The following is a 40,961-nucleotide window of genomic DNA, read 5'->3' as shown; positions in this document are numbered from 1 at the left end:
AGCCTGAATGAATTTGAAAGACCCATCTTTAACGGTTCGGTAATAAGAAGCGTGAAGATTTGTTTGGAGAGATACCCAAGTGGCTATAAGGGGACCCTCTGCTAAGGGGTTAGACTGCGTAAGCGGTGCGAGGGTTCGAATCCCTCTCTCTCCGCCACTTCAAATTCATCTTATAGTATGGCGGCGTAGCTCAGCTGGCTAGAGCGTACGGTTCATACCCGTGAGGTCGGGGGTTCGATCCCCTCCGCCGCTACCATACATACGGAGGCTTAGCTCAGCTGGGAGAGCATCTGCCTTACAAGCAGAGGGTCGGGGGTTCGATCCCCTCAGCCTCCACCATTTGATAATTTCATAATGACATATGACATCATGCCGGTGTAGCTCAATTGGTAGAGCAACTGACTTGTAATCAGTAGGTTGGGGGTTCAAGTCCTCTCGCCGGCACCATTGTCACAAACGCGGAACCGTGGTGTAGAGGCCTAACATGCCTGCCTGTCACGCAGGAGATCGCGGGTTCGAATCCCGTCGGTTCCGCCATTTTTATGTCAATTTATGGCTCGGTAGCTCAGTCGGTAGAGCAGAGGACTGAAAATCCTCGTGTCGGCGGTTCGATTCCGTCCCGAGCCACTTTCATGGAGGCTTAGCGAAGTGGCCAAACGCAGCAGACTGTAAATCTGTTCTCTTACGAGTTCGGTGGTTCGAATCCATCAGCCTCCACCATGATTTGAGCCATTAGCTCAGTTGGTAGAGCACCTGACTTTTAATCAGGGTGTCGAAGGTTCGAGTCCTTCATGGCTCATCCTGTTCAAGAAGTCATCACCATTAGGTGATGGCTTTTTTTGTTTTTTACATTATTTTAGATAGCTATGGGCACTTGGTAACTTCGCTGCATTTTAGCTGACTACAAGAACAGACAAAAGCGTGATAAAATAGGCAAAAAGAGCAAAAGTGGTGGAGTATGTTGACAATGGATACTGAGACGTTGCGGCAAAAAATGGAGCACCTCACCGGTAAAAAATCAGGAATTAAGCAATTCGGGAGGCAGCAATCGGCTTCTCTTTTTGGAGTTGAATCGAAGGCGGTACAGCAGTCCGTATTGTTTGAAGGAAGCGTTTGGATACCCCTTTATGAGAGCGAAGGCCGGATTACAGCTTTGTCGATCGAGACGGAGGGCCTTTCCGAGATGGAGCAGCAGCTCGCACAGTTTGCCGCCGAGAATTATGCTGCCGCGCTCAGAGCCTCGGGCTTTAAGGAAGAAGGGGAAGCGGAGGCGCGGCAGCTTGGCGCATGGTTGAACACGCAGCTTGAGCGAAATCTGGACGATGGCGAAATTTCGGACGAAATCGCTTTAAAGAGCCGTTTGTTCACCGATATGGTTCCTTTTCTGCTTGTTGGAGAAAATACGCACAGCTCCGATATCGCCTACCGCTCTCTTTTAAAATTAATCCGGAGTTATTTCGACAATACAACGCTGCTCATCCCTTTGCAGACAAAAGAGTGGCTGATTCTGGCACGCAAGGATCTGCTTACAGGCACGGAAGAGAAGGACGAGCAGGAGGAGAGCGACGATGAGGAGCTTCTGGCACAGGCCTGCATGGGCCTTCATGAACTGATCGCGTCCGAGTGGGTCGGCGTGTTTCATGTGAGCGTTTCCTCTTCAATTATTCCTCTTAAAGGTCTGGCGGGGGTAGTTACGCTGCTGAGGGAAACGATCAGTCTGGGACGTATCTTTGAGGTGGGAGAATATATTCACTTGCCTTGGGCGCTCCAATTGGAAAGGCTTGTCAACAGCATACCCGACGGGCGGAGGCGGCAGCTGCTTGCACAGTTTGGCGATTATACGACCGTGCTGTCCGATAAGGAGATGCTGGTGACGCTGGAAACTTTTTTTCAAATGGATTGTAATGTCAGCGAAACGGCGAAGAAATTGTACATTCACCGCAATACCCTGCTCTACCGTCTGGACAAGATCAAGCAGGAGACAGGTGCGGACGTGCGGAGCTTTGGCGACGCGGCCATTGTGAAGCTTACCATGCTATTGTATAAAGTAACGAAAAGGAAATAGGATTTTTGTGAACGTTACAAATAGCCAGCCAGGGTGGACTGGGGTAAGATAAGTACAGGAAATGTTTCCGAACTCTATCCCTTATCCGAGGAGGAAATTCAAATGGCAGGCGTTCGTTTAGAGCATGTATTCAAAAAATATCCGGGTTCCGATAAAGCAACCGTAATTGACGTTAATCTTGACATTAAAGATAAGGAGTTCCTCGTACTGGTCGGCCCTTCCGGCTGCGGTAAATCCACAACTTTGCGGATGATCGCAGGGCTGGAAGAAATCTCCGAAGGCAAGCTGTTCATCGGCGACCGCGTTGTCAACGACGTAGCTCCTAAAGACCGCGATATCGCGATGGTGTTCCAATCGTACGCTTTGTATCCTCATATGAGCGTGTACCAAAACATGGCGTTTGGTCTGAAGCTCCGGAAGGTGAAGAAGGACGAAATCGACAGAAAAGTGCGCGAAGCCGCCAAAATTCTTGATATCGAGCATCTGCTGGAACGTAAACCGAAGGCGCTTTCCGGCGGTCAGCGTCAACGTGTAGCTCTGGGCCGTGCGATCGTCCGCGATCCCCAAGTGTTCCTGATGGACGAACCGCTCTCCAACCTTGACGCCAAGCTTCGCGGACAAATGCGTGCCGAAATCACAAAGCTGGTTAAACGTCTTGAAACCACTTGCATTTACGTAACGCATGACCAAACCGAAGCGATGACGATGGGTGACCGCATTGTTGTTATGCAGGACGGCATCATCCAGCAAGCCGCTTCTCCGGAAGAGTTGTACAATAATCCGAAGAACTTGTTCGTAGCCGGATTTATCGGCTCTCCGACAATGAACTTTATTTCGGGTACTTTGTCCGAAGTTAGCGGAGCGGTTCGTTTCATCGCTGATAACCTGGACGTTGAAGTTCCGGGCGGCAAAGCTCAACTGCTTCGCAGCAAAGGTTATATCGGTAAGGAAGTTGTCATGGGCGTTCGCCCGGAAGACATCCACGAAGAGCCGGTATTCCTTGAAGCTTCTCCAAATACAATCTTCTCCGCACTGGTAGACGTAACCGAGAACCTGGGTCATGAAATGCTGCTGTACCTGAGCGGTATCGGTAAAGATTCCGTTATCGCCCGCGTGGACGGACGTTCGACCACCCGCGAAGGCAGCAAGGCGAAGCTGGCAATCGACATGAACAAAGTGCATTTGTTTGATAAACAATCGGAACTGAACATTTTGCTGGGATAAGCGTCAGGTTCAGATTTCTTTGGAAGCCGCCCTTCGGGGCGGCTTTTTTAATATTAATGAAGAGATTCGGCAGACCCTGTCCACGCACCCCTTCTGCCCGGTATAATGATTGCATTCACACCCGTTATCCTTTAAGATAGCAGGAGAATTACCTGCCGGGAGGAAGGATTATACAGCCGCTGCCGGTCAAGGGAAGCAGGACAAGCGGGATCAAACCGCAGGCGACGAAAGGAAGAAATAGATATGGCCAAGAAGGTAAAAGTATCGGAATTGGTACAGCATTTTCAACTGGAAGTCATTTCCGGACAAGAAGGCCTGAAAAGGCTGATTACGGTCGACGACCTGAACCGCCCCGGCCTCGAAATGGCCGGATATTTCGAATATTATCCTGAAGACCGGGTTCAACTGATGGGCAAGACCGAGCTCGCCTTCTTCTCAATGCTTCCTGCCGAGGAACGGATCAGCCGAATTCGCGGTATTTGCCACGACGAGACGCCTTGCATCGTGATTACACGCGGGCTGGATGTGCCGCAGGAGCTGATTGATGTCAGCAATGAGAAAGGGCTGCCCGTATTGCGCAGCTCGATGGCGACAACGATTTTTTCCAGCCGCTTGACGAGCTTTCTGGAAGGCCAGCTGGCTCCGACCGCGACCATTCACGGCGTGCTCTGCGACGTCTATGGCGTCGGCATGCTGATTACCGGCAGCAGCGGCATCGGCAAGAGCGAGACGGCGCTGGAGCTGGTGAAGCGCGGACATCGGCTGATTGCCGACGACGCCGTTGAGATCCGGCAGACGTCGGACAACCAGCTGCACGGGACCGCGCCGGAGCTGATTCGGCATCTGCTCGAAATCCGTGGGGTCGGCATTATCAACGTCATGACGCTGTTCGGCGCCGGAGCGATCCGCAACCACAAGCGGATTACCCTTGTCGTCAAACTGGAAGCCTGGCAGCAGGATAAGCAGTATGACCGTCTAGGATTGGATGAGGAGACGACGCGCATCATCGACACCGATGTGCCGCTGGTGACCATTCCGGTGCGTCCGGGACGGAACCTTGCCGTTATTATCGAAGTGGCGGCTATGAATTACCGGTTGAAGCAGATGGGCTTCAATGCCGCGCTGCAGTTCACCCACAAGCTTACGGCAACCATATCGGAAGATATGGATGACCTGGACTAGGAGGGCGAGAGAATGTTTCCACTGGCGCTGGATCCGATTGCCTTTTCAATCGGCGCTTTAAAGGTGCATTGGTATGGCCTGATTCTGGGACTTGGCGCGTTGACGGGCCTGTTCCTTGTGATCCGGGAGGGAAGAAGATTCGGAATACCGCAGGAATTTTTTATGGATTTGCTGCTTCTCGGCGTCCCTTCGGCGATTATCGGCGCACGTATTTATTACGTAGCTTTCACTTGGGATGAATATAAGAACAACTTTGTGGATGTATTTAAAATATGGAACGGTGGAATCGCCATCTACGGGGCGCTCATCGGTGCTATTATTTGCGCTATTATTTACTTCCGCTATAAAGGTTATCCTTTTTGGCGGATCGCTGATATTTGCGCCCCCGGGCTGCTGGCTGGACAAATGATTGGCCGATGGGGGAATTTTGTGAACCAGGAAGCCTATGGCGGTCCGGTTCATGAGACTTTTTTGCGGAACAGTCTGCATTTGCCGGACTTTATTGTGAACCAAATGTACATAGAGAAGGATTTAGCGTACCATCATCCGACCTTTTTGTATGAATCGCTGTGGAGCCTGGCCGGCATTGTGCTGCTCATGGTGCTGCGCAGACAGCGGTTTATACGCGCGGGAGAATTGTTTCTGTCGTATTTCATCTGGTATTCGATCGGACGGTTCTTTATTGAAGGGCTGCGGACCGACAGCCTCGCTTTCAAAGGCAGCGATGCTCTGGCCTCGTTGATTAACGGTCTGTGGAGCCCGATGAAGGGATTGGGCTTTGAACCGGGATATCTCGATCCGAACTACGGAAATATCCGGACTTCGCAGCTGCTGGCCCTGCTTATCGTCATCGCGGCGATCCTGCTTATTATCATCCGCCGGGCGACAGGCGCGGCCAAGGCCCATTATTCGGACCCGATTGTGTCCACCAAACAGCAAGCCGCCGACCCGGTACTGACGGAACAGGAAGGGAAACCGGAGCAGAACGTTCCCAGCCCTCCGTCCGCACCCAACCATCCGCCTTTGGAAGAGGAAAAAAAGGAGCATTAATCTATGATTGAAGGTATTTTATTTGATTTGGACGGAACGATCGTCAATACGAATGAGCTGATTATCAGCTCGTTTATGTACGCACTGGAGCAGCATTCGCAGCCTGCGCTTACCCGGGAACAGATGATTCCCCATATGGGAACCAGCCTTTCGGATCAATTAAGAGCGTTCACCAGTCTTCAGGATATCACCGCTTTGGAGGCTTCCTACCGCCTTTTTCAAAACGAGCATCACGACGAGCTGATCCGGTCTTTTCCAAATGTGAACGAAACGCTGGAAGGACTGCGCAGCCGGGGCATCAAGCTCGGGGTCGTTACAACCAAAATTCGTCCCACGACGATCCGGGCGCTGGAGATGTTCGATTTGCTGCAGTACATGGATACGGTTGTCACCCTCAACGATGTGACGAATCTGAAGCCTCATCCGGAGCCGGTGCTGACCGGGGTTAACAATCTGGGCCTAAGTCCGGAGAAAACACTGATGGTAGGCGACAGCGCTGTCGATATCCAATCGGCTAAAGCTGCCGGCGTACGGGCCGCAGGAGTGGCATGGTCGCTGAAGGGCGAGGATACGCTCCGCAAATATGAACCCGATTATATTCTTCAGGATATGGCCGACCTGTACGCAATTGTAGGTGAGGGAACGGCCGGACGGTGAGCAGAAAGATAACCCGCTATCCGGTCGAAGGAGATAATTCGCTTTGGCACATTTACCGGACGGTTAGTCCGTGGAAGGGCGTAAAAAATTTTATTTTTATCCAGATTGCGCGCTATTGCCCGATTCTTCCGCTCAAGAACTGGATTTATCGCCGGGTGCTTGGCATGAAGGTGGGGAAGCATACGGCTTTCGGGCTGATGGCGATGGTGGATGTGTTCTTTCCGGAGCTGATCACGGTCGGAGATAATTCGATCATTGGATACAATACGACCATTTTGGCGCATGAGTATCTGATCCGGGAGTATCGTCTGGGCGAGGTGGTCATCGGCGAAAATGTGATGATCGGCGCCAACACGACGATTCTTCCCGGCGTAACGATCGGTGACGGGGCGATTGTGGCGGCAGGCTCGGTGGTGCACAAGGATGTGCCGGCGGGAGCGTTTGTCGGCGGAAACCCGCTGCGCGAGTTGAAGAAAAGCCGATAAATGGGCGGTTTCCAGGGGCCGGAAGCGGCCCCTTTTGATTGCATAAGGACACTTCAGGGATGAGGAAGACCGCCATATGCCGATCCGGATCGGTCAGGGGACCTTTCGATTTGTTCAGCTTGCCCGAGCCTTCGGCGTGTTCCACGAAGAGGCCTGATAAGGGCGGAAGAACTACAGGAGGAGAACATGGGACAAAAAGAACGTATTCCGCAGTTGGATATTTTTCGGGCGATCTCCATCTTTGCCGTGGTGGCGATTCACGCGACTTCGCGGACGCTTGCGGAAACGCTGAATACGCCGCTGTTTCACCCTTTTTTATTCATCAATAAGTTCAGTCAGTTTGCGGTGCCTTCCTTCGTGTTTCTCAGCGGTTTTGTGATGTTCTACAACTATATTGACCGGCCGCTGACCGGCAGGACGCTGGGCAAATTCTACAGCCGAAGGCTGATTTATATTCTCGTGCCTTATGCCATATTCACATTGCTTTATTTTGTGCTCAGGCTATATGCCGGCAACCAGTGGAGCTTGCCCCCGGAGCAGATGGCCGCCAAGATAGCCAAATACGCGCTGACTGGAACGGCTTATACGCACTTGTACTACGTGATTATCATTATCCAGTTCTATGTGCTGTTTCCGCTGCTGCTGTGGGCATTGCAAAAAAGCCGCCGTCTGACCGCCTGGGCGCCGCTCATCGGTCTTGCGCTGCAGTGGGGGTTCGTGGTCCTTAACAAGTATATGGTCAACCACGGCTATTGGCATGTGTCAAAAGGCAGCCTCGCGATTACGTACTTCTCCTATTTTTTGCTGGGTGCGGCCATCGCGGTGTTTTATTCCTCTCTAAAGCCGTGGCTGATCCCTTGGGAGGATAGGAAACGGACGGGGCCTTGGCTGCTGTGGGCCGTCCTGTGGGTGGCCTGGTTTGCCGCCGGAATCGCCCATGTCGAGCTGTGGAACCGCAATTATACGCAAAAAACGGTCATTAACAGCTTTTGGTTCGAAGGGGCTGCAAATGCGCACGCGCTGCTGTCCTGTCTGCTGCTGTTTCAGCTTTCCTTCCTGTTGTTCGGTGCGGGCCGGCGGCTGGGGTCCAGACTGCTGATTTCAGCCGGAGTGTGTTCGTTCGGCATTTATCTGGTTCATCCGGCCGTGCTCTTTTTCTACCGGAAGATTGAATTTCACGGCGGGTTCCTTGCCTATGTACTGGCTATTGCCGGCGGCTGGCTGGCCTCGCTGGTTCTGTCCTGGATCATTGTGGCGCTTGCTTTCCGGTTCATCCGGCCCGCGTGGATTCTGTTCGGCTCGGCCCCGGCGCGCCCGGTGAGACAGACGCAGGAGCTGCGGCGGGAGCATAACGGAGTATAGCTGAGCATAGCGGGAGCAGAACGAGAGCGGATTAAAAAGGATAAACGAGGTAAAAGGGGGTTCCCGGTCATGTTGGATGACGGGAACCCCCTTTTTAGAACAGTCGTACTCGGTACGGGGCGCGGCTTGAAACAGGTGGCAGGTTTGTTTTTGAGGAACCTGCTTTTTTGGATTAAAAATTAGTCAGGTACTTGAATAAATTGGATATTTCGCTCCTCCCGGTCCCGATCGCAGCCTGCGCTCTCCGCCTCCTGATGGATGTCATCCCGGGCCGGGCGCTTCGCATCGTAGCTTGATCCAAGTGCTCCCTATGAACGGGCAGCACTTTTTGCTTTGGGGTTTTTCGGCTCTCGCCTGTGCCATGCTTGCCGTCGAGCGCTGATTTTTATATAGCGACGTTTTTCATCTCCAATTCTTATATCACTGATATAGAAAACGCATATCCATCCAAGATTTCAAGATTAATGATGTGCCGAAATCACTACAAAATCCGCAGTTTTTTTCACATTTACAGAAAATTAACGCATGATTTACATAAAAGCAACATACATGTCAGTGACATATAGTAAGTTCGAAATAGATTCGGCCAATCGGCAAACACGGGTCGGCCGATCTGATACCAACAGAAGGAATGTCCGGACATGAACTCTGAAATGCGCTCCGCAGGGGCAAGAACGCAACTTTATTTGCAAGTGGCAGACAAGGCGTGGGAGATTATCTGCAGCCGCAAATTGCAGCCGCATGATCCCGTTCCTTCGGAGGGAGAGCTGGCGAAGCTGTGCGGCGTCAGCCGGATGACCGGCAAGCTGGCGCTGGAGCATCTGGTGGAGCAAGGCTTGATCTATCGTCTGCCGAGAAGGGGGTCATTTCTCGCCGGTAAGCGGGAGGAAACGGTCGATGAGAACGCAGCCTCGGCGGAGCAGGCGGCCGCTGCGGCCGCGCGGACAGCGGGCAAGCAGATCGCGCTCATCCTGCCCCACCTGTCCGAGTACACATCAAGGATTATCGCCGCTGTGGAAAGCGAGGTCCGCAAGCATGACTTGGACCTCATTCTGCAAATCAGCAAGGACAAGGATGACGAGGATCGCGGCTTGCAGAAACTCGCGGCCGGCGGCGTGGGCGGCGTCATTCTGTTCCCCCAGGGGCGCAAGACATGCAGCGACCAGGTGCTCCGGCTGAAGCTGGAACAGCTGCCGCTGGTGATTATCGACCGCATTTTCCGCGAGGTTCAGATCGACTGCGTGTATCACGACCACTACCGGGGCTCTTACGAGATGGCGCAATATTTGATCGGAAAAGGACACCGGGAAATCGGCTACACCTCGAACATGAGCGAGAATATTACCAGCCGGGAGGAACGGTATCAGGGGTATATTCAGGCGCTGCTGGATCACGGTATTCCGGTCAGGAACGAATATATCCATTTCCGCAGCGTTCCTTGCGATCCCGGCCGCATCAATCAGAGCGATCCCGAGCAGGAACAGTTCATCGCCCGCAGTCCGCAGATGACCGCGGTGATGTGCGGGGACGATCATGTGGCGGCAACCACCTTGTTCACGGCGCTGCACATGGGCATTCCGGTTCCGGACAAGCTGTCGATCGTCGGCTTCTCCGACATTCAGCTGTCGGCCCTGACGCCGGTTCCTTTGACGACGGTGCGCCAAGATACGGAACGGCTGGCCCGCTCGGCGGTGGACCTGCTGATGAAGCGCGTCAACCGTTCCAAGGAGAAACAGCTTACCATCAAAATTCAGACGGCCATTACCGAGAGGAAGTCCGTGCTTGACAGAGGAGTTCTTTTATGAAAATTCACTTTCTCGGAACCGCGGCGGCCGAGGGGTTCCCGAATGCCTTTTGCCGCTGCGAATTCTGTATTAAGGCGCGGGAGCTTGGCGGAAGAAATATCCGCACACGCTCTTCGGCCATCATCGACGATACGATCAAATTCGATTACTCGCCTGATTCCTACATGCAGGCCTTGCGGGACGGGCTGGACTTCGGGGCGATTGAGCATCTGCTCGTCACGCATACGCATTCCGATCATTTTAACGCATACGATCTGGAATGCCGGAGAGCGGGAATCGCCCACGGGCTGGAGCATCCGCTGCACATTTACGGGAACGATTGCGTCATGCACCAGGTCCGCATGGCTATCGGACGGTTCGAGGGCGAGCGGTTCGCCTTTCACCGGCTGCATCCGTTCCGGACGTTCACGATGGGGGAAGCCCGCGTAACGCCGCTGCTCGCGGATCACGACCGTATGGAGACCTGCCTGCTGTACGTTGTGGAGAAGGGCGGCAAGAAGCTGCTGTACGGCCATGATTCGGGCTGGTATCCGGAGCCGACCTGGGAGTGGCTGCGGGAGCAGGAGCTGGACGGCGCCATTCTCGACTGCACGCACGGGTATACCGGCAACTCCCGCGACCGCAATCATATGGGAGTCGAGACGGTGCTGGAGACGCAGCGCGAGTTCCGCCTGCACCGCATTATCAAGCCGGAAGGGACGATCGTCGTCACCCATTTCAGTCATAATTCCAGGCTGCTGTACGACGATTTCGACGCCATCTTCCGTCCCGTCGGGATCATCACCGCCTATGACGGGTTGATTTTAAACCTCTAATTTCGATAAACCAAGGAGTGGGAAATGACATGAAAAAGGTATTGAAGATGGCGTGCATCGCCATCCTCTGTCTAGCGGCAACGGCTTGCGGCAACGGAAGCGGAGGGAACAACGGAGCAGCGGGAGGCACAACGCCGCCGTCCGATGCGGCCGCCGCTTCAGCCGCGCCGGAGAACACGGCTTCGGCCAACGACAAGCTGATCGTGTACACCAATGCCAATTCCGACGGCCGGGGCGAGTGGCTGATCGCAGAGGCCAGCAAAGCGGGCTTCGACATCGAGCTGGTCGGAGCGGGCGGCGCGGACCTGACGAACCGGCTGATTGCGGAGAAGAACAACCCGACGGCCGACGTCGTGTACGGATTGAACAACATGCTCTATGAGAATCTGAAGAAAGAGAACATCCTGGCCCGTTATGTGCCGAAGTGGGCGGGTGAAGTGGAGGAGGGGCTGAGCGATCCGGAAGGCTACTATCACGCTCTGGTGAAGCAAGCAATTCTGCTCGGCTATAACCCGGAGGCGTTCACGCCGGAGACAGCGCCGAAGGATTGGACGGACCTGTATCAGAACGACGCGTACAAGGGCAAGTATGAAGCGCCGACCTTGCTCGGACAGATGACACCGCGGCTCGTCGTGGCGGGCATCCTGACCCGCTATACGGACCCCAGCGGAGATCTCGGCATCTCCGAGGAAGGCTGGAATGCGGTGCGGCAATTGTACAATAATGGCGTGCCGGCGGTCGAGGGGGAAGATTTCTACGCCAATCTGGCGAGCGGGAAGACGCCGCTGGGCGCTATCGTCTCCGGTACGCTCGCCAAGAAGGAAGAGCAGTATAAAGTCAAAGCGGGCATCGTCAGCCCGGAGATCGGCGTGCCGGTGATCGTCGAGCAAGCGGCCATCGTGAACGGAACGAAGAAGCAGGCGACCGCCGAGCGGTTCTTGGATTGGCTCGGCTCCGCCGAGGTGCAAGGCGCATTTGCCGCGCAGTTCAAAGCAATGCCGGCGAACAAGCAAGCCGCCGAGCAAGCCGATCCGGCCATCAAGGCGCTGTATTCCACGCTGAAGACGCAGCCGCTTGACTGGGCGTTCCTGGCCGATCATATCGACCAATGGGTTGAGAAGATCGAATTGCAGATCATGAAATAGAGATGATTACCTTTCGCGATCTTCAAATTCATTTCGATTCGTTTCATGCTGTCAAGGATTTGAATCTGCGTATTGAAGAAGGCGAGTTCTTCACCTTTCTCGGCCCGTCCGGCTGCGGCAAAACGACGATTCTCCGCAGCCTGGCCGGCTTCATCGCCCCTTCGGGCGGGAGCATTCTGCTCAAGGACCGGGACATTACCCGTGTCCCGATTGAGCAGAGGGGGATCGGCATGGTGTTTCAGAGCTATGCGCTGTTTCCGACCATGAACGTGTACGAGAACATCGCCTTCGGCATGCGCGTCAACAAGGCGGGGAAGGCCGAGATCGACCGGGAGGTACGGGATATCGCCCGCAAGGTCGATTTGCGGGAGGAGCAGCTGTTCAAGAAGGTGTCCGAGCTGTCCGGTGGTCAGCAGCAGCGGGTCGCGATCGCCAGGGCGCTCGTCCTCAAGCCGTCCATTCTGGCACTGGATGAACCGCTATCGAACCTGGATGCCAAGTTGCGCGTGCAATTGCGCCATGAACTAAAGCAATTGCAGCAGCAGTTCGGCATTACGACGATCTATGTGACACACGATCAGGAGGAAGCGCTGACGCTGTCCAATCGGATCGCCGTGTTCAACGGCGGCAATCTGGAGCAGGTCGGCACACCGCAGGAGATATACAATCATTCCAGGACGGAGTTCGTCTGCAACTTCATCGGTGACATCAACCGCATCGTACCGGAGATGATCGCGGGCAGCCGCTTGCGGGAGAAGGTTGATCCGGGGAGAGTAGCCTATATCCGCAACGAGAAGGTGAGCATGCATCCTCTACCAGGGACGGATGTCGTACAGCTGAGAGGGACCGTGATTGAGCGGGAGTTCTATGGGCTGTACAGCAAATATGTCCTGCGGATGGCGGCGGGAGGCTTGCTGAAGACGATTGAGCAGGAAAGTGGACTAGCGCCGCACCGGGTCGGTGAAGAGGCCTGGGTGTACATGAGAACAGGCGATATCATGCAGTTTTAGAGAACGGAGGCAGTGGGTTGTACGCGCAAACATGGAAAGACAGATTCAGGACCGTTCACCCGGCCGTGCTCGTCCTGTACGGTCTGATCGCTTGGTTCATCGCGGCCTTTCTGATTTATCCGAATCTGAATATTTATTACCGGATCTTTTTTAAGGACGGCGTTTTTTCGCTGGAGGCGGTTGAGAAGCTGCTATCGTCCGGACGGGCGATGAAGAGCTTGTACAACAGCTTTCTGCTCGCGGTATCGCTGGTGGTTACCGTTAATGCCGTCGGCGTCACGCTGGTGCTGTTCACCGAGTATTTTGCCATTAAAGGGGCGAAGCTGCTGCGGCTCGGCTATTACACGACGCTGATCTACAGCGGGGTGGTGCTGGTGTCGGGCTACAAATTCGTATACGGGGAGAACGGCTTCATCACCAGGCTGCTGGCAGGCTGGTTTCCGCAAATGGACACGAGCTGGTTCCACGGCTACGGAGCGGTACTCTTCGTCATGACCTTCGCCTGCACATCGAATCATGTGCTATTTCTTGGTAACGCGATGCGGAAGATCGATTATCAAACCATTGAAGCGGCCCGAAATATGGGGGCGTCCACCTTTTATATTTTTCGCCGGGTGGTTCTTCCGGTATTGAAGCCGACTCTCTTCGCGTTGACCATCCTGATCTTCCTCACCGGCCTGGCCGCGACTTCCGCTCCCCTCATTCTGGGCGGCGTGGAATTCCAGACGATTACGCCGATGATCCTGACCTTCTCTAAAAGCATGACTTCGAGAGATCTAGCCGCGCTGCTGGCGCTTATCCTCGGCCTGGCGACCCTGATTTTGCTCACGGTGATGATCCGGCTCGAACGCGGGGGCCACTTCATGTCGGTCTCCAAAGTCAAGTCGGAGCTGGTCAAACAGAGGATCGCAAGCCGACTTGGAAACGCTGTGGCCCATACGATGGCGTACGGTCTGTTCCTGATCTACATGATTCCGGTCGTGCTGATCGTCGTATTCTCGTTCACCGATGCGCACAGCATCGCCACCGCCACGCTCCGCCCGGGCAGCTTCACCCTGGACAACTACGCGCTGGTGTTCTCCAGTATGGCGGCATTCAAGCCCTATCTGGTGAGCATAGCCTACGCCGTAGCCGCATCGGTTGCCGTCGTGGCGCTGGCGTTGGCCGCTTCGCGCATTTTGCACAAGTACAAGAACAAGTGGGCGACCGCGCTGGAGTACGCGCTGCTCATTCCGTGGATGCTGCCGGCGACGCTGATCGCCATCGGGCTGATTGTCACGTTCAACGAGCCGCGGGCGATCCTCGGTAATCTGGTACTGACGGGAACGGTCTGGATGCTGCTCATCGGCTACGTCATCGTCCACATTCCGTTCACGCTGCGGATGGTGAAAGCGTCCTTTTTCAGTCTGGACCCCAATCTGGAGGATGCCGCGAGAAGCCTGGGCGCGCGCACATTCTATACGTTCCGGAAGGTGCTGCTGCCGATCATCCTGCCGTCCACCATGGCTGTGCTGGCGCTGAACTTCAACAATACGCTGGCCGACTACGATTTGACCGTGTTTCTCTATCATCCGCTCTACCAGCCGCTCGGGATTGTCATCAAGAACAGCACGGACGCGCAGGCACTGGCCGATACCCGGGCGCTGACGCTCGTCTATTCCGTCATCCTGATGGTGATGTCCGCAATTACCTTGTACTTCGTGTACGGAAAAAGCAGAAGGGGGTAGCGGGAAAGCCAGCGGCCCCACCCTTGTTCGGCGATGGTCAGTCCTCAAATTTGGCGAATGCTGTCATGTGTCGCTTGTACAAATCCCTGCACTTTAGTGCAGGGTTGTTTAGTAGGAACTATAAAAGCTAAGAACTATTCTCCGGCCTGTTCGCGCTGAAATTTGGCAATGGCTTCATATTGGCTTTCCAGGCTGCGGAACAGCGAGATATAGATAGGAAGCAGCTGCTTGTAAATCGTTGCGTTGGCCTTGACCGGCATATGGCGGTGCGTCGTGCCAATCATGCCAAATACGGCGTTCAGGGAGTCGATTCGCCCGGTCCCGTAGAGACCGAGCACGACGGCCCCCAGGCAGGAGCTCTCGAAGCTCTCCGGCACAACGACCTCCTGGTCGAAAATATCGGCCATCATCTGCCGCCACAGGGCGGAGCGGGCAAAGCCGCCGGTTGCCATAATCCGCTGCGGACGTCCCATTTGCTCCTCCACTGCCAGCATGACGGTATAAAGGTTGAAGATGACCCCTTCCAGCACGGAGCGGATCATATGCTCCTTGTGGTGGTTCATAGTGAGTCCGAAGAAAGATCCTCTGGCGTTGGAGTTCCACAGCGGAGCGCGTTCACCGGTCAAATAAGGGTGGAACAGCAGGCCTTCGCTTCCCGCAGGCACATGCTCAGCAATCCGGGTCAGCACATCATAAGGATCAATGCCTAGCCGCTTGGCCGTTTCCACCTCGGATGCGGCGAATTCGTCCCTGACCCAGCGGAAGAGCATTCCGCCGTTATTGACGGGGCCGCCGATGACCCAGTGCTTCTCGGTTAAGGCATAGCAGAAGATCCGTCCCTTAGGGTCAACCATCGGCCGGTCGGCCACGGTGCGGATTGCTCCGCTCGTGCCGATGGTGGCGGCGACGACGCCCGGCTCGATAGCGCCTACGCCGAGATTCGAGAGAACGCCGTCGCTTGCGCCGACGATAAAGGGAGTGTCCGGCAGCAGCCCGAGCTCTTTGGCCGCCTCGGACCGCAGTCCGCGGGCGGCGTAAGTGGTCGGCACAAGGCGGGACAATCGACTTTCATCAATGCCCGCGATACGGAGCGCTTCCTTATCCCATTCCAGCTGCTCCAGATTCAGCATGCCGGTGGAGGAGGCGATGGAATGGTCGGCAATGTAATCCCCGAACAGCTTCGCAAAGACATATTCCTTGATGGAAATGAATTTGAAAGCTGCTTCGAACACTGCAGGTTCTTCCTCGCGCAGCCACATCAGCTTCGTAATCGGCGACATCGGGTGAATCGGCGTGCCGGTGCGCAGGTAGATTTCGTGTCCGCCGAGCTCATGCTTCAGGCGGTGCGTCTGGCCAGCGCTGCGGTTGTCTGCCCACGTAATGCACTTCGTTAAAGGATTGCCGTCCTTGTCAATGGCAATGACGCTGTGCATGGCGGAGCTGAACGAGACGAACAGGACATCCTTGGCTTCGATCCTGCTTTTGGCCATTACCTCCGAAATCGTATAGACGACGGCCCGGAAGATTTGATCCGGGTCCTGCTCGGCGATGGACGGCGAGGGGGTAAGAAGCGGATAGCCTTGATCCGCCTTGGTTATAATGCTTCCATTCTCCGCAAACAGCACGGACTTGGTGCTCGTAGTCCCGATATCAACGCCAATCATATATTGGTTATTCATCACGCAAACCTTCTTTCTGAAAATGCTGCGAAAGGGGCCGGACTGATGTCTCAGCCGCCCCAGGCGCATACTATCTTCTATTGAATTATACAAAGACACTCACAATCAAGATGAAGATGAGGCCAACGACGGACAAGAGCGTTTCCATGACCGTCCAGCTCTTCAAAGTTTGGACAACGGACATGCCGAAGAATTCTTTGATCATCCAGAAGCCGGCGTCATTGACATGTGAGAGAATGAGCGAACCGGCACCGGTTGCCAGAACGACCAGCTCGATCGGAGCGCCGGAGCTTACGGCAAGAACCGGGGCAACGATGCCAGCCGCTGTCGTCATAGCAACGGTTGCGGAGCCGGTAGCGACACGGATGAGTGCAGCGACAAGCCAGGCGAAGAAGATCAGATTAACATGGGTCTGCGTGGCAAGGGAAGCGATCGCTCCGCCGACGCCGCTGTCAATCAGAACCTGCTTGAACGCTCCGCCGCCGCCGATAATCAGAATAATCGAAGCGGTTGGAGCAAGACATTCGCTGGTGAAGCGGGAGATGTCCTCTTTCTTGAAGCCGCGGGCAAAGCCGAGCGAGAAGAAGGAGAATACAGCCGAAATGAGCAGGGCGATGACTTCATGGCCGATAAACTTGGCGAACGGTGTAAAAGCGTGAACCGCTTCCGGATCGAGAATGTCGGCGATGGAGCCGATCAGCATCAGAATAACGGGCATCAGAATGGTCAGCAGTGTAATACCGAAGCCCGGCAGCTCTTTGACGTTAGTGGTAGCAAACTGTTCGGCGAGCTTCTCCGGCGGCTGAACGAGAATGCGCTTACCGATAAATTTGCCGAACAGCGGTCCGGAGATAATGGCGGTCGGCAGTCCGACGAGGATCGAATACAGAATCGTTTTACCCAAATTCGCGCCGTAAGCGTCGATGGCAATCATGGGCGCCGGATGCGGCGGAACAAGTCCGTGTACGGTGGACAGACCGGCCAATACCGGGATGCCGATTTGCAGCAGCGACATTTTCGTCTTGCGGGCAACCATGAAGACGACCGGGATCAGCAGGATTAAGCCAACTTCGAAAAAGACAGGAATACCAACGACATAGCCGACGAGCATCATGGCCCAGTGAACGCGCTTTTCCCCGAACCGGTCAACAAGGGTAGTGGCGATGCGCTCAGCGCCGCCGGATTCGGCCATCATTTTTCCCAGCATGGTGCCAAGACCGATGACGATGGCAATCGTACCCAGCGTGCCGCCAAGGCCGCCGGTGATGGACTTGATCAAGTCCTGATATTTCATACCGGCGAGCAGACCGAGCGACAGAGCAGAAAGAAGCAGGGCGACGAACGGATTCCATTTATATTTGGCGATCAGTGTGACCAGAAACACTATGACCACCAATGTGCACACAAGCAGGGTTGCATTGTGGCTGAGACCGAACAAACTGTTCATGATAGTCCTCCTTATAATGGGCAAATCCCTAAACATCAAACAATGAGAAGGCTTTAATATTTTTGTAGCGTTTTCAAAATGTTTTGCCTTCGCTTGCTGCATACTTGTCGACAAGAAAAGGCGCAAAATTTTTTATATCATGACGTTGTTTTTGAACTTTATGGGAGCGTATGACCCAGCGTCAGCATCGAATCGGCAAAATACGCCTGCACGACCTTGCGGATGCTCTCCGCGTCATGCGACCTCAGCCCTTCCACAATGCTCCGGTGCTTGTCGGCAATCCAGTTCATGCGCTGCTCGCCTTCGGCAAAGCTCTTCTCTGTAGTTACCAAAATGACGGTCATGACGATCTGGCGGATGCTGTTCCACAGGTGAAGAATGCGGGTGTGGTTGGCCTTGACGACAATCGCCTCGTGAAAGGAAAAATCCTGAAAGGCGAATTCCACATAATCGTTATATTTGACGGCCAGCTTCATGCGGTCGATCGTCTGCTCAAGCTGAAGAATCAGCGTATCCTGCGGGGTCCCCGCCAGTCTCTGCTGGGCAAAGCTTTCGATCAGATAACGTACATCGTACAATTCTTTGACGTTCTCCAGGTTCAGGCCGACAATAACCGCTCCCATCCGTTCCAGGCGGATCAGACCTTCCGCAGCCAGCTCCTTCAGGGCTTCACGCACCGGTGACCGGCTCGTTCCGAACTCTTCGGCGATCCGGTTCTCGGAGAGGACCTCGCCGGACTTTAGCTCTTCATTTATAATTTGCAGCCTGAGTTTGCAGGCAATGGACTCACCAAGCGAGACTCCTTGAAGCCAGGCGGTTGGATACTGCATGATTCACACGACTCCTCTGCGGACGATTTAGCTAAGATGCCAACCTTCTTTGCTTTTGATTCTAGCATACATCCGCATGGAGGTTCTATGAATTTGAAATGCAGTTTAAAGGGCAGGCTCAGCCGTTACTCCGCTTTTACGACGGCATGGCCGCCAAATTCATTGCGCAGCGCGGCGACAACCTTGCCGTGGAACGTATTCTCTTCGAGCGAACGGTAGCGCATCAGCAGGGAGAGCGCGATGACCGGCGTGCTGGCTTCAAGATCGAGCGCCGTCTGTACGGTCCACTTGCCTTCTCCGGAGCTCTGCATGACGCCGCGAATGCCGGAAAGCTTAGGGTCCTTGGAAAAAGCGCTTTCGGTAAGCTCCATCAACCATCCCCGAATGACCGAACCGTTCGACCATACGCGGGCCACATCCTCATAGTTGAAATTGTAGGGGCTCTTCTCCAGCAATTCAAAGCCTTCAGCAATCGCTTGCATCATTCCGTACTCGATACCGTTATGGATCATTTTTAAAAAATGTCCGCTTCCGCTGGGCCCTGCATACAAGTACCCTTTCTCAACAGCAAGATCGCGGAAGAGCGGCTCGATCGCTTCGAATACCTCGGAGTTGCCTCCAATCATAAAGCAGGCGCCCTGGGCCGCGCCTTCGGTTCCGCCTGAAGTGCCGGCGTCAAAAAAATGAATGCCGCGTGCGCTAAGCTTTTCCGCTCTGGCGATGGAATCCTTGTAATGGGAGTTGCCTCCTTCAATCACAATGTCCCCTTCATCCAGCAGTCCGGCAAGCGTATCCACAACGCTGTCCACCGGAGCTCCGGCCGGTACCATAACCCAAACGATTCTTGGACGGGCAAGCTGCGCCGTAAGCTCCGCTATGCCGGAGGCTGCTACGGCTCCAAGCTTCTCGAGCTCGCGTCCGGGTTCCGGATTGATATCGCTTACGATAACTTCATGCCCATGGTTCAATAAATTCAGCGTAAGGTTATAGCCCATCTTGCCAAGACCAATCAGACCCAATTTCATTTATAATCACCTCTTTAACCGTTTTCATTTGAACATGTATACCTGTATACAACTTACGTTTGTATCATACGACGCTTAGAAAGGTTTGTAAAGAGAAATTTGTAAGCGATTGCTGATACCGCTTTAAAATCGTCTTCCAGTGTGAAATCTCTTTTTGAATAGATAGGCGGGTCGAAAAAGAGATATAATGTAGGCACTGAAAAAGAAGCAGCCGCGAAAGGCAGATCAGCGAATTTTCAGGCTTGAATTGACGGAAAATAACATGTCATGGTACGATATGGAGGACGCTTTACTTTACTACCACTTTACCATAGTAAAGAACGGGGAGCTCTTATAACAGATTTCGCTGACTGATTCTTTCTACTAACCGATGAGGTGAATTTCAATATGTCCAAACCGAAGGGTTTCGAGAAGCCCATCGGCTTTCGGGATTACCTCCCGAATGCCGTGAGCAAGCTGCGCAAGATCGAGAATGATGTGCTGAACTGCATGAGCCAGTGGGGCTACAGTCAGATTATGACGCCAACGCTGGAATATTATGATACGGTCGGGGTTGCCAGTTCAACCTCCGACCAGAAACTATATAAGCTGCTGAACAACCGCGGGCAAGCGCTCGTGCTTCGTTCGGAGATGACGGCTCCGGTGGCGCGGGTGGTCTCCTCGCTGCTTAAGGCCGAGCCGCTGCCGCTGCGTCTGTCCTACCACGCCAATGTATTCCGGGCGATTGAGGAAGAGGCCGGACGCGAGGCCGAGTTCTATCAGACCGGCGTCGAGCTGGTGGGCGATGATTCTCCGGAAGCCGACGCAGAGGTTGTCGCTCTTGCCATTGCATCGCTGCAGGCAGCCGGTGTGCAGACGTTCAAGATCGCCATGGGCCATGTCGGCTTCCTGAACGGTCTGTTCGAGGAAGTGGCTCCGGGAATGCAGGAGGTGCAGGAGGATCTCAAGAGCCATCTGCTCGACCGCGATTACGTCGCTTTCCGCGACGCGCTCGGCCGTCTGGACTTGACGGAATCGCAAAAGGAAGAGATGGACGGGCTGCTTCGGCTCCGCGGCGGCAAGGAAATCTGCGGACAGGCGCTGGGACTCAGCCGGCATCCGCTCGCCCAAGCCTCGGTTGAGCATCTGTGCAAGGTGTGGGAGGTGCTGGAGGCGTACGGCGTTTCCCGGCATGTCCTGATCGATCTGACGATGGTCGGAGATTTCACCTATTATACGGGCATGACCTTCGAAGGCTATGCCGCAGATCTCGGGTTCCCGGTCTGCAGCGGCGGACGTTACGACAATCTGCTCCAGCAGTTCGGGCGGTCGGTTCCGTCGACAGGCTTCTCGCTTAAGACGAATCGTATTCTGGACGGCGTTCGAGGAGTAGAGAATAAGCAGGAGCTGCCGGTTCTCGTCCAATACGACGCGCAGCGGCGCAGAGAAGGACTGGAAGAGTCGGCGCGGCTGCGCTCGGAAGGGCATGTTGTCATAACGAAGCTGGTGTCAAATCCGGCAGAGTTGACGGCGGCCGATTCCGGTGCCGAGACGGGCGGCAAGCGCTACAAGGACATTTATACATTCGTTTCCTTTGTTAAGGAGCGCAGCTAGACCATTGGTCTGAAGGCGCAACGGATAGATAGAGAATAATAATTACAGGAACAGAAAGGCGGACATAAGCAAATGGCGCAGATACTGAAGGTGGCTATGCCGAAGGGCCGCATCTATAACAAGGCGGCGGAGCTGTTCCGTTCAGCGGGACTGCCGATCCCCCCGGAGGGCGAGGCCTCGCGGAAGCTAGTCATTCCGCTTCCTGAAGCAGGAATGGAATTTATTTTGGCGAAACCGGTGGATGTACCTACTTACGTGGAGTACGGCGCGGCGGATATCGGCATCGTGGGCAAGGACGTGCTGCTGGAGGAGAACCGGGACGTATATGAGCTGCTGGACCTCGGCATCGCCCGCTGCCGGATGTCGATCATCGGCCTGCCGAACTGGGAGCCGGGGATTCATCAGCGCGTGGCGACCAAATACCCGAATGTCGCATCCCAGTATTTCCGGGAGCAAGGCCAGCAGGTGGAAGTGATCAAGCTGAACGGCTCCATCGAGCTTGCGCCGCTGATCGGCCTTGCCGAAAGAATTGTCGATATGGTGGAGACGGGGCAGACGCTCCGCGAGAACGGGCTCGTTGAAATGGAGAGCATCTTCGGGATTACGAGTCGGCTGGTGGCCAATCGGGTCAGCTACCGGATGAAGAATGCGGAAATCCAGCAGCTGTGCGACCGGCTGCAGGCCGTTATCGCTCAGCCGGCCCAGTGACGAAGCTGGCGTTCCGGTATACGCCGGGGATACAAGATTAGCCCGGCGGCCGCTGTCTTGCCCGAATGGGCAGCAGAGCGGCCGCTGTCAGGCGCCGGACTCTGGAAGTTCTAACTGAAGAACCGAAGATGACGAGAGGCGTAAAGCGGGTGGTCCCTTGGAGGGCGATCCGTTGATATATAAGGAGGAAGAGCAGTGAAGGTGCAATCCAGCAGGGATTTCAAGCTGCAGCGGGAAGTCGATTACGGAACTCCTGAGCAGAACAAGGCCGTTAAGCAAATTGTGGCCGACATCAAACAGGAGGGCGATTCCGCCCTTTTCCGCTATACAGAAAAATTCGACGGAGCCCGGGTGGACAGCAGCAATATCCGGGTCACCGAGGAAGAGCTTAAGGCCGCTTACAACCATGTTGAAGACTCCTTTGTCGCGGCGATTCGGGCCGCAACGGACAACATCCGCGCATTTCATGCCAGACAAAAGCGGAACTCCTGGATGGACCTGCAGCCCGACGGCACGATTCTCGGACAGATTATTCGGCCGCTGCAGCGCGTGGGCGTATACGTTCCCGGGGGTAAGGCATCCTATCCTTCATCCGTGCTGATGAACGTAATTCCCGCCCAGATCGCCGGTGTTCCGGAGATCGTCATGGTAACGCCGCCGGCGACAGGCGGGAAGGAAGGGATCGACCCGTACATTCTCGTTGCCGCCGCGGAGGCGGGCGTGAATGAAATTTACCGTGTCGGCGGCGCTCAGGCGGTAGCCGCGCTGGCCTTCGGCACGGAATCGATCGCCCCGGTCGATAAAATCTGCGGACCGGGCAATATTTACGTCGCGCTGGCCAAGCGCGAGGTGTACGGCGCCGTCGATATCGACAGCATCGCCGGTCCGAGCGAGATCGTCGTGCTGGCGGACGACACCGCCGAACCGGCCTATGTCGCTGCCGACCTTTTGTCGCAGGCTGAGCATGACGAGATGGCTTCGGCCATCCTTGTGACGCCTTCGCAGCGTCTGGCCGATGCGGTCGCCGCCGAGGTGGAGCGGCAGCTTCGGGAGCTTCCCCGCGAGGCCATCGCCCGGGCTTCCGTCGACAATTACGGCGCCATTATCGTAGTGGAGAGCCTGGAAGAAGGGATTTCCGTCGTCAACCGGCTGGCGCCGGAGCATCTGGAAATCGTGGTACAGGACCCGATGGCGCTGACTGGAGCGATCAGTAACGCCGGAGCAATTTTCCTCGGGCCGTACAGCTCGGAGCCGGTGGGCGATTATTTTGCCGGACCGAACCACATTATTCCGACGAACGGAACGGCGCGGTTCTCGTCGCCGGTGGACGTGGACGATTTTATCAAAAAATCGAGTCTGATCTATTACAGCAAGGAGGCCCTGCTGCGCGACGGAAGCACCATCATCGAGCTGGCGCGCCGCGAAGGGCTGGAGGCTCACGCCAGAGCCGTGGAAATCAGGCTGGAGAAGGAAGCGAAGGGTGGAGTAGAGCGTGGAGAATAACGGGCAGCAAATCAGGCAAGCGGGCCTTTCCCGCAAAACGAACGAGACGGACATCAAGCTGTCGCTGACAGTGGACGGAAGCGGTCAGGCGGAGCTTGAGACCGATGTGCCTTTTCTGAACCATATGCTCGATTTGTTCACAAAGCACGGCCAATTCGATTTGTCCGTTCAGGCGCGCGGCGATATCGAAATTGACGATCATCATACGGTAGAGGATATCGGCATCTGCCTTGGACAGGCGCTGCGCGAGGCGCTCGGTGACAAGAAGGGCATCAAGCGCTATGCGAGCGTATTTGTGCCGATGGACGAAGCGCTGGCGCAGGTCATCATCGACATCAGCAACCGGCCGCATTTTGAATACCGGGCCGAATATCCGTCGCAGCAGGTGGGCAGCTTCTCAACGGAGATGGTTCATGAATTCTTGTGGAAATTCGCGCTGGAAGCGCGGTTGACGCTGCATGTCATCGTGCATTACGGCTTCAATACGCATCATATGATCGAAGCGGTGTTCAAGGCGCTCGGGCGCGCGCTGGACGAGGCGACGGCGGTCGATCCCCGGGTGAAAGGCGTTCCATCCACGAAAGGGGTGCTGTAGCCCATGACCGTTGCTATCGTCGATTACGGAATCGGCAACCTGCACAGCGTCAGCAAGGCGATTGAGCGCCTTGGGTATGAACCGCTTGTCACCGGCGACCCGGGCGAAATTCTGGGTGCGGACCGGGTCATTCTGCCCGGTGTCGGTGCGTTCGGCGACGCGATGGATCATCTGCGGGAAAGCGGGCTGGACGCGGTTGTCAAAGAGGTTGCCGCGAAGGGGCGGCAGCCGCTGCTCGGCATCTGCCTGGGCATGCAGCTCCTGTTTACCGAAAGCGAGGAGTACGGGAACCACAAAGGGCTAGATCTTTTGCCGGGAACGGTGGTGCGCTTCGAGGCCAGAGAGGGCTTCAAGGTGCCGCATATGGGCTGGAACAAGCTGCAGTACCTTCAGCCGGAGAACCCGCTGCTCAAAGGGTTGGAAGAGGGCCATGTCTATTTCGTCCACTCCTACCATGCCCTCGTGGAGCAGAAAAGCGATCTGCTGGCCGTGACGGATTACGGTCACCCGGTTACAGCCGTCGTTGGGCGGGGCAGCGTATTCGGCATGCAGTTTCACCCGGAGAAGAGCGGGGAGCTGGGAAGAAAGCTGCTTGAGCAGTTTTTGAAACTGGAAATCTAATGAGCGTTGGCTCATGAAGCATACGGAATTGAGCATCGTAGGCATCCGGGGCAGGGGTCAAAGAGCCTTGGCGAGCGCCGAGTTGCCGGGTTAAAGTAAAGATTTTAGCAAGGAGAAAGCGGGGAACGGCAAAATGTCTTCTTTTATCGTGTATCCGGCGATTGATATCCGGAACGGAAAATGCGTCAGGCTGCTGCAGGGCGATTATAATCAGGAAACGGTTTACGGCGACAGCCCGCTGGATATGGCCAAATCATGGGAGGCGCAGGGTGGAGAATTCATCCATCTGGTCGACCTCGACGGCGCAAAGGCCGGGCATCCGGTTAATGTCGACATTATCGGATCGATCGCCGCGGGCGTGAACGTGCCGGTTCAGGTCGGCGGAGGGCTGCGCACTCTGGAGGATGTGGAGAAGCTGCTGTCGCTCGGTGTCAGCCGGGTCATCATCGGTACCGCAGCCATCAATGACCGGGAATTTACCGAAACCGTATTGGCAAAATACGGCGATAAAGTCGCGATCGGCATCGATGCGCGGAATGGCTATGTTGCCACGCACGGCTGGCTCAACACGTCCGAGGTGCTGGCTACGGATTTGGCGAAGGAGCTCGCGTCCAAGGGCGCGGAAACGTTTATCTACACGGATATTTCCCGCGACGGAATGATGCAAGGCCCGAACGTGGAGGGCATTCTCGCTATGGCGCAGGCCAGCGGCAAAACGGTGATCGCCTCCGGGGGAGTTACCGTTCAGGACGATCTGCTTCGCCTGAGCGCGCATAAGAACAGCGGTATCGGCGGCGCCATCGTCGGGAAGGCGCTGTACACCGGCAATATCAAGCTTGCCGAGGCTTTGGCGGCGTTGAAATAAGGGGTAGGGTGTAGGTTTTGAAGTTGGCCCCGTAGGGGCCAGAGCCGCGGCACGCGAAGGTCTTCGGCTTAAAGGTTGTCAAGCAGGCGAGGCAAGCCCGCCGTCCCGTAGGGGCCAAAACCGCGGCACGCGAAGGTCTTAGGCTTTTAAAGGTGTTGCCTTTGCCGCAGGAGCGCCATAGTCCAAGCGGTCCCGCAGGGATAAGCGGCCGTACACACAATAGTAAACTAAGGAGCGCCCTCGTCCCTGACCCCGCCAAAACTTCCGGGTGTCCAGAGGGCGGGCCCTCGAGGTCCCCCTTGGCTAAGGGGGATTTAGGGGGATCGAAAACGCTTATCAAGGAGGTATAACAACATGCTGGCCAAACGCATCATACCCTGTCTGGACGTAAAGGACGGGCGGGTGGTAAAAGGCGTAAATTTCGTAAACCTGCGCGATGCCGGCGATCCGGTGGAGCTGGCAGCGATTTACGACCGGGAAGGCGCGGATGAGCTGGTGTTCCTGGATATCTCCGCATCGGTGGAAGGCCGGGCGACGATGGTTGAGGTCGTGCGCCGGACGGCAGGCGAAATTTCCATCCCGTTCACCGTGGGAGGGGGAATATCGGCTCCCGAGCATATGAAGACGATTCTGCGGGCCGGAGCCGATAAAATCGGCATCAACACCGCGGCCGTCAACAACCCGCAGCTCATTCTCGAAGGCGCGCGGCGGTTCGGTTCCCAGTGCATTGTAGTGGCGGTAGATGCCAAATACAATGAATCCTGGGGCGAATGGGAAGTGTACACCCACGGCGGACGCAAGCCTTCCGGTATCAAGGCGCTGGAATGGGTGAAGCAGGCCGAGAAGCTGGGAGCCGGAGAGATTCTGCTTACCAGCATGGATGCCGACGGCACCAAGGACGGCTTTGATATCAAGCTCACATCTGCCGTCAGCGATCTGGTGGATATCCCGGTGATCGCGTCGGGCGGAGCGGGAAAGATTGAGCATTTTCACGATGTGTTCACTGCTGGCAAGGCGGATGCCGGGCTTGCGGCGACCATTTTTCACTATAAGGAAATTGCGATCGGCGATTTGAAGGCCGACTTAAAACAAAAGGGTGTGGAAATTCGATGAGCGGACAGCAAAACAATACGACGCTTGGACAACAGGAAATTTTGGACGGCATTCGCTGGAACGAGGCCGGCCTTCTGCCGGCCATCGTGCAGGACGACGAGACATTGGAAGTGCTCATGTTCGCCTACATGAACCCGGAATCGCTGAAGCTGTCGCTGGAGAGCGGACAGACGTGGTTCTGGAGCCGTTCACGGGGAGAGCTGTGGCATAAAGGCGGGACTTCGGGCAACACGCAGGCGATTACTTCGATTCACTACGATTGCGACAGCGATACATTGCTCGTGAAGGTCAAACCGGAGGGACCGGCCTGCCATACGGGCGAGGTTTCGTGTTTTTACCGCGAGCTGCCGCTCGGCAGCAAGGCTGCGGACAACAAACCGGCGGAAGAGGTACATAGCGCTGAAAAAACGGCCGGAGAGCGCTTTGAAGTGCTGGCCGAGCTGGAGCGGATTATCGCCGAGAGAGAGGCGGAGCGTCCAGAAGGGGCCTATACCACGTATTTGTTCGACAAAGGCGTGGACAAGATTTTGAAAAAAGTCGGCGAAGAAACGGCCGAAACGATCATCGCCGCCAAGAACAAGGACAACGCCGAGCTTCGGCTTGAAGTCAGCGATCTGATTTATCACCTGCTCGTCCTGCTGCAGGAGCGCAAGCTCCCGCTTGACGACATTATGGCCGAGCTTAGCGCTCGCCACGAGCGGCCCCGCCGCGATTAGAACCATCAGAAGGAGGAGCTTCCTATGCGGATCGATTACCATACCCATCACGAGCGTTGCGGTCATGCCGTAGGCAAGCTTGAAGACTATGTTCGCCGGGGCATCGAGCTGGGCCTGGACCAGCTTGGACTTTCGGATCATCTGCCGCTGATTCATGTCGATCCGGATCAGTATTATCCCGAAATGGCAATGCCGCTTGAGGAGCTTCCACGCTATGTGGAGGAGTGCCTGAACCTGAAGGAGCGTTACCGCGGAACAATTGATATCCGGGTCGGGCTTGAGGCCGATTATATCGAAGGCTACGAGGACCAGATCCGCGAGCTGCTGTCGCCCTACCCGTGGGATTATCTGATTGGCTCGGTTCATTTTCTCGGCGAGTGGGATATTACCGATTACCGGCAGGTTCACGGCTGGGAAGGACAAGACCCCCTGGAGGTGTACCGGCGTTATTATCAAGCGATAAGCAAGGCGGCATCTTCGGGATTATACGATATAATAGGGCATATGGACGTTATCAAAAGATTCGGCTACGGTCCGGATACGCCGGAAGGCCTGGCAGAAGTGAGAGTCTTGGAAAAAAGCGCATTACAGGCGATAGCGGACGCGGAAATTGCGATGGAACTGAATGCCTCCGGCTTGTTCAAGCCGTGCGCGGAGATGTTTCCGGCTCCGCATGTGCTGGCCCAGGCGCTCGAACTCGGCATCCCGTTGACGCTGGGCTCGGACGCCCATGATCCGGCCAAGCTGGGCGAAGGGCTTGCGGATGCGCGCAAGCTGCTCTGGGACACGGGATTCCGTGAGCTCGTCGGGTTTAAAGGGCGTCGCCGCGAGACAGTTTCTTTTGAAGGCTAATCATCTATTCGAGGAGGGGCGTTATGCAGCAGCACCATTCATTACGTATTTTTTCCGGCTCGTCCAACCCGAAGCTGGCCGCTAATATTGCCGCGCGGCTTGGTGTGGAGCTGGGGAAGATCAAGCTGACCCGCTTCAAGAGCGGCGAGATTTATGTGCATTATGAAGAGAGCATCCGGAATTCCGACGTTTTTTTGGTGCAATCCCTCTCCCATCCCATCAATGAGCTGTTCGTCGAGCTGCTGGTGATGATTGACGCCGCCAAGCGGGCATCGGCACGTACGGTCAACATTATCGTGCCGTACTACGGCTATGCCCGTCAGGAGCGAAAATCCGCGCCGAGAGAGCCGATTTCCGCCAAAATGGTTGCCGACGTGCTGACGACGGCCGGCGCTACGCGCGTCCTGACCCTCGACCTGCATGCGGCGGCGATTCAGGGCTTCTTCAATATTCCGGTGGACCATCTGACCGCACTTGACCTGATCAGCGGCTATTTGAAGACCAAGAATTTGTCCGATATCGTGGTTGTCTCGCCAGACGCCGGTCGTGCATCCATGGCCGAGAAGCTGGCAAGCCGGCTCGATTCGCCGTTTGCCATTATGATCAAGAAGCGCCCAGCCCATAACCAATCGGTCATTACCCATGTCATCGGCGATGTAGAGGGACGGACGCCGGTCATCATTGAGGATCTGATCGATACGGGCACAACCATTGTCAACGTTGTGGAAGGACTCAAGGAGAGAGGCGCGAAGAACAGCATTGTCTGCGCCACGCACGGGCTGTTCTCGGGCCCGGCGATCGTCCGGCTGGAGCATCCGGGAATTGAGGAAGTGGTGGTTACCGATTCCATCGAACTGCCCACCGATTATCCGAGCCGGTTCACCGTTCTGTCGGTCGCTCCGATGCTGGCGAGAGCCGCGAGCATTATTATCGAGGGCGGTTCCATCGATAAGCTGATGGAAGACGCGGGGATTTAATATCCCCCGTCTTTTTTTGTCTTTAAAGTGAAAGTCACGGCATGAGGATGCGGTTGGCGCACGGTATTTCTCTCGTTTTTTGTCTGATCAGGCCCTCCATTCAACTTGAGACCCCCCCTCTGTTTTATGTTATACTGTGTGAAGACCAGCCTGGACGGAATTTGGAACCCGGCAAACGTGAGTTTGCAGAATTGTCCGGATTTAGGGTGCGTCCCAAGGTTTAGATGTTTTTTGTAGAGGGTTAGGGAGCTTACAAGGAGGTGCCTTGCTTCCATGATAGAAAAGACTTCAGAGCCGGACGGCCGGAAGGTGATTTCCGTCGCTCTGAACGCCAACTTTTTCTTTGAAAGAGCCGTGCGTTCGCTTGATCGCTTTCAATATGAGAAAGCTTTAAAAAATTTCCGCAAAGCGGTTGAATATGAACCGGAAAATCCGGTTAATCATTGCAATATGGCGGGTATACTGTCGGAGATGGGGAATTACGAGGCGTCCAATGCCGTGCTGGCCCATGTTCTGGACAAAGTGGACCCGTCGATGACGGAGTGCCATTTCTATATGGCTAACAACTTCGCCAATATGGAAAACTTTGAAGAAGCCGAACGCTCGCTGGTTACATATCTCGAAGAGGATATTAACGGCGAGTTTCTTGCCGAATCGGAAGAACTGATGGAGCTGCTGCATTACGAGCTGGACCGTCCCGTTTCGCTCCACCGGATCCGCAGCAGGGAAGGGGCGGTAGAGCACGACCGGGCCCGCAGCCTGCTGGAAGAAGGGAAGTTTCCCGAGGCGGTTCGCCTGCTGGAGGAGATTACCCAAGGGACGCCCGATTTCTTGGCGGCTCGCAATAATTTGGCGCTGGCCTATTTTTATATGGGCCGGTTCGGGAAGGCGAAAGAGTGCATTGCGCAGGTGCTGGAGCAGGAGCCGGGAAACCTGCATGCGCTCTGCAATATGGCCATCTTTCTGCAGTATGAAGGAGACCGGAATACGCTGGAGGGGCTGCTGCTCCGGCTTGAGGTTACCGTCCCGTTCCACCGGGAGCATGTGTTCAAGCTTGCGACCACCATGGGGATTCTGGGCCGGCACAGAATCGCATACGGCCATTTCCGCCGTCTGCTGAGAGGCGGAGACATTGGCGGGGACGCCGGCCTCTACCATTACTGCGCAGCCGCGGCCTGCAACAGCGGGCTGCGGAAGGAGGCCGAGCGCTGTTGGCTGCAGGCGTCGAAGCTCGACCCGGCGTCGGTGGTGCCCCGATTCTTCCTGAACCTGCTGCAGCAATCCGCGGCGGAGGGGCTGGATATGCCGCCCGTCAGCTATAACTACCAACTGCCTTTTCAGGAGCAGCTCAAGCAGTGGAAGGCCAACAAAGGCAGCTTTGCCGAGCAGGTGCGGGCGAATCCGCTGCTGCGGTCTTCCTTCTTCTGGGCGCTTCGCTACGGAGACGACAGCCTGAAGCAGCAGGTGACGGAGGCGCTCGGCTGGCTCGGCGACGAGGAACTGGTTCAGGCGCTCAAGGAACTGCTGAACGAGCAAGCGCAGGGCGGCAGGCTGGAGGAAGCCGGCTTGCCCCGGCTGCACAAGCTGATCGGCGGAGAGCCGGAGAAGGAGCTTCGCCCGGAAGGCAAGGAGCGGCTTCCGCGCGGCTAATAGTCATGAAGAAACGTAGCATAACATAATAAAGATAACGATCTTGGCATCCCAGCCAAAGTTATACTAATCCGTTTTGCGAGGAGGTCACTTGAGATGTACAAAGCGATTGTAATCGGAACCGGCCCGGCCGGTCTGACAGCGGCCATTTATCTGGCGCGCGCGAATTTGAGCCCGCTGGTCATTGAAGGCCTGCAGCCGGGCGGCCAGTTGACGACGACGACGGAAGTGGAGAACTTCCCCGGATTTCCGGAAGGTATTCTGGGGCCCGATCTTATGGACAATATGCGCAAGCAGGCGGAACGCTTCGGAGCCGAGTTCAAGAACGGCTGGGTGGAATCCGTCGATTTCTCGCAGCGTCCCTTCAAAGTGAACGTTGACGGGCTTGGCCAGCTTGAAGCGGAGACGGTTATTATCTCGACTGGCGCTTCGGCCAGGTATCTCGGCATACCGGGAGAGCAGGAGAATGTAGGACGCGGGGTCAGCACCTGCGCCACCTGCGACGGCTTCTTCTTCCGCGGCAAGAAGATCATTGTTGTCGGCGGCGGCGACTCCGCAATGGAGGAAGCGAGCTTCCTGACGCGGTTCGCCAGCAATGTTACCCTGGTTCACCGCCGCGACGAGCTGCGGGCGTCCAAGATTATGCAGGACCGCGCGCGGGAGAATGCGAAAGTCTCGTGGGCGCTGAACCGCACCCCGCTTGAGGTCTCAATAGACGATACCGGAGTGAAGGGGCTGCTTGTTCGCAACAATGAGACCGGAGAGGAAGAGCTGGTCGAAGCCGACGGCGTCTTCGTGGCGATCGGCCATACGCCGAACACGGCTTTCCTCGGCGGGCAGATCACGACCGACGCAAGCGGCTATATCGTCGTCCGTCCGGGCACGACGGAGACGAATATCCCCGGCGTGTTCGCCTGCGGCGACGTTCAGGATACCCGGTACCGTCAGGCCATCTCGGCAGCGGGTTCGGGATGTATGGCGGCGATGGACGCCGAGAAGTACCTTGAAGGCGCGATGGTGCACGACTGGAGCGAGACACTGGACAAATAAGCGGCCAGGGTGCTTTCATTCAGGCATAAAACAGGCTTCCCTATCACCAACGGGAAGCCTGTTTTTTTTGCCGGACACTCATCGTACCCAAAGCCTATTTATTCCCGTTCTCGCCCATGAAATGCGGCTGGAACCAGACAGTGCGGAAGTCGAGCCACCCGCAGGAATTCAGATTGATTCCCTGAATGGAGGAATGGAATCTTGTGTTGCTCTTCTTGTGCAGCAGAAACAGGACGCTGTAAGACTGGCCCAGCAGGCTCTCCAATTCATGGAGCTTCCGCCAGCGGCTGTTCCGGTCGGGGTCGGACATTACGGCCAGGGCGGAAGCTTTTACCGTCTCCAGCATACCGCCCTCCAAGGCGGAAGGGAAGAATCCTTTTTGCAGGTATAATTCCAGATCATTAAGCTCGTCGTCGCCGAGAACGACCTCATACAACTGGCAATCATCCTCCGGCGAAAAGCCGGGCTCGCAGAAGTCCTCCGCTGTCCGCACATGGACCTCCATGTGGATGCCGAAGTCCCGGCAGCGCCGCTGAATCCACTGGGCATCGGCCGTATGGCGCGTATGAGTTGTCATCCGGACCGTTTCTCCCTGGTAACCGCTTTGCTCCAGTAGCCGGTAAATATCCGCTTCCTCCGTGGCCGGATCTATTTGTTCATACAGGTCTGCGGCTGTGCCGTGCTGAGTGCGGAATCCAAGCGCCGGATAAATCCGGTTCTCGCCGAGATCCGCAATCATCTGCCTGCGGTCAATGATCAGATCCAACGCCCGGCGGAAGGCCAGGCTGTTCTGCGGTCCTTCCTTGCGGCGGTTAAAGACCAGCATGCTGCAGCCCGGCGAAATCGTCTCCACCTCGCACCATTCGGCGTCCGGGCCGGCGCTTTTTCTCATATATCCGTTGTACACATTCTGCTCCGTGCAGGAGACGCTGGACCAATCCGGTTCCTTCAGCAGACCCGAATCCTGTTCGGACAGGAACAAGATCTCGACCCGGTCGATGTGCGGACGGCCCCGGAAATGGGAAGAGAAAGCTTCCAATATACATACGCTATCATCATAACGCGCCAGCTTGAACGATCCGGTTCCCACCGGCTGCTTCATGAAGGCTGCTTCACCCGCCCCGCACAGATCCGCCGGAAGAATGGAGGACGCTTTGAGGGAAAGGACGTGCAGGAAAAGGTAATTGGGTTCTTTGAGCCGGATATGGACCGTCCTGCGGTCCAGCATGCGGATATCCTCGATCCCCGCGAATAACCAGCTCTGCTCGTATAGATCCGGGTTCAGCCGCAGCCGGTTGAAGGTGTAAATGACATCCTCCGCCGTTACCTCCCTACCGTGGTGGAAGCTTACGCCTTTTCTCAGATGGATGATCCATTCGCTGCAGTCCGGCGAGCTTTCCCAGAAGTGGGCGATGGAAGGCCGGAAGGTTTCGGTCACCGGGTCGTAATCGATCAGTGTATCGTAAATATGCCCGATAATATGCGAGTCGAAGGCAAAATAGATCGAAGCGGGATCAAGCGTCACAATGAAGCGCTGCACCGGAAACCGCAGGGTATCCAGCATCGTGTCGGTAACCAGGGTCCGTGTAAAGCCCATTCCGCCGGAGAGCCATTCCAGAAACCGGTCCTTGACCTGCGCGGACTCGCCGAAACGGTCGATCAGCTCAAGCGCCCCTTTGACGTCGCCTTTTTTTGTTTGGGCTGTCGCTTCTTCAAGCAGAATATCCTGTGCGTCGGCCAAAAAAGCGAGCATGGAGGGATTTCCCCGCCCAAGCCCCGGCTGCCAGCTGATCCATCCGAGATCCGACAGCTTGCGGAGAACCATTTTCACGTTACGCGGCGTGCAGTGCCATATGTCGGTCAGCGCTTGAATCGTGGTTGGATAGGGAGTATTCAGCTCCCGGTCCACGTAGGACGATCGCAGCTCAAAGAATTGCAGAGCGGCCAGCAAAGGCATAACCTCCTGTTCAATAGAAAAGGTGAAGCGATTAATTTGGATTATACCCTTTTTACCCCTTTTGGAAAAGATATACTAAAGGTAACATCCGGATGTAAGAATCCGGAAAGGAAAGGGGCGGGATCACCTATGATTCATCCTGTAATCGCGGAAATGCTAATGGAGAAGGACCGGCTTAAGCTTGAATCTCTGGCGGACGGACATTGGAGAAGACAGGAGGCCGAGAATAGCAGGAGCAGGCCGGTGCGGCGCGTAACAGGGGCTCTTTGGTCCCTGGCTTTTAAAAGAATGCGCAGAATGCTGTGACGCGAGCGGAAAAGGCTGGCCCAACCTGTGACCTACATCATAAAATATGCTGTTCCCCTAATGATACAATGAGAATAATTCTCAATCATATGGGCGGATCAGAGGTATGTTCCGCGTAAAGCGAGCTGACGGATAGAAGACGGACATCATTTTTGAAAAAGGGGAGAGACCGCATGAGCAAGCGACTTGGCCGGTCTGCAGCGGAAGTCATGCAGGAAAGAAGGCGCCGGGAAATGCTGAAAGAGGTTATCAGAGATCTGCATGCAGGCAAGTCGGTGGATGAGGTGAAAGAACTTTTTGAGAAAGCGGTGGCCGGTATGAATGTGTCCGAGATCGCGGGAATGGAGAATGCGCTGATTACCGAGGAAGGAGTTCCGTCGGTTGAAATCCGGCGTTTGTGCGCTGTCCACGAAGCAGCTTTTCAAGGAACGGTTCAGGAGATTCACCGTTTTTCGAAGCCGGAGGATCGGCCCGGACATCCTGTGCACACATTCAAGCGGGAAAACCGGGATGTTGACCGTCTCGTCAATTTCAAGCTGAGGCTTCATTCGAACAAGTTTCAAAAGAACGACTGCCCTGAGAACGCCCGTAAGCTGCTCGATGATCTTGCCTTGCTGTTTGATCTCGATAAGCATTACCGGCGCAAGGAGGATTTGCTGTTTCCTTATTTGGAGAAGCACGGAGCGTACGGGGCATCCTCCGTTATGTGGGGCGCAGATGACGCTATCCGCAGTCTGATCAAGGATGCCAGAGCCATGCTTATGCCTTATAGGGGCCGGAAAACAGAGGTGATCGAGGCGCTGTCCCGAATCATTCGGGAAGTAAACGAAATGATCTTTAAGGAAGAGCAGATTCTGCTGCCTACTGCGCTTGAGAAGCTTACGGAAGAGGAATGGCTTGGCATTGCCAAGGCGAGCGCCGAAATCGGCTACTGCCTGTCGGTACCGGAAGAGGAATGGGTGATGGAACACAAGGCTGCTGGAGTAAAAGGAAATGTAAATTGAAGGACGGACTGTAGTCTCCTTGAACCGGAGGCAGTGTAGGCCATCTCGCCGCAAGGCGGGTGGCTTTTTTTGTACTCATTTTTCCTTATCATACCACTTTTGGCCTTTCAGAGTCGTATCTGACCCGGGTGTGCCGCCTTTCCTTGACCGCAGGGAACGCTTCTATTATAGTGGGTATCGTGGGATTTACTATTTTAGTTTAGAGAAGGTGGCTTGTTACATGTCGGAAAATATCTACGTAGGCGTGGATTTGGGCGGAACCGCAATTAAGGTGGGCATCTGCAATGACGAAGGACATTTACTGCACACCTATGAAGGGCCTACTGGAACCCAGGACGGTGTCCATACCGTCATTGACAACATCGAAAAGTATGTGCGTCAAATTGTCGCTGATTCACCTTATGAATGGGATCAGCTTGTCGGTGTTGGAGCGGGAGTAGCCGGTTTCACGAACATTCGTGAAGGCATTATCATTCTTGCGCCTAACATAGGATTCAGAGACGTGCCGATTCGTTCCATTTTGGAAGATCGCTTGAACAAGCCCGTCAAAATAGACAATGACGCCAACGTGGCGGCGCTTGGGGAAGCCTGGAGCGGGGCCGGGCGCGGCATCGAGAACTGCGTATGCTATACGCTCGGAACCGGCGTTGGCGGCGGCATTATTATAAACGGTAAAATTTATCAAGGCTTCTCCGGGCTTGCCGGTGAGCTGGGTCATATTTCCGTCGTTCCCGATCTGGAAGCCATTCAGTGCGGCTGCGGGAAGATGGGTTGTTTGGAAACCGTTTCCTCGGCAACGGGCATCATTCGCATGGCGAACGACGCCGTAGCGCGGGGCGACCGCACGACGCTTGCATCGGTGGACAAAATTGCCGCCAAAGAAGTGTTTGATGCGGCCAAAGCCGGGGACGAAGTGGCGCTGCGCATCGTCAACCGTGCTGCCTTCTATCTTGGCAAGTCGATGGCGGCGGTTGCGGCTGTGCTGAATCCCGAGGTATTCATCATCGGCGGCGGCGTATCGAAGGCCGGAGAAATTCTGTTTGAAGAAATCCGCCGCGTGTACGCGCAGCTTGCCCCTGATCCGCTGCAAAAGGATGTAAAAATTATCCCAGCCCTCCTCGGCAACGATGCAGGCATCGTCGGCGCCGCCGGCCTTCTGCTGCGTTCTTAGGACCCGGAAATTATTCATACACTAATTCTAGGGAGGGAAGCTTAATGACCGAAGAGGAGAAGATTCCGTCGACTGCGGCCACCCTGATCATCATTACCGGAATGTCGGGAGCGGGCAAGACGATCGCCGTACAGAGCCTCGAAGATCTCGGATTTTTCTGCGTCGATAATCTTCCGCCCGTCCTGATTCCCAAATTTGCGGAGCTGATTGAACAGTCCAAGGGGAAGATCGCCAAAGTGGCGCTCGTGATTGACCTGCGGGGCCGCGAGTTTTTTACCGCCCTGTCGGAATCTCTGCATTTAATCAAGGAACAATTTACGATCGGCTGCGAGATTCTGTTTCTGGACGCCACCGATTCCGTATTGGTGCAGCGCTACAAGGAGAGCCGTCGGCGCCATCCGCTTGCTCCGAAGGGCATGCCGCTCGACGGTATCCGGCTGGAGCGCAATATGCTGCAGGAGCTCAAGGATTCGGCTACGCAGGTTATTGATACAAGCAATATGAAGCCTGCCCAGCTCAAGGAGAAGATCGTCTCCCGTTACTCCCATTTGGGGAAAAGCATGCTTTCCGTCAATATCACTTCTTTCGGCTTCAAATACGGCATTCCAATCGACGCGGATCTTGTGTTTGACGTTCGCTTTTTGCCTAATCCGCATTATGTGGACCACCTTCGGCCACACACGGGACAAGACAGCGATGTATATGAATATGTTATGAAGTGGCCCGAGACGCAGGCGTTTCTGACGAAGCTGCTCGATATGCTGCATTTTCTCATTCCCCAATACCGCAAGGAAGGCAAATCCCAGATCATCATCGGCATCGGCTGCACGGGCGGCAAGCACCGCTCTGTGGCCATTTCTGAATATTTGGGCAAGATGCTGGGGATAAGCGAGACGGAAATCATATCGGTCAGCCACCGGGATGCCGAACGCGACAGGCATTAAGGAGAGAAGGGATCTAATCGTGGCTGAACAACCTGGACAGCGTCCGCGAGTCGTCGTCATGGGCGGCGGCACCGGCCTGTCCGTTATGCTTCGCGGCTTGAAAGAGAAGCCGCTGGATATTACCGCTATCGTAACGGTTGCCGATGACGGAGGAAGCTCCGGCATTCTGCGGAGCGAGCTGCAAATGCCGCCCCCAGGCGATATCCGCAACGTATTAACCGCGATGGCCGATGTCGAGCCGCTGATGGCTGACATTATGAAGTATCGCTTCAGCAGCGGAGAAGGTCTTGCCGGACACAGTCTCGGCAATTTGATTTTGGCCGCGCTTACCGATATATCCGGCGATTTCGTCACCGCTGTCCGTGAGCTGAGCCGGGTCTTCGCCGTAAGGGGGCGGGTGCTGCCGGCCGCCGGCGAAGCGGTTGTGCTGAGCGCGGAGATGGTGGACGGCACCATAGTTAAGGGAGAGTCGAAGATTCCGGAAGCCGGGAACAAGATCAAGCGGGTCTTTCTCGAGCCGCCTGATGTCGAACCGCTGCCGGAGGCGTTGGAGGCGATCCGGTCCGCCGATGCGATTCTGCTCGGCCCTGGCAGCCTGTACACCAGCATTTTGCCGAATCTGCTTGTGCCGAAACTTGCGGAGGCCGTTGTCGCCTCATGCGCGGTGAAGATGTTCATCTGCAACGTAATGACCCAACCGGGGGAAACTGATAACTACACCGTGAGCGATCATTTACAGGCCGTGTACGATCATATCGGCATGCATCTGTTCGATTATGTCGTCGTGAACAACGGCGAAATCCCGCCCGAAGTGCAGCGGAAATATGCCGAAAAAGGGGCGAGCCCCGTAGAACTGGACCAGAATGCGATTGATGATCCGCGATATGAGCTGATTGCCGACAAGCTGGTTTTGTTCCGTACCTATTTGAGGCATGATACAGATAAACTGAGCCATCATATTTATAAGCTCATTCAGGATTGGATAACACGAAAGAGGTGAGGACCTTGTCTTTTGCGGCGCTAACCAAAAAAGAACTGACGATGGTTGAGAGCGGCTCGTGCTGCGAGAAAGCGGAAATGTCGGCGCTGATCCGGATGAACGGATCGGTGCAGCTTTCAAGCAAAAGGATCGTCCTCGACATCTCAACAGAAAATGCCGCGATTGCAAGGCGGATTTATTCCTTGCTTAAGAAATATTACCAGGTTCATACCGAGCTTCTCGTGCGTAAAAAAATGCGTTTGAAGAAAAATAACGTCTATATCGTCCGCATCCCCGCCCGTGTGCAGGAAATCCTGAACGACCTCAAAATCGTCTCGGAGGGCTTCATGTTTACGGATGGCATCGACGAAAGCATTGTCCGCAAGAACTGCTGCAAACGCGCGTATCTGCGCGGCGCCTTTATGGCGGGTGGATCGGTGAACAACCCCGAAGGTTCGTCCTACCATCTGGAGATCGCCTCCATGTATGAGGAGCACTGCAAGGCGCTGGTGAAGCTGGCCGGTGAGTTTCATCTCAACGCCCGCTGCATCGAGCGCAAGAAGGGATTCATCCTCTACATCAAGGAAGGCGAAAAGATCATCGAGTTCCTCAGCCTGATCGGCGCCCACCAGGCGTTGTTCAAATTCGAGGATGTGCGCATTATGCGCGACATGCGTAACTCTGTCAACCGGATTGTGAACTGTGAGACCGCGAATCTCAACAAGACGATCAGCGCGGCAGTGCGCCAGATTGAGAACATCAAGTTTCTGGAGAAGGAAATTGGGCTTGAGAATTTGCCAGACAAGCTTCGCGAAGTGGCTGAGGTCCGTCTGTCCCATCCCGATATCAATCTGAAGGAAGTCGGCGAGATGCTGAAAGGCAACGTCAGCAAATCCGGCGTCAACCATCGGCTTCGGAAGATCGACGAGCTGGCTGAGAAGCTTCGGAGCGAATGATTATTTTCTTCTAGTGTCGTTTAGGTTATAATGATATAATATGATAAAATTTACTGTGAAATTTTTGGGCACATCTTAATTAGGGGGTAAGCGTTTCATGACAAAGCACCCGGTAGTCGTCCGGTTGAAGACGGGGCTCCATGCTCGGCCGGCAGCGTTGTTCGTGCAGGAAGCCAACAAGTTCTCATCTGAGATTTTCGTCGAAAAAGACGATAAAAAAGTTAACGCCAAAAGCATCATGGGGATTATGAGCCTTGCGATCAGCTCCGGCACGGAGATTTATATCAGCGCTGAAGGCGCGGATGCCGATCAGGCCGTAACCGCGTTGACGAGCCTTGTCAGCAAGGAAGAGCTGGAGAATCAGTAACAGTATTCGCAGCACAGCCCTATTTATGGTATGACCAAAAAGCCCGTTGAGGGCTTTTTTTATTTTTGTCCCCATGCAACATTTGCCAGGCCTTCTCGTCTAGTAGGTACAACCGCTAGTCGCGCAAATCATGAAGGAGGATGGCAAAAATGAAGAAATGGATCAAGTCGGTCCTGTCCGTGTTTGTTGCAGGAAGCTTAATGGCGGGGGGCGTGGCGCTAAGCGGCGCATTCGATCAGCCGGAGAAGGCTTTTGCCGAAGAGGTGCAGAAAAATATCGTCAGTGTCGTTGGCAAAGGGGAACTGTCGATGAAGCCGGATATCGTCTATCTGTCGATCGGAGTCGATACTTCGGCGTCAACCGCCCAGGAGGCCCAGAAGACCAATGGAGCGAAAATTCAAAAATTGACGGCGCTGTTCAAGAATACGTGGGGCATTAACGGCAAGGATATCCAGACGAGCGAATTCTTTGTACAGCCGAACTATACGTATAACGACAAGGAAGGCCAGCAGGTGAAGGGGTACAATGCGCATCATGTTTTGCAGGTCGCATACCGTGATCTGAACAAGGTGGGCTCGCTGCTCGATGCGGCTTCCGAGGCGGGCGCCAACAATATCGGCAATGCCCGTTTTGCGGTTGAGGACACTTCGGCGTTCGAGGCGCAGGTCATTGAGAAGGCGATGGCCAACGCCGACGTGAAAGCGGCAGCGATTGCTAAAGCCGCCAAGAGAACGCTCGGACAGGTCCTGACCGTCAGCCAGAACGACGGGGGCGCGGGCCCGATATTATATGAACAGAACGCCAAAATGATGTACGGCGCCGCCGATAGCGCCGCCAGCACCGCGGTCCAACCGGGAGAGGTGAAGATTACCACGCAGCTTAACGTGATCTATCAGCTTAACTAGCAGGCCGGACAACTAACGAGATGATAAGAGGCTTTTATCGCAGAATTGGACGCGAAAAAGCCTCTTTGCTGTCACTTTACAGGCGATATAATGGATAACATAGGCAGCGAAATGACATCAATGTAGCTTAAAAAGGAGAATGGTACCATGAACAAAACGAACAAGCTTGCACGCACATGGGGAGCCGGAATGTTGGCGGCAGCGCTGCTGCTGGGCGGGACGGTTGTTTCTGCCGGAACGGGTGAAGCCGCGCCGGTCAAGGCTAAGGTTAAGGCCGGTTATTCTCTGGTTGCCTTGAAGTACAATGGAACCCTTACGATGCAGCAGGGCATTTTTAGAGAAGGAAAGCTATGGATTCCGGTGACTTTTTTGAAAAATACTCTGGGCATGCCGATCACCTATAACAAGGCGGAGAACAGCTATACCGCCGGGCAGGGAATCCGTCAGACCAAGCTTACGGTTACCGTATATGGAATTTCTATTGCGGTTAATGGCTATTTTATCAACGAGTATGAGGGCCGCAGCTTCAATAACCGCCTTTACGTTCCTTTTGGCCTGCTCAGTGATTATCTCGGCTACCGTGGTGACTTTAGCGCTTCTTCCGGCAGATTGAATATAATG

General features: G+C 55.2%; 37 protein-coding genes and 8 tRNA genes (1 of these 45 only partly in view). 40 read left to right on the top strand and 5 right to left on the bottom strand.

Annotation, left to right across the window (positions count from 1 at the left end; all coding sequences use genetic code 11):
• Nucleotides 1-65 precede the first annotated feature (65 nt).
• The 20 genes from G5B47_RS23560 (at nt 66) to G5B47_RS23465 (ending at nt 14,527) form a co-directional block, all read left to right on the top strand.
• Nucleotides 66-157 (top strand) — tRNA-Ser (locus G5B47_RS23560).
• Nucleotides 158-179: 22 nt separating this feature from the next.
• Nucleotides 180-256 (top strand) — tRNA-Met (locus G5B47_RS23555).
• A gap of 7 nt (nt 257-263) precedes the next feature.
• Nucleotides 264-339: transfer RNA gene (locus tag G5B47_RS23550), tRNA-Val, on the top strand.
• Between the two features lie 32 nt (nt 340-371).
• Nucleotides 372-447 (top strand) — tRNA-Thr (locus G5B47_RS23545).
• A gap of 13 nt (nt 448-460) precedes the next feature.
• Nucleotides 461-537: transfer RNA gene (locus tag G5B47_RS23540), tRNA-Asp, on the top strand.
• Between the two features lie 17 nt (nt 538-554).
• Nucleotides 555-627 (top strand) — tRNA-Phe (locus G5B47_RS23535).
• Between the two features lie 7 nt (nt 628-634).
• Nucleotides 635-720: transfer RNA gene (locus G5B47_RS23530), tRNA-Tyr, on the top strand.
• A gap of 6 nt (nt 721-726) precedes the next feature.
• Nucleotides 727-799 (top strand) — tRNA-Lys (locus G5B47_RS23525).
• Nucleotides 800-967: 168 nt separating this feature from the next.
• A complete protein-coding gene (locus G5B47_RS23520; protein WP_165103691.1) occupies nt 968-2,065 on the top strand; it encodes a PucR family transcriptional regulator in 1,098 nt (365 codons plus the stop codon).
• A 102-nt stretch (nt 2,066-2,167) separates the two neighbouring features.
• Nucleotides 2,168-3,289, top strand: a complete 1,122-nt coding sequence (locus G5B47_RS23515; protein ID WP_165103688.1) for an ABC transporter ATP-binding protein — start codon at nt 2,168-2,170, stop codon at nt 3,287-3,289.
• 243 nt (nt 3,290-3,532) lie between these two features.
• Nucleotides 3,533-4,471 (top strand): HPr(Ser) kinase/phosphatase, encoded by a 939-nt coding sequence (gene hprK / locus G5B47_RS23510; RefSeq protein ID WP_165103686.1) that lies wholly within the window; start codon nt 3,533-3,535, stop codon nt 4,469-4,471.
• A gap of 12 nt (nt 4,472-4,483) precedes the next feature.
• Nucleotides 4,484-5,521: a prolipoprotein diacylglyceryl transferase gene (gene lgt / locus G5B47_RS23505; RefSeq protein WP_165103683.1), complete on the top strand. Its 1,038-nt coding sequence runs from the start codon at nt 4,484-4,486 to the stop codon at nt 5,519-5,521.
• 3 nt (nt 5,522-5,524) lie between these two features.
• Nucleotides 5,525-6,178, top strand: a complete 654-nt coding sequence (gene ppaX, locus G5B47_RS23500) for a pyrophosphatase PpaX (RefSeq protein ID WP_165103680.1) — start codon at nt 5,525-5,527, stop codon at nt 6,176-6,178.
• Entirely contained in the window at nt 6,175-6,663 is a 489-nt protein-coding gene (locus G5B47_RS23495; protein ID WP_165103677.1) for an acyltransferase, read from the top strand. The genes ppaX and G5B47_RS23495 overlap by 4 nt, the downstream gene beginning before the upstream one ends.
• 186 nt (nt 6,664-6,849) lie before the next feature.
• On the top strand, nt 6,850-8,025 hold the full coding sequence (locus G5B47_RS23490; RefSeq protein WP_165103674.1) for an acyltransferase: 1,176 nt from the start codon (nt 6,850-6,852) through the stop codon (nt 8,023-8,025).
• 641 nt (nt 8,026-8,666) lie between these two features.
• The gene (locus G5B47_RS23485) at nt 8,667-9,830 is read left to right on the top strand and encodes a GntR family transcriptional regulator (RefSeq protein ID WP_407945243.1); all 1,164 of its coding nucleotides are present in this window, start codon (nt 8,667-8,669) and stop codon (nt 9,828-9,830) included.
• Nucleotides 9,827-10,645 carry an MBL fold metallo-hydrolase gene (locus tag G5B47_RS23480; protein ID WP_165103671.1) on the top strand — a complete coding sequence of 273 codons (819 nt, stop codon included), beginning with the start codon at nt 9,827-9,829 and terminating at the stop codon, nt 10,643-10,645. Before G5B47_RS23485 ends, G5B47_RS23480 begins: the two co-directional genes overlap by 4 nt.
• Nucleotides 10,646-10,674: 29 nt before the next feature.
• On the top strand, nt 10,675-11,790 hold the full coding sequence (locus tag G5B47_RS23475; RefSeq protein WP_165103668.1) for an extracellular solute-binding protein: 1,116 nt from the start codon (nt 10,675-10,677) through the stop codon (nt 11,788-11,790).
• 2 nt (nt 11,791-11,792) lie between these two features.
• Nucleotides 11,793-12,800 carry an ABC transporter ATP-binding protein gene (locus tag G5B47_RS23470; RefSeq protein WP_165103665.1) on the top strand — a complete coding sequence of 336 codons (1,008 nt, stop codon included), beginning with the start codon at nt 11,793-11,795 and terminating at the stop codon, nt 12,798-12,800.
• A gap of 17 nt (nt 12,801-12,817) precedes the next feature.
• Nucleotides 12,818-14,527 (top strand): ABC transporter permease, encoded by a 1,710-nt coding sequence (locus G5B47_RS23465; protein ID WP_165103662.1) that lies wholly within the window; start codon nt 12,818-12,820, stop codon nt 14,525-14,527.
• Between the two features lie 134 nt (nt 14,528-14,661).
• Here the strand turns inward: G5B47_RS23465 and gntK are convergent, their stop codons facing one another.
• From gntK to gnd, 4 genes are all read right to left on the bottom strand, one after another.
• Nucleotides 14,662-16,206: a gluconokinase gene (gene gntK, locus G5B47_RS23460; RefSeq protein WP_165103659.1), complete on the bottom strand. Its 1,545-nt coding sequence runs from the start codon at nt 16,204-16,206 to the stop codon at nt 14,662-14,664.
• An 85-nt stretch (nt 16,207-16,291) separates the two neighbouring features.
• On the bottom strand, nt 16,292-17,653 hold the full coding sequence (locus G5B47_RS23455) for a GntT/GntP/DsdX family permease (RefSeq protein ID WP_165103656.1): 1,362 nt from the start codon (nt 17,651-17,653) through the stop codon (nt 16,292-16,294).
• Between the two features lie 158 nt (nt 17,654-17,811).
• Nucleotides 17,812-18,483 carry a GntR family transcriptional regulator gene (locus G5B47_RS23450; RefSeq protein ID WP_165103653.1) on the bottom strand — a complete coding sequence of 224 codons (672 nt, stop codon included), beginning with the start codon at nt 18,481-18,483 and terminating at the stop codon, nt 17,812-17,814.
• Nucleotides 18,484-18,608: 125 nt separating this feature from the next.
• Nucleotides 18,609-19,508, bottom strand: coding sequence for a phosphogluconate dehydrogenase (NAD(+)-dependent, decarboxylating) (gene gnd / locus G5B47_RS23445; RefSeq protein WP_165103650.1), 900 nt, complete (start codon nt 19,506-19,508; stop codon nt 18,609-18,611).
• 387 nt (nt 19,509-19,895) lie between these two features.
• On the opposite strand from gnd, the gene G5B47_RS23440 reads away from it, so the two are divergent.
• From G5B47_RS23440 to trxB, 12 genes are all read left to right on the top strand, one after another.
• Complete coding sequence (locus tag G5B47_RS23440; protein WP_165103648.1) at nt 19,896-21,101, top strand: ATP phosphoribosyltransferase regulatory subunit; 1,206 nt, start codon at nt 19,896-19,898, stop codon at nt 21,099-21,101.
• A gap of 72 nt (nt 21,102-21,173) precedes the next feature.
• Nucleotides 21,174-21,809 (top strand): ATP phosphoribosyltransferase, encoded by a 636-nt coding sequence (gene hisG / locus G5B47_RS23435; protein ID WP_025332684.1) that lies wholly within the window; start codon nt 21,174-21,176, stop codon nt 21,807-21,809.
• Nucleotides 21,810-22,004: 195 nt separating this feature from the next.
• Entirely contained in the window at nt 22,005-23,312 is a 1,308-nt protein-coding gene (gene hisD, locus G5B47_RS23430) for a histidinol dehydrogenase (RefSeq protein ID WP_165103645.1), read from the top strand.
• A complete protein-coding gene (gene hisB / locus G5B47_RS23425; protein WP_328804640.1) occupies nt 23,302-23,907 on the top strand; it encodes an imidazoleglycerol-phosphate dehydratase HisB in 606 nt (201 codons plus the stop codon). The genes hisD and hisB overlap by 11 nt, the downstream gene beginning before the upstream one ends.
• A 3-nt stretch (nt 23,908-23,910) precedes the next feature.
• Entirely contained in the window at nt 23,911-24,528 is a 618-nt protein-coding gene (gene hisH / locus G5B47_RS23420; protein ID WP_165103642.1) for an imidazole glycerol phosphate synthase subunit HisH, read from the top strand.
• 133 nt (nt 24,529-24,661) lie between these two features.
• On the top strand, nt 24,662-25,393 hold the full coding sequence (gene hisA / locus G5B47_RS23415) for a 1-(5-phosphoribosyl)-5-[(5-phosphoribosylamino)methylideneamino]imidazole-4-carboxamide isomerase (RefSeq protein ID WP_025332688.1): 732 nt from the start codon (nt 24,662-24,664) through the stop codon (nt 25,391-25,393).
• Between the two features lie 354 nt (nt 25,394-25,747).
• A complete protein-coding gene (gene hisF / locus G5B47_RS23410; protein WP_025332689.1) occupies nt 25,748-26,506 on the top strand; it encodes an imidazole glycerol phosphate synthase subunit HisF in 759 nt (252 codons plus the stop codon).
• Nucleotides 26,503-27,222 carry a bifunctional phosphoribosyl-AMP cyclohydrolase/phosphoribosyl-ATP diphosphatase HisIE gene (gene hisIE, locus G5B47_RS23405; RefSeq protein WP_165103639.1) on the top strand — a complete coding sequence of 240 codons (720 nt, stop codon included), beginning with the start codon at nt 26,503-26,505 and terminating at the stop codon, nt 27,220-27,222. Before hisF ends, hisIE begins: the two co-directional genes overlap by 4 nt.
• 24 nt (nt 27,223-27,246) lie before the next feature.
• Complete coding sequence (gene hisJ, locus G5B47_RS23400) at nt 27,247-28,074, top strand: histidinol-phosphatase HisJ (RefSeq protein ID WP_165103636.1); 828 nt, start codon at nt 27,247-27,249, stop codon at nt 28,072-28,074.
• 23 nt (nt 28,075-28,097) lie between these two features.
• Entirely contained in the window at nt 28,098-29,051 is a 954-nt protein-coding gene (locus G5B47_RS23395; RefSeq protein ID WP_165103633.1) for a ribose-phosphate diphosphokinase, read from the top strand.
• A gap of 273 nt (nt 29,052-29,324) precedes the next feature.
• The gene (locus G5B47_RS23390; RefSeq protein ID WP_165103630.1) at nt 29,325-30,701 is read left to right on the top strand and encodes a tetratricopeptide repeat protein; all 1,377 of its coding nucleotides are present in this window, start codon (nt 29,325-29,327) and stop codon (nt 30,699-30,701) included.
• A gap of 96 nt (nt 30,702-30,797) precedes the next feature.
• Nucleotides 30,798-31,751: a thioredoxin-disulfide reductase gene (trxB, locus tag G5B47_RS23385; protein ID WP_025332694.1), complete on the top strand. Its 954-nt coding sequence runs from the start codon at nt 30,798-30,800 to the stop codon at nt 31,749-31,751.
• Between the two features lie 94 nt (nt 31,752-31,845).
• Here the strand turns inward: trxB and G5B47_RS23380 are convergent, their stop codons facing one another.
• Entirely contained in the window at nt 31,846-33,702 is a 1,857-nt protein-coding gene (locus G5B47_RS23380) for an ABC transporter substrate-binding protein (protein WP_165103627.1), read from the bottom strand.
• Between the two features lie 485 nt (nt 33,703-34,187).
• Here G5B47_RS23380 and G5B47_RS23375 point away from each other — a divergent pair, with 485 nt between their 5' ends.
• The 8 genes from G5B47_RS23375 to G5B47_RS23340 all read left to right on the top strand — a co-directional run.
• Nucleotides 34,188-35,018: a DUF438 domain-containing protein gene (locus G5B47_RS23375; RefSeq protein WP_165103624.1), complete on the top strand. Its 831-nt coding sequence runs from the start codon at nt 34,188-34,190 to the stop codon at nt 35,016-35,018.
• A 220-nt stretch (nt 35,019-35,238) separates the two neighbouring features.
• On the top strand, nt 35,239-36,189 hold the full coding sequence (locus tag G5B47_RS23370) for an ROK family glucokinase (protein WP_165103622.1): 951 nt from the start codon (nt 35,239-35,241) through the stop codon (nt 36,187-36,189).
• A 44-nt stretch (nt 36,190-36,233) separates the two neighbouring features.
• A complete protein-coding gene (gene rapZ / locus G5B47_RS23365; RefSeq protein ID WP_165103620.1) occupies nt 36,234-37,133 on the top strand; it encodes an RNase adapter RapZ in 900 nt (299 codons plus the stop codon).
• Between the two features lie 58 nt (nt 37,134-37,191).
• Nucleotides 37,192-38,133 (top strand): gluconeogenesis factor YvcK family protein, encoded by a 942-nt coding sequence (locus tag G5B47_RS23360; RefSeq protein ID WP_235950216.1) that lies wholly within the window; start codon nt 37,192-37,194, stop codon nt 38,131-38,133.
• 5 nt (nt 38,134-38,138) lie between these two features.
• Nucleotides 38,139-39,068: a DNA-binding protein WhiA gene (whiA, locus tag G5B47_RS23355; protein WP_165103614.1), complete on the top strand. Its 930-nt coding sequence runs from the start codon at nt 38,139-38,141 to the stop codon at nt 39,066-39,068.
• 97 nt (nt 39,069-39,165) lie between these two features.
• Nucleotides 39,166-39,435 (top strand): HPr family phosphocarrier protein, encoded by a 270-nt coding sequence (locus tag G5B47_RS23350; protein WP_025332700.1) that lies wholly within the window; start codon nt 39,166-39,168, stop codon nt 39,433-39,435.
• Nucleotides 39,436-39,584: 149 nt separating this feature from the next.
• On the top strand, nt 39,585-40,340 hold the full coding sequence (locus G5B47_RS23345) for an SIMPL domain-containing protein (protein ID WP_165103611.1): 756 nt from the start codon (nt 39,585-39,587) through the stop codon (nt 40,338-40,340).
• Nucleotides 40,341-40,487: 147 nt separating this feature from the next.
• On the top strand, nt 40,488-40,961 hold the 5' portion of the coding sequence (locus G5B47_RS23340) for a DUF3298 and DUF4163 domain-containing protein (protein WP_165103609.1). It continues 624 nt past the right edge of the window; only the first 474 of its 1,098 coding nucleotides appear in the window; the start codon lies at nt 40,488-40,490; the stop codon falls past the right edge of the window.

Origin of the sequence: Paenibacillus apii (genome assembly GCF_011043685.1) — a bacterium.
Lineage (GTDB): Bacteria > Bacillota > Bacilli > Paenibacillales > Paenibacillaceae > Paenibacillus_AQ > Paenibacillus_AQ sabinae.
Note: the sequence above shows the minus strand (reverse complement) of the source record. Positions and strands in the feature narration are given on the sequence as shown.

Excerpts from the sequence above, each read along its gene's own strand:
- G5B47_RS23520 (WP_165103691.1), top strand. The coding sequence starts at position 968 with ATGGATACTGAGACGTTGCGGCAAAAAATGGAGCACCTCACCGGTAAA.
- G5B47_RS23515 (WP_165103688.1), top strand. The coding sequence starts at position 2,168 with ATGGCAGGCGTTCGTTTAGAGCATGTATTCAAAAAATATCCGGGTTCC.
- hprK (WP_165103686.1), top strand. The coding sequence starts at position 3,533 with ATGGCCAAGAAGGTAAAAGTATCGGAATTGGTACAGCATTTTCAACTG.
- lgt (WP_165103683.1), top strand. The coding sequence starts at position 4,484 with ATGTTTCCACTGGCGCTGGATCCGATTGCCTTTTCAATCGGCGCTTTA.
- ppaX (WP_165103680.1), top strand. The coding sequence starts at position 5,525 with ATGATTGAAGGTATTTTATTTGATTTGGACGGAACGATCGTCAATACG.
- G5B47_RS23490 (WP_165103674.1), top strand. The coding sequence starts at position 6,850 with ATGGGACAAAAAGAACGTATTCCGCAGTTGGATATTTTTCGGGCGATC.
- G5B47_RS23485 (WP_407945243.1), top strand. The coding sequence starts at position 8,667 with ATGAACTCTGAAATGCGCTCCGCAGGGGCAAGAACGCAACTTTATTTG.
- G5B47_RS23480 (WP_165103671.1), top strand. The coding sequence starts at position 9,827 with ATGAAAATTCACTTTCTCGGAACCGCGGCGGCCGAGGGGTTCCCGAAT.
- G5B47_RS23475 (WP_165103668.1), top strand. The coding sequence starts at position 10,675 with ATGAAAAAGGTATTGAAGATGGCGTGCATCGCCATCCTCTGTCTAGCG.
- G5B47_RS23470 (WP_165103665.1), top strand. The coding sequence starts at position 11,793 with ATGATTACCTTTCGCGATCTTCAAATTCATTTCGATTCGTTTCATGCT.
- gntK (WP_165103659.1), bottom strand. The coding sequence starts at position 16,206 with ATGAATAACCAATATATGATTGGCGTTGATATCGGGACTACGAGCACC.
- G5B47_RS23455 (WP_165103656.1), bottom strand. The coding sequence starts at position 17,653 with ATGAACAGTTTGTTCGGTCTCAGCCACAATGCAACCCTGCTTGTGTGC.
- G5B47_RS23450 (WP_165103653.1), bottom strand. The coding sequence starts at position 18,483 with ATGCAGTATCCAACCGCCTGGCTTCAAGGAGTCTCGCTTGGTGAGTCC.
- gnd (WP_165103650.1), bottom strand. The coding sequence starts at position 19,508 with ATGAAATTGGGTCTGATTGGTCTTGGCAAGATGGGCTATAACCTTACG.
- G5B47_RS23440 (WP_165103648.1), top strand. The coding sequence starts at position 19,896 with ATGTCCAAACCGAAGGGTTTCGAGAAGCCCATCGGCTTTCGGGATTAC.
- hisG (WP_025332684.1), top strand. The coding sequence starts at position 21,174 with ATGGCGCAGATACTGAAGGTGGCTATGCCGAAGGGCCGCATCTATAAC.
- hisH (WP_165103642.1), top strand. The coding sequence starts at position 23,911 with ATGACCGTTGCTATCGTCGATTACGGAATCGGCAACCTGCACAGCGTC.
- hisA (WP_025332688.1), top strand. The coding sequence starts at position 24,662 with ATGTCTTCTTTTATCGTGTATCCGGCGATTGATATCCGGAACGGAAAA.
- hisF (WP_025332689.1), top strand. The coding sequence starts at position 25,748 with ATGCTGGCCAAACGCATCATACCCTGTCTGGACGTAAAGGACGGGCGG.
- hisIE (WP_165103639.1), top strand. The coding sequence starts at position 26,503 with ATGAGCGGACAGCAAAACAATACGACGCTTGGACAACAGGAAATTTTG.
- hisJ (WP_165103636.1), top strand. The coding sequence starts at position 27,247 with ATGCGGATCGATTACCATACCCATCACGAGCGTTGCGGTCATGCCGTA.
- G5B47_RS23395 (WP_165103633.1), top strand. The coding sequence starts at position 28,098 with ATGCAGCAGCACCATTCATTACGTATTTTTTCCGGCTCGTCCAACCCG.
- G5B47_RS23390 (WP_165103630.1), top strand. The coding sequence starts at position 29,325 with ATGATAGAAAAGACTTCAGAGCCGGACGGCCGGAAGGTGATTTCCGTC.
- trxB (WP_025332694.1), top strand. The coding sequence starts at position 30,798 with ATGTACAAAGCGATTGTAATCGGAACCGGCCCGGCCGGTCTGACAGCG.
- G5B47_RS23375 (WP_165103624.1), top strand. The coding sequence starts at position 34,188 with ATGAGCAAGCGACTTGGCCGGTCTGCAGCGGAAGTCATGCAGGAAAGA.
- G5B47_RS23370 (WP_165103622.1), top strand. The coding sequence starts at position 35,239 with ATGTCGGAAAATATCTACGTAGGCGTGGATTTGGGCGGAACCGCAATT.
- rapZ (WP_165103620.1), top strand. The coding sequence starts at position 36,234 with ATGACCGAAGAGGAGAAGATTCCGTCGACTGCGGCCACCCTGATCATC.
- G5B47_RS23360 (WP_235950216.1), top strand. The coding sequence starts at position 37,192 with ATGGGCGGCGGCACCGGCCTGTCCGTTATGCTTCGCGGCTTGAAAGAG.
- G5B47_RS23350 (WP_025332700.1), top strand. The coding sequence starts at position 39,166 with ATGACAAAGCACCCGGTAGTCGTCCGGTTGAAGACGGGGCTCCATGCT.
- G5B47_RS23345 (WP_165103611.1), top strand. The coding sequence starts at position 39,585 with ATGAAGAAATGGATCAAGTCGGTCCTGTCCGTGTTTGTTGCAGGAAGC.